General features: G+C 48.1%; 53 protein-coding genes and 1 tRNA gene. 25 read left to right on the forward strand and 29 right to left on the reverse strand.

Going from position 1 to position 57,671, the window contains the following annotated elements; genetic code table 11:
- On the reverse strand, positions 1-126 hold a 126-nt coding region (locus KME11_16590; GenBank protein MBW4516830.1), incomplete at its 3' end, for a photosystem II D2 protein (photosystem q(a) protein).
- A gap of 261 nt (positions 127-387) precedes the next feature.
- Here KME11_16590 and KME11_16595 point away from each other — a divergent pair.
- The 5 genes from KME11_16595 (at position 388) to KME11_16615 (ending at position 4,160) form a co-directional block, all read left to right on the forward strand.
- Complete coding sequence (locus tag KME11_16595; GenBank protein MBW4516831.1) at positions 388-666, forward strand: hypothetical protein; 279 nt, start codon at positions 388-390, stop codon at positions 664-666.
- Between the two features lie 28 nt (positions 667-694).
- A complete protein-coding gene (locus tag KME11_16600; protein ID MBW4516832.1) occupies positions 695-1,378 on the forward strand; it encodes an energy-coupling factor ABC transporter ATP-binding protein in 684 nt (227 codons plus the stop codon).
- Between the two features lie 84 nt (positions 1,379-1,462).
- Entirely contained in the window at positions 1,463-2,035 is a 573-nt protein-coding gene (locus tag KME11_16605) for an NYN domain-containing protein (GenBank protein MBW4516833.1), read from the forward strand.
- Between the two features lie 73 nt (positions 2,036-2,108).
- Positions 2,109-2,180: transfer RNA gene (locus tag KME11_16610), tRNA-Asn, on the forward strand.
- A gap of 159 nt (positions 2,181-2,339) precedes the next feature.
- Positions 2,340-4,160, forward strand: a complete 1,821-nt coding sequence (locus KME11_16615; protein MBW4516834.1) for a glycosyltransferase family 39 protein — start codon at positions 2,340-2,342, stop codon at positions 4,158-4,160.
- A 22-nt stretch (positions 4,161-4,182) separates the two neighbouring features.
- Here KME11_16615 and trxA read toward each other — a convergent pair whose 3' ends face one another.
- A complete protein-coding gene (gene trxA, locus KME11_16620) occupies positions 4,183-4,500 on the reverse strand; it encodes a thioredoxin (GenBank protein MBW4516835.1) in 318 nt (105 codons plus the stop codon).
- A gap of 187 nt (positions 4,501-4,687) precedes the next feature.
- On the opposite strand from trxA, the gene fabG reads away from it, so the two are divergent.
- The 4 genes from fabG to KME11_16640 all read left to right on the forward strand — a co-directional run bounded on the left by fabG (position 4,688) and on the right by KME11_16640 (position 8,421).
- Entirely contained in the window at positions 4,688-5,443 is a 756-nt protein-coding gene (gene fabG, locus KME11_16625) for a 3-oxoacyl-[acyl-carrier-protein] reductase (protein ID MBW4516836.1), read from the forward strand.
- A gap of 213 nt (positions 5,444-5,656) precedes the next feature.
- Positions 5,657-5,878 carry a hypothetical protein gene (locus KME11_16630; protein MBW4516837.1) on the forward strand — a complete coding sequence of 74 codons (222 nt, stop codon included), beginning with the start codon at positions 5,657-5,659 and terminating at the stop codon, positions 5,876-5,878.
- 85 nt (positions 5,879-5,963) lie between these two features.
- Positions 5,964-7,655, forward strand: coding sequence for a chaperonin GroEL (gene groL / locus KME11_16635; GenBank protein MBW4516838.1), 1,692 nt, complete (start codon positions 5,964-5,966; stop codon positions 7,653-7,655).
- 106 nt (positions 7,656-7,761) lie between these two features.
- Positions 7,762-8,421, forward strand: a complete 660-nt coding sequence (locus KME11_16640) for a Uma2 family endonuclease (protein ID MBW4516839.1) — start codon at positions 7,762-7,764, stop codon at positions 8,419-8,421.
- 36 nt (positions 8,422-8,457) lie between these two features.
- Here KME11_16640 and KME11_16645 read toward each other — a convergent pair whose 3' ends face one another.
- Positions 8,458-12,696, reverse strand: a complete 4,239-nt coding sequence (locus KME11_16645) for a PAS domain-containing protein (protein ID MBW4516840.1) — start codon at positions 12,694-12,696, stop codon at positions 8,458-8,460.
- A gap of 331 nt (positions 12,697-13,027) precedes the next feature.
- Here KME11_16645 and KME11_16650 point away from each other — a divergent pair, with 331 nt between their 5' ends.
- From KME11_16650 to rpsN, 4 genes are all read left to right on the forward strand, one after another.
- Positions 13,028-14,524 (forward strand): hypothetical protein, encoded by a 1,497-nt coding sequence (locus tag KME11_16650; GenBank protein ID MBW4516841.1) that lies wholly within the window; start codon positions 13,028-13,030, stop codon positions 14,522-14,524.
- A gap of 177 nt (positions 14,525-14,701) precedes the next feature.
- Complete coding sequence (gene rseP, locus KME11_16655; protein ID MBW4516842.1) at positions 14,702-15,799, forward strand: RIP metalloprotease RseP; 1,098 nt, start codon at positions 14,702-14,704, stop codon at positions 15,797-15,799.
- Between the two features lie 2 nt (positions 15,800-15,801).
- Positions 15,802-16,458 (forward strand): endonuclease III, encoded by a 657-nt coding sequence (gene nth, locus KME11_16660; protein MBW4516843.1) that lies wholly within the window; start codon positions 15,802-15,804, stop codon positions 16,456-16,458.
- 34 nt (positions 16,459-16,492) lie between these two features.
- Positions 16,493-16,795, forward strand: a complete 303-nt coding sequence (gene rpsN / locus KME11_16665) for a 30S ribosomal protein S14 (protein MBW4516844.1) — start codon at positions 16,493-16,495, stop codon at positions 16,793-16,795.
- Between the two features lie 276 nt (positions 16,796-17,071).
- Here the strand turns inward: rpsN and KME11_16670 are convergent, their stop codons facing one another.
- Positions 17,072-18,250 (reverse strand): tetratricopeptide repeat protein, encoded by a 1,179-nt coding sequence (locus KME11_16670; GenBank protein ID MBW4516845.1) that lies wholly within the window; start codon positions 18,248-18,250, stop codon positions 17,072-17,074.
- 604 nt (positions 18,251-18,854) lie between these two features.
- Here KME11_16670 and KME11_16675 point away from each other — a divergent pair.
- Together KME11_16675 and KME11_16680 are read left to right on the forward strand one after the other, a co-directional pair.
- The gene (locus KME11_16675; protein ID MBW4516846.1) at positions 18,855-20,462 is read left to right on the forward strand and encodes a B12-binding domain-containing radical SAM protein; all 1,608 of its coding nucleotides are present in this window, start codon (positions 18,855-18,857) and stop codon (positions 20,460-20,462) included.
- Positions 20,463-20,823: 361 nt separating this feature from the next.
- Positions 20,824-21,693 carry a hypothetical protein gene (locus KME11_16680; protein MBW4516847.1) on the forward strand — a complete coding sequence of 290 codons (870 nt, stop codon included), beginning with the start codon at positions 20,824-20,826 and terminating at the stop codon, positions 21,691-21,693.
- On the opposite strand, the gene KME11_16685 is transcribed toward KME11_16680, so the two are convergent.
- Complete coding sequence (locus KME11_16685; GenBank protein ID MBW4516848.1) at positions 21,638-22,369, reverse strand: DNA-3-methyladenine glycosylase; 732 nt, start codon at positions 22,367-22,369, stop codon at positions 21,638-21,640. The two genes, KME11_16680 and KME11_16685, sit on opposite strands and share 56 nt — an antisense overlap.
- A 286-nt stretch (positions 22,370-22,655) precedes the next feature.
- Here KME11_16685 and KME11_16690 point away from each other — a divergent pair, with 286 nt between their 5' ends.
- Both KME11_16690 and ftsE read left to right on the forward strand, forming a co-directional pair.
- A complete protein-coding gene (locus tag KME11_16690; GenBank protein MBW4516849.1) occupies positions 22,656-24,296 on the forward strand; it encodes an MBL fold metallo-hydrolase in 1,641 nt (546 codons plus the stop codon).
- Between the two features lie 235 nt (positions 24,297-24,531).
- Complete coding sequence (gene ftsE / locus KME11_16695; protein ID MBW4516850.1) at positions 24,532-25,302, forward strand: cell division ATP-binding protein FtsE; 771 nt, start codon at positions 24,532-24,534, stop codon at positions 25,300-25,302.
- Between the two features lie 9 nt (positions 25,303-25,311).
- Here the strand turns inward: ftsE and KME11_16700 are convergent, their stop codons facing one another.
- Together KME11_16700 and cobU are read right to left on the reverse strand one after the other, a co-directional pair.
- Complete coding sequence (locus KME11_16700; GenBank protein MBW4516851.1) at positions 25,312-25,740, reverse strand: hypothetical protein; 429 nt, start codon at positions 25,738-25,740, stop codon at positions 25,312-25,314.
- 102 nt (positions 25,741-25,842) lie between these two features.
- A complete protein-coding gene (gene cobU, locus KME11_16705) occupies positions 25,843-26,406 on the reverse strand; it encodes a bifunctional adenosylcobinamide kinase/adenosylcobinamide-phosphate guanylyltransferase (GenBank protein ID MBW4516852.1) in 564 nt (187 codons plus the stop codon).
- A gap of 245 nt (positions 26,407-26,651) precedes the next feature.
- On the opposite strand from cobU, the gene KME11_16710 reads away from it, so the two are divergent.
- From KME11_16710 to hpsU, 4 genes are all read left to right on the forward strand, one after another.
- Positions 26,652-27,539: a hypothetical protein gene (locus tag KME11_16710; protein MBW4516853.1), complete on the forward strand. Its 888-nt coding sequence runs from the start codon at positions 26,652-26,654 to the stop codon at positions 27,537-27,539.
- Between the two features lie 95 nt (positions 27,540-27,634).
- Positions 27,635-28,561 (forward strand): glycosyltransferase, encoded by a 927-nt coding sequence (locus KME11_16715; GenBank protein MBW4516854.1) that lies wholly within the window; start codon positions 27,635-27,637, stop codon positions 28,559-28,561.
- A 90-nt stretch (positions 28,562-28,651) separates the two neighbouring features.
- The gene (locus tag KME11_16720; GenBank protein ID MBW4516855.1) at positions 28,652-29,569 is read left to right on the forward strand and encodes a glycosyltransferase family 2 protein; all 918 of its coding nucleotides are present in this window, start codon (positions 28,652-28,654) and stop codon (positions 29,567-29,569) included.
- Between the two features lie 31 nt (positions 29,570-29,600).
- The gene (gene hpsU / locus KME11_16725) at positions 29,601-30,206 is read left to right on the forward strand and encodes a hormogonium polysaccharide biosynthesis acetyltransferase HpsU (protein ID MBW4516856.1); all 606 of its coding nucleotides are present in this window, start codon (positions 29,601-29,603) and stop codon (positions 30,204-30,206) included.
- Here hpsU and KME11_16730 read toward each other — a convergent pair.
- Together KME11_16730 and KME11_16735 are read right to left on the reverse strand one after the other, a co-directional pair.
- Positions 30,200-30,850, reverse strand: coding sequence for an ATP phosphoribosyltransferase (locus KME11_16730; GenBank protein ID MBW4516857.1), 651 nt, complete (start codon positions 30,848-30,850; stop codon positions 30,200-30,202). The two genes, hpsU and KME11_16730, sit on opposite strands and share 7 nt — an antisense overlap.
- Before the next feature lie 12 nt (positions 30,851-30,862).
- Positions 30,863-31,066 (reverse strand): hypothetical protein, encoded by a 204-nt coding sequence (locus KME11_16735; GenBank protein MBW4516858.1) that lies wholly within the window; start codon positions 31,064-31,066, stop codon positions 30,863-30,865.
- Positions 31,067-31,439: 373 nt separating this feature from the next.
- On the opposite strand from KME11_16735, the gene gcvH reads away from it, so the two are divergent.
- Both gcvH and gcvP read left to right on the forward strand, forming a co-directional pair.
- Positions 31,440-31,829, forward strand: coding sequence for a glycine cleavage system protein GcvH (gene gcvH, locus KME11_16740; protein ID MBW4516859.1), 390 nt, complete (start codon positions 31,440-31,442; stop codon positions 31,827-31,829).
- Between the two features lie 148 nt (positions 31,830-31,977).
- Positions 31,978-34,953: an aminomethyl-transferring glycine dehydrogenase gene (gene gcvP, locus KME11_16745; protein ID MBW4516860.1), complete on the forward strand. Its 2,976-nt coding sequence runs from the start codon at positions 31,978-31,980 to the stop codon at positions 34,951-34,953.
- 203 nt (positions 34,954-35,156) lie between these two features.
- Here gcvP and KME11_16750 read toward each other — a convergent pair whose 3' ends face one another.
- The 7 genes from KME11_16750 to KME11_16780 all read right to left on the reverse strand — a co-directional run bounded on the left by KME11_16750 (position 35,157) and on the right by KME11_16780 (position 39,716).
- Positions 35,157-35,366 (reverse strand): type II toxin-antitoxin system HicA family toxin, encoded by a 210-nt coding sequence (locus KME11_16750; GenBank protein ID MBW4516861.1) that lies wholly within the window; start codon positions 35,364-35,366, stop codon positions 35,157-35,159.
- Positions 35,363-35,566 carry a type II toxin-antitoxin system HicB family antitoxin gene (locus tag KME11_16755; protein ID MBW4516862.1) on the reverse strand — a complete coding sequence of 68 codons (204 nt, stop codon included), beginning with the start codon at positions 35,564-35,566 and terminating at the stop codon, positions 35,363-35,365. Before KME11_16755 ends, KME11_16750 begins: the two co-directional genes overlap by 4 nt.
- Positions 35,567-35,713: 147 nt before the next feature.
- Positions 35,714-36,403 (reverse strand): IS1 family transposase, encoded by a 690-nt coding sequence (locus KME11_16760; GenBank protein ID MBW4516863.1) that lies wholly within the window; start codon positions 36,401-36,403, stop codon positions 35,714-35,716.
- A gap of 225 nt (positions 36,404-36,628) precedes the next feature.
- A complete protein-coding gene (locus KME11_16765; protein ID MBW4516864.1) occupies positions 36,629-36,904 on the reverse strand; it encodes a DUF2442 domain-containing protein in 276 nt (91 codons plus the stop codon).
- A gap of 67 nt (positions 36,905-36,971) precedes the next feature.
- A complete protein-coding gene (locus KME11_16770; GenBank protein ID MBW4516865.1) occupies positions 36,972-37,577 on the reverse strand; it encodes a Uma2 family endonuclease in 606 nt (201 codons plus the stop codon).
- A 55-nt stretch (positions 37,578-37,632) separates the two neighbouring features.
- A complete protein-coding gene (locus KME11_16775) occupies positions 37,633-37,998 on the reverse strand; it encodes a hypothetical protein (protein MBW4516866.1) in 366 nt (121 codons plus the stop codon).
- 38 nt (positions 37,999-38,036) lie between these two features.
- A complete protein-coding gene (locus KME11_16780; protein ID MBW4516867.1) occupies positions 38,037-39,716 on the reverse strand; it encodes an AarF/ABC1/UbiB kinase family protein in 1,680 nt (559 codons plus the stop codon).
- Positions 39,717-40,310: 594 nt separating this feature from the next.
- On the opposite strand from KME11_16780, the gene KME11_16785 reads away from it, so the two are divergent.
- Positions 40,311-42,539, forward strand: coding sequence for a DUF839 domain-containing protein (locus KME11_16785; GenBank protein MBW4516868.1), 2,229 nt, complete (start codon positions 40,311-40,313; stop codon positions 42,537-42,539).
- A gap of 801 nt (positions 42,540-43,340) precedes the next feature.
- Here the strand turns inward: KME11_16785 and KME11_16790 are convergent.
- From KME11_16790 to KME11_16810, 5 genes are all read right to left on the reverse strand, one after another.
- Positions 43,341-43,682, reverse strand: coding sequence for a hypothetical protein (locus tag KME11_16790; GenBank protein ID MBW4516869.1), 342 nt, complete (start codon positions 43,680-43,682; stop codon positions 43,341-43,343).
- 550 nt (positions 43,683-44,232) lie between these two features.
- Positions 44,233-44,547 (reverse strand): hypothetical protein, encoded by a 315-nt coding sequence (locus KME11_16795; protein MBW4516870.1) that lies wholly within the window; start codon positions 44,545-44,547, stop codon positions 44,233-44,235.
- The gene (locus KME11_16800; GenBank protein ID MBW4516871.1) at positions 44,501-44,875 is read right to left on the reverse strand and encodes a DUF433 domain-containing protein; all 375 of its coding nucleotides are present in this window, start codon (positions 44,873-44,875) and stop codon (positions 44,501-44,503) included. The genes KME11_16795 and KME11_16800 overlap by 47 nt, the downstream gene beginning before the upstream one ends.
- Before the next feature lie 58 nt (positions 44,876-44,933).
- Positions 44,934-46,769, reverse strand: a complete 1,836-nt coding sequence (locus KME11_16805) for an ABC transporter ATP-binding protein/permease (protein MBW4516872.1) — start codon at positions 46,767-46,769, stop codon at positions 44,934-44,936.
- 54 nt (positions 46,770-46,823) lie between these two features.
- Positions 46,824-47,411: a Uma2 family endonuclease gene (locus KME11_16810; GenBank protein ID MBW4516873.1), complete on the reverse strand. Its 588-nt coding sequence runs from the start codon at positions 47,409-47,411 to the stop codon at positions 46,824-46,826.
- A gap of 136 nt (positions 47,412-47,547) precedes the next feature.
- Here KME11_16810 and KME11_16815 point away from each other — a divergent pair, with 136 nt between their 5' ends.
- Positions 47,548-48,723, forward strand: coding sequence for an FtsW/RodA/SpoVE family cell cycle protein (locus tag KME11_16815; GenBank protein MBW4516874.1), 1,176 nt, complete (start codon positions 47,548-47,550; stop codon positions 48,721-48,723).
- A 24-nt stretch (positions 48,724-48,747) separates the two neighbouring features.
- Here the strand turns inward: KME11_16815 and KME11_16820 are convergent, their stop codons facing one another.
- From KME11_16820 to KME11_16855, 8 genes are all read right to left on the reverse strand, one after another.
- Positions 48,748-49,515 (reverse strand): PD-(D/E)XK nuclease family protein, encoded by a 768-nt coding sequence (locus KME11_16820; GenBank protein MBW4516875.1) that lies wholly within the window; start codon positions 49,513-49,515, stop codon positions 48,748-48,750.
- A gap of 9 nt (positions 49,516-49,524) precedes the next feature.
- Positions 49,525-52,194 (reverse strand): ATP-dependent chaperone ClpB, encoded by a 2,670-nt coding sequence (clpB, locus tag KME11_16825; GenBank protein MBW4516876.1) that lies wholly within the window; start codon positions 52,192-52,194, stop codon positions 49,525-49,527.
- Between the two features lie 62 nt (positions 52,195-52,256).
- Positions 52,257-53,468: a glycosyltransferase gene (locus KME11_16830; protein MBW4516877.1), complete on the reverse strand. Its 1,212-nt coding sequence runs from the start codon at positions 53,466-53,468 to the stop codon at positions 52,257-52,259.
- Positions 53,469-53,526: 58 nt separating this feature from the next.
- Entirely contained in the window at positions 53,527-54,345 is an 819-nt protein-coding gene (locus tag KME11_16835) for a BMC domain-containing protein (GenBank protein ID MBW4516878.1), read from the reverse strand.
- Between the two features lie 54 nt (positions 54,346-54,399).
- On the reverse strand, positions 54,400-54,990 hold the full coding sequence (locus KME11_16840; GenBank protein MBW4516879.1) for a hypothetical protein: 591 nt from the start codon (positions 54,988-54,990) through the stop codon (positions 54,400-54,402).
- An 89-nt stretch (positions 54,991-55,079) separates the two neighbouring features.
- Positions 55,080-56,807: a ribulose bisphosphate carboxylase small subunit gene (locus KME11_16845; protein ID MBW4516880.1), complete on the reverse strand. Its 1,728-nt coding sequence runs from the start codon at positions 56,805-56,807 to the stop codon at positions 55,080-55,082.
- Positions 56,808-56,923: 116 nt separating this feature from the next.
- On the reverse strand, positions 56,924-57,226 hold the full coding sequence (locus tag KME11_16850) for a EutN/CcmL family microcompartment protein (protein ID MBW4516881.1): 303 nt from the start codon (positions 57,224-57,226) through the stop codon (positions 56,924-56,926).
- Positions 57,227-57,253: 27 nt separating this feature from the next.
- Positions 57,254-57,595: a carbon dioxide-concentrating mechanism protein CcmK gene (locus KME11_16855; GenBank protein ID MBW4516882.1), complete on the reverse strand. Its 342-nt coding sequence runs from the start codon at positions 57,593-57,595 to the stop codon at positions 57,254-57,256.
- Between the last annotated feature and the right edge of the window lie 76 nt (positions 57,596-57,671).

The raw sequence follows: 57,671 nt of genomic DNA on the forward strand, positions 1-57,671 counted from the left end.
AAAGGCGCAGGGGAACAGCAGAATCCCAGACCAGCCCACAAATACAAATCTGTCGCGCTTGAGCCAATCGTCGAGAACGTCGAATACGCCTCGATTAGCTTGCGGACGTCCCATTGCTATGGTCATCGTGCAAATCTCCAAAAAAATATGTAGATAATGATTTCAAACTCTCCCGACCTTGACCCTAGTCCTAAAAATCAACCAGAAGTAGTGACAAAATGTGAGGAGTGTTTACGTTTCTTTACTAGTTACTCATTATAGGGATTTTGCCCTGACCTGGAAACCCGCGAGATGAAATTTTTTGCGAAAGTCCAATGCTCCCCACTTCGGCAGGGGAAGATAGCTACTATATAGATAGTCAAGTAAGTTTTTGATTCACAGAATTCTATGTTTGTAATTGACATTAATTTGAAAGGCTCACCTGTGTCGCTCTCGGTGCAGCGTAAGAGTGAAGAGGATGCTAAGGCTTTGTACCAAGAAGTTTTGGCGGCGATTCGGTCGGGTTCGCCTGTCACTATTGAGCTAAGCTGTGAACAGCAGGTGGGTAAAACGTTTGGGGCTCTGGTCAGCGAAATCTCAGCAGTGCAGATGGCAGAGAAGTCGGGTACAGGAGCAGCTTCAGGAAGACCACCAGGCTTTTTTACACCTGTCATAGAGTCGGTGTAAAAGTTAAGGAACAGTAGAGAGAAAAACAGTGGCAGAGAATAGGTTAGCGATCGCTATTAAAGATGTCAGCTTCCACTGGTCACCCGAAGCTCCAATCTTGCAGGATTGCTCCTTAGAAGTGCCACAAGGTCAGTTTTGGATGCTTCTGGGCACCAATGGTAGTGGCAAATCTACGTTGCTCCGTCTCCTTATTGGGTTAATGATGCCTCAGTCTGGACAGATTGAAGTCCTCCCGCCAGTAGGTTTTGTATTTCAGAACCCCGACCATCAACTCGTTATGCCTACAGTTGGAGCCGATGTCGCGTTTGGGCTGGTAGAAGAAAAGCTATCGTTTGGACAAATTCATCAGCGAGTGGGGGAAGCCTTGAACGCAGTTAACTTACTGCATTTGCAACGCCGACCGATTTACGCATTGAGTGGTGGACAAAAGCAACGGATTGCCATTGCTGGGGCGATCGCCCGTCACTGCGAAGTTTTGTTGCTTGACGAACCTACTGCCCTCCTTGACCCGGATAGCCAGCTTGATTTAGTTGCCCAAGTGCGGCAACTGGTCAAAAACCGAGGTATGACTGCCCTTTGGGTGACCCATCGTCTTGAAGAGCTAGACTATGCCGATGGTGCCTTTTTACTAGAAAAAGGGCGCGTTGTTGATCAGGGCGATCCAGAGCGGCTGAAGCAACGCTTAATGTGGCATGGGGAAGAAGTCGCATAATGCAGGTTTACATCTTTCAACAAAGCACAGCATTATATAAGGAGATTCACTCTACTTCTCTTCATGCTGCCGTAAACCGACACTATGCCCCGCTCTCCTTCGCCTCAAGCAATTTTGCTAGTTGACGGCTACAACATGATTGGAGCCTGGGCAAGCCTGAAGAAAACGCGCGATCGTCATGGGTTAGAAGCAGCCCGGCAGGATTTGGCAACTGCGCTAATTGGCTACAGTGCGTATGAAGGATTTGATACTCAGATTGTTTTCGATGCCCAATATCAAGATCATCCGGGTAGCCGAGAAGTACTAACGGGCAGCGTTTCACTGTGCTACACCGACTACAAACAAACAGCAGATACCTATATTGAAAAAACCTGTGCTCTGTTTCGCAAAGACCTACGAAAGTTTGAGCAAAGGCTGATTGTGGCGACCTCTGACCGAGCGCAGCAGCTAACCGTTGTAGGGTATGGCGCAGAGTGGATGTCGGCACAGCGGCTCTTGGCAGAGATTGAATTAGCAGAGTTGCGCGTTAGCCGGAAGCAACGATCGGTACAGAAGAAAGGGCGATCGCCTCAGCGCTTTTTGTCCAATGCCCTTGATCCTGAGGCACGACAACGCTTGACTAAAATGCGGGAAGGAGATCAGCGGCAAGAGCGATGAGCGATCGGGCACGAAAGAAATTTTCGTAAAGCTTGCCAAAGTGATTCGTTGGTCGTTATTATTAGATTCGCTATCCTCAGTAGCTCAGTGGTAGAGCGATCGACTGTTAATCGATTGGTCGCTGGTTCGAATCCAGCCTGGGGAGTTTTTGTAAACTGAATAGTTAGTGAATCGTCAAAAACTCTTGAAATAGAGCCGCTAACTCACTGATTCGCCACTCTGCACAGCTTTACAGTGCTCCAACAGATTATGATGTGTTGGCTAGGGCACCTGTGAAGACTAGCAGAGGAGTCAACAAAGCCTTGTGAAAATTTCGGCTAATCATCCCTGGTTTCATCCCTTCATGCTGCTTATTTGGGTAGCAGTGGGGCTAATGTTGCGACTGATGCATCTTGCCGACAAGACTTTATGGACAGACGAATTCGCCACGATCGTTTTTAGTTTAGGACACACTTTTTACAGTGTGCCGCTCGATCAGATCATTACGTCTGAACAGTTGCTTCAGCCTTTGCAACCTGACTCCGTTTCTGGGATTAGAGAAGTCGTTGGCAACTTAATGAATGAAAGCAATCATCCGCCGCTTTACTTTGTCCTGACTCATTTTTGGCTAAAGTTATTCCCGACTTCTAATGAACTGGTATCGGTTTGGGCAGTGCGATCGCTCTCTGCTCTTTTCGGGGTGGCGGCAATTCCAGCCACTTACGTACTGGGCTGGGTTGCGTTTCGCTCTCGTCTTGCTGCTCAGATTTCAGCAGCACTGATGGCAGTGTCGCCCTTTGGGTTGTATTTGGCGCAAGAAGCGCGGCACTATACATTACCTGTGCTGTGGGTCATTGCCTCCCTTTGCTGTTTAATTTTTGCGGTACAGAGCATTCGCGATCGTACTTCATTGCCTTTATCTATTTGTGTTGTCTGGATCGTGATTAATGCGCTAGGGTTGGCAACTCATTTCTTTTTTGCCTTCACTTTGGCGGCAGAAGCAATGGTAATCGCAATGGCAGGACTTGTGCAAAGCTGGCGAGAACGCGGTACTTGGTACTCATCGGCTCACTGGTGGCGCATTTGGATGGTGGCAGTTGGCACAGCAGGATCGGGTCTAGTTTGGTTCCCATTTTTGAAAGATGCGCAAGACAGCGAATTAACTCGCTGGATTTTTCGAGATTTGGCGTCAGGGTGGAATTGGCTGATGCCGATCGCCCAGGCGATCGCGGGCTGGATCACAATGCTGTATCTCTTGCCCATTCAAACCTCGTCTTTTTGGCTTAACTGGGTTTCTGGCTTTTTGCTGATTGGTCTAACAATTTGGACAGTTCCTAAACTTTACTGGGGGCTAAAAACCGAGAACTTAGGGCAAGAAAAACGTCTGGCTGCTTGGACATTGGAGGGCTTTGTTAGCGCGGCAGTCCTCCTTTTCTTTGGGGTAACTTACTTTTTCAGCGCTGACCTGACTAGCGCATTTCGTTATAACTTTGTATATTTTCCAGCAGTAATTGTACTAGTGGGTATGGGGCTAGCAACGGGCTGGAATGCTGCCCATAAAATTGCTAATGTGTCAGCAACTAAAGTGCCTTATGGGTTGTTGGGGGTGCTGCGTACAGGTGGGAAAAACGGGGTTATTTTGCTCGGGCTATTAAGTTGTTTAGGAGCTTTAACAGTGGTTTCTAATTTGAGCTACCAAAAAATCCATCGTCCTGATGTGGTAGCACAAGCAATTCAGCAGCAGTCTATTCAATCTTTCCAGCAATCTAGGGTGCCCTCCACGGCACTAGTGGCGATCGCTCATCGCACCCATGGGCAAACAGGCAGAATGATGGGCATTGCCTGGAATTTACAACACTCTGCCCAACTCAATCATTTGCAACCGTTGTTCTTACTAGCCCATCAAAGCGAGCAACCGCGATCGGTCATAATTGCACTTCGCAAAGCCTTGAACCAGCTTGATACACCGTTAGACCTGTGGCTAATTAATTTTCAGGATGTTCCGACCTCATCACTTGATAACGTGCTGCAACGAAATAAATGTAGAGCCTCAGCTAAAACTCAATCGGTAGATGGGTATCGTTATCGATTGTATCAGTGTACTCAGAAGACTGAGGGCGCAAAGAAGCCTAAAAGCCAGAGCTAGGCGATCGCCCTAAGGCGCTACACTACGCGATCGCTTGCAGTCGTTTAACTAGATCCTCTGCCTTAATAACGCCTTCAATGCGATCGATCGGCTGCCCTGCCTTAAATAAAATCAAGGTTGGTAAAGAATGAATCTGATGCTGAGTCGCTAGTTCTGGGTACTTATCAGTATCGATTTTGACGATCTTGACACTCTGCCTCATTTCAGCGTTTACCTCGTCTAAAATGCCCGCCATCACTTGGCAAGGGCCACACCAAGTGGCGTAAAAGTCTACGAGAAGCAAACCATCAGTACTAGAAATCAGGTCTTGGAAGCTGGTGAACTTTTGTTTGGTTGCCATGTTTTTCAGAGGTAAAAGCTCGGTTCTTTGATGTTAATGAAAATTTTGCGATCGGTGGCTGGCAGCGCAAATGTCGTAACATAATTGAGCAATTTTTATTGAGCAATTTTTTGATGGCTCTGGGTAGTTCGTTCAAGATTTTGGCATTCAAAGTTTTCATAAAGTCTTTATTTGAGAGGAATTAAAAGTGACAGTATCAAAACGGCTAGAAGGACAAGTGGCAATTGTGACAGGCGCTTCGAGGGGAATTGGGCGGGCAGTGGCGATCGCTCTTGCTACTGAAGGGGCAAAGGTAGTAGTGAACTATGCAAAATCTAGCCAAGCCGCTGATGCTGTAGTCGCTGAGATTGAAGGAATGGGCAGTGAGGCGATCGCCTTGCAAGCCGATGTCGCTCAGACCGATCAGGTAGATGCCTTATTTAGTGCTGTTTTAGAACAATGGAGCAGAATTGATGTTTTGGTTAATAACGCTGGAATTGCCCGCGATACGCTCCTCATTCGCATGAAGCTAGAAGACTGGCAAGCGGTAATTGACCTTAACCTTACAGGCGTTTTTCTTTGCACCAAAGCTGCCAGCAAAGTCATGTTAAAGCAGCGATCGGGGCGCATTATTAACGTTACGTCAGTAGTGGGGGAGATGGGCAATGCTGGACAAGCCAACTACAGCGCTTCTAAAGCAGGCGTGATTGGCTTTACCAAAACGATCGCCAAAGAGGTTGCCAGCCGAGGCATTACAGTCAATGCTGTTGCCCCAGGTTTCATTACAACAGATATGACCGCAGACCTAAAAGTTGGAGAAGAAGTTTTGAAGATGATTCCCCTAGGACGCTACGGCGAGCCTGATGAAGTGGCAGGACTGATTCGATTCTTAGCGGCAGATGCAGCAGCAGCTTACATCACCGGGCAGGTAATTAATGTCGATGGCGGCATGGTTATGGCGTAGTTAGCCAGAGCTAGTATATTTGAAACATTAGGAGAAATGAGTGCTTCCTACGGCAGAGCAGTTATCTAGTTGTTTTGTCTTGACCTGCTGGGCTACCAGGATGTATCTACCTGTTTTCCTAGTCCGAATGGATGAACAAACAGGGAAAGTATTTTTTTTGGCAGGCGAAGAGACTGAAGTATCGATTGAACGCAATGGACTTTGGAGTTATCTATGACAAATCCAAATTTTGAGTCAATGACTCGTCGAGAATTGCGAAATTACATTCTTGAGAACCGAAATGACGATGATGCATTTCGTGCCTACATGGATAGGATTGAGGCAATACCTAGTAAGGTATGGCACCCGGCTCCTAAATCCATGGATGATCTGAGTAACTTTTCCCAGCTTCTAGAGGAACATCGGCAGCGACAGAGAGAGCAAGAAGAACAATAGAGTTCGGGTATCCCTCCACAGCAGCTTTAGCACTCGATGGCGTAGAGTGCTAAAGTCTTGTAGTGGTAGATTTGAACCGGGAACCATGGCAAAAATAGTTGTATTTAACGAAGAGTCGCGTCAGGCATTGGAACGGGGCGTAAATGCACTGGCAGATGCTGTGAAGGTCACTTTAGGGCCCAAAGGGCGAAATGTTTTGTTAGGCAGTAAGTTTGGCGCTCCGCAGATTGTTAATGATGGCAACACGATCGCTAAAGACATTGAACTCGAAGACCCGCTTGAAAATGCTGGGGCAAAGTTAATTCAAGAAGTCGCTTCTAAGACTAAAGACTTGGCAGGCGATGGCACGACCACTGCAACGGTGCTGGCTCAAGCCATGATTCGGGAAGGGCTAAAAAATGTGGCAGCCGGAACCAATCCGGTGAGCATTCGCAAAGGCATGGAAAAGGCAGTCACTCATATCGTTAAAGGTATTGGCGAGATTGCTAAGCCCGTTGAAGGGAATGCGATCGCCCAAGTTGCAGCCGTTGCCGCAGGTAGTGATACCGAAATTGGCGACATGATTGCCGAAGCAATGAACAAAGTGGGTAAGGATGGCGTGATTACGGTTGAAGAATCTAAGTCGTTCTCAACTGAGATGGAATTAGTCGAAGGGATGCAGTTCGATCGCGGCTATGTTTCTCCCTACTTTGTGACCGATCAAGAACGGATGATCTGTGAGTTAGAAAATCCGTTAATTTTGCTAGTTGATAAGAAGATCAGCAGCATTCAAGATTTGGTTCCTGTTCTTGAGAAAATTGCTCGCGAAAGCAAGCCGTTATTGATTATTGCTGAAGATCTTGAAGGTGAAGCACTGGCAACGCTCGTGGTTAATCGCTTGCGAGGTGTGTTAAACGCAGTAGCAGTCAAAGCGCCTTCGTTTGGCGAGCGTCGTAAAGCTGTGCTGCAAGACATTGCGGTGCTGACAGGTGGACAAATGATTTCTGAAGAGATTGGGTTAAGCCTGGATATCGTTACTCTAGAAATGTTGGGAACCGCTCGCAGAGTTACCATCACCAAAGACTCCACAACAATTGTTGCAGAAGCGCCAGATAAACCAGCTTTAGAAAAGCGAATTGCACAAATTCGTCGAGATTTGGCAGAGACTGACTCTGACTATGACGCAGAGAAACTGCAAGAGCGGTTAGCTAGATTAGTGGGCGGTGTTGCTGTAATTAAGGTAGGAGCCGCTACCGAAACCGAACTGAAGGATCGCAAACTGCGCCTGGAGGATGCCCTTAACGCTACTAGAGCGGCTGTGGCAGAAGGCATTGTTCCGGGTGGTGGTGTCACACTGCTTCACTTGGCTCAATCTTTGCAAGGATTGAAAGATTCGCTAAGCGGCGACGAAAAGGTTGGCGCTGATATCGTTATGAAGGCGTTAGAAGCCCCATTGCGACAAATTGCTGACAACTCTGGAGTAGAAGGTTCAGTCGTAGTCGAAAACGTCAAAGCAATGGAATTTAACTTTGGCTACAACGCCCTGACCGATACCTACGAAGACTTAGTGGCTGCGGGTATTATTGACCCAGCCAAGGTCGTTCGATCGGCGCTGCAAGATGCAGGTTCGATCGCCAGTATGGTCGTTACGACCGAAGTCCTCATTGTCGAGAAGCCTGAGCCACAGCCTGCGGGTGGCGGTGCGCCTGATATGGGCGGCATGGGCGGCATGGGCGGCATGGGTGGTATGGGTGGTATGGGTGGTATGCCCGGCATGGGCGGCATGGGCATGATGTAAGCCTGACTAGACTTCTATATTTCTCAACAAGAAGGGACGATCGCACTTAAGCGATCGTCCCTTCTTGTTGGGACAGTACAATTGATGGGTAGCGTTGTAGCGATCGATGGTTAACACTCCTGTAGCTCCAAGCCCTTCTGTTTCGGTTGATTTGCCTGAGAAACGAGTGCAGCTTTACAACATTAGTTGGCAAGCCTATGAATCAATCTTGGCTGCAATTGGCGATCGGCGATCGGCTCGGCTCAGTTATTACAGAGGTACGCTTGAAATTATGACTCCGCTGGAAAAACACGAAAATTCTAGTGACTCTATCGATCACTTTATCCAGGTTCTAACCGAGGAGGGCGATCTCAACATTAAGAGCATGGCATCTACAACGCTTAATCGAGCTGATCTTAAAGTTGGAGCAGAACCAGACAAAGGTTACTACATTGCCAATGAACCATTGGTGCGAGGCAAAATTGTTGATCTAAACGCTGATCCACCGCCCGATTTAATTGTGGAAGTCGATATGACTCACACCGATATCAACAAAAACGCACTTTATGCCGAAATGGGTGTGCCTGAGTTTTGGCGCTATAACGGACAAATTCTGACGATTTATTGTCTCAAGGGTGGCGTTTACGAGGCAGTTGAAACAAGCCCGACCTTTCCAGATGTCCCTAAAGAGCGGCTCTATCAATTTCTTCAAGATTGCGCCGAAGTGGGTGAAACCCAGGCAAAGCGAAATCTTCGAAATTGGATTAAGGAGCAGATTGCAATTTAATATTCGTAAAAAATTTGACCCGATCGCCCTTACCCATCAAGCGCGTCCCGTTAATCTAGCAACTATCATTACTAACTGATCTGGATCAACAGGTTTAGCGATATGAGCTTGGAACCCAGCCTCGATCGCCATTTGTCGCTCTTGCTCACCAGCGTAGCCAGTCAGCGCAACAGCAGGAATTTGTCCTCCAGCTTCAGCACTAAGCGATCGGACTTGTTTAATTAGAAAGTAGCCATTTTCCCCTGGCATTCCAATATCAGAGATCAGCACATTGTATCGATTAGGGTATTCGCTGAGAGCGGCGATCGCGGCTTTGGCACTAGCAACAGCCCGCACTTCTGCTCCATGCTGTTCTAGGACAAATTGAAACATCTCACGGGTATCCACCTGGTCATCAACCACTAATAGGTGTAACCCTTCTAGCGAAAGAACTGCATTACTTGAGCTAGCAATAGGCGCATCTAATGCAGTGAGTTCTGGCTCATTCTGATTCAGTGGTGCAGGTTCTTGAGGTAACGATTGCAGAGGCAGGCGTACAATCATGGTGGTTCCTTGCGCTGCACCCAAACTTTCAGCTTGAATGGTGCCGCCATGCAGTTCAATTAGCTGCCGCACGATCGCCAGCCCCAATCCTAGACCTTGACTGGCTTTTGTGCTGCTAGCATCACCTTGGCGAAAGCGATCGAAGATATAGGGCAACAAGTCTGCCTCAATCCCTTGTCCGGTGTCGCTGACTCGAATTTCTGCGTAGGTCGGCAAAGCTTCCAGAGTGATTTCGACTCGTCCACCCGATGGCGTGAATTTAATAGCGTTAGAGAGCAGATTCCATAAAACTTGCTGAAGGCGATCGCTATCCCCCAGAATAGACACCGGATTTAACGATGAAATAATTTGAATGCTTTTTGCCTGCGCCGAGAGTTGCACAATGGCGATCGCCGATTCCACTACCAATAGCAGATCGATTGGGCAAGTAGTCAGCCGCAGCTTTCCGCTGACAATGCGAGAAGTATCAAGCAAATCTTCAATAAGCTGGGATTGGGCTTTGGCGCTCTGCTCAATCACTTCTAGGGCACGAGCCTCGGCAGTGCTATCCAGCGTGCGACTACTCAGCAGCTTTGCCCAACCCATCATAGAATTCAGCGGGCTACGCAATTCGTGGGAAAGGTTTGAGAGAAACTCGTCCTTCGCTTGGTTTGCCATTTCCGCCTGTTTCCGGGCAGATTGCTCCTGCATTAAAAGTTGCGATCGCTCAGTTTCAAACTGCTTACGCTCTGTAATATCTTCGATCGACAGCAGCAGCATGAGGGAATCATTTCGTCGGAGCTTACAGGCATTGAGCAACATCGTTTTTTGCCCAATTCGCTCAAAATAATGCTCGATCTCCAGATCCTCAATCTCCACCTGATTGTCCAAAAGATCGGTCAAGCTAGAGCGCAGTTGAGGAATGTTCCACTGCCCATTGCCTAGCGCAAACAGAGAGGATTGCTCGGTTTCAGCCTTTGAAACCTGAAACGTATCGTAGAACGATCGACTGGCAGTGTTCACTCGCAGGTCAGTATCTAGAATGACTAAAGGCGTGGGTACCGTCTCGACGATCGTTTCAGCATAGTTTCGAGCCGACTCTATCGTTGCAGCACTCTGCTTGAGCGCGTTAATATCACTTAAAACAATCATCACACCGTTAATCTGGTTTTCGGTGGTGCGATAAGGGCGAATGCGAAGCGTATACCAATATCCTGCCTGAGTCTGAACTTCTTGTTCTCTGGCTTGAAGCGTCTCCATCACCTCTAAAATCCTGGCTTCCAGGTTAGGAACCTCAAGGCTAGATCGAATATCGCTAAAGGGTCGCCCAATATCTGTAGTAATCAAATTAAAAAGTTGCTGCGCTGAGGGTGTAAAGCGGCGAATTCGCAAATCGTTATCCAGTACCAAGATCGGAATATTGATACTGGCAAGAAAGTTTACCAGGTCGTTATTGACTTGCTGAAGTTCAAGATTTGAGTTACGAAGTTCTTCGTTGGTGGTGGTGAGTTCTTCGTTAGAGGATTGAATTTCTTCTTTAGCAGTTTGGAGTTCTTCATTGGTGCTTTGCAACTCCTCATTACTTGATAGAATTTCTTCGTTAGCAACTCTCAGGTCTTGGTTAAGATACTCTTGCTCCTGAATCATGGCTTGCAGATACGCTTGAGCCACTGTTTTTTCTTGCGCGGTGGTTGCAAGTGCCTGTCTTAACTGGATGTTTTCACGCTCCCAATCGCCTAATTCTGCGCCTTCAGAGAGCATGGGGCTAGAATTCTGAATGGGCAGTGCAGCCTCTTCAAACAGCACTAGAAAGTAGCGTGATTCAGCGATCGCCGACTGAATCGGAATCACTTCAAGGTTAACGACCCTAGAGCGCGCTGCTTCGCAGATACCGCTAGGGTCGCCCAATTCAACCTGAATTCCGGCTTGCCGAACTGAAATATTCTGGGTTTGGGCTTGAAAAATTGCGGTACGCAGATCCATTGATAAGCCAGCATCCACCATTGCCAACAAGTTTAGGTTGGGCGCTCCCGCTGCCAGCTTAAGGTAGGGTGTTGTGTCTCCGCGCAGTTGCAAAATCTCCATTTGGTCATTGACCACAACCCCTACAGGCGCATAACGATTGAGGATCATCTGGTCGATTTCTCGCTGTAAATTAAATCGACTTGTCGAATTGCCTAATGCTCGCGGTTGCTCGTCTTTTTTAACCATGGGATAGGGACTGGTCGTAAACGAGAAAATCGGATTTGTCGCGGTTAATTTTTTAGCATAAATCTTAGAGCGTTGCTCTACCAGCAAAAATAAATCCCCAGCCTTACCTACACTTTCGGAAGTGCCCAGCATGAGAAAACCGCCAGAGTTAAGGCTGTAGTGAAAAATGGGCATTACCCGCTTTTGCAACGGCTCTGCCAGATAAATCATCACGTTGCGACAGCTAATTAGATCGAGGTTAGAAAAGGGCGGGTCGCTGCCTAAGTTTTGGCGGGCAAAAATACACAGTTCGCGGACTGCTTTACTAATTCGGTAGCTTCCGTCTTCTAACAAAATAAAGAAACGCTGCCGTCGTTCGGGCGAAACGTCTAGCATTTGGTTTTCCAAATAAACCCCGGCTCTAGCTCTGCCGATCGCTGTCTCACTAATATCTGTGGCGAAAATTTGGATGGGTGGCGTGGTCGTTTGCTCACTCAAAAACTCTAGTAGGCAGATAGCGATCGAGTAAACTTCTTCGCCTGTCGAACATCCTGCCACCCAAATCCGAATAGGATCTGCTAATTTATTTCGGGTAATACTGGGGAAAACCCGCTCCTTCAGCGCTTGAAAAGCCTGCGGGTCACGAAAGAAACTGGTGACGTGGATCAGAATTTCTTCATACAAAGCCTGGACTTCAGCCGGATGTTCTTGAAGATATTGGGCATAATCTTCTAATCGCTCCAGTCTGTACAACAGCATCCGGCGTTGCATTCGGCGATCGATCGTATTCGGTTTATAAAGACTAAAATCAACGCCCGTTGTCCTCAGTAGTAAGGTAAAAATTGTTGCCAAGGCATCTCCTGGTTCGGGCAGTGCCTGCATGAGTTGGGGAGGACTTGGACGAGAGAGAAAGGGACTGCGGCTGAGAGTTGCCAACTCTTGGGCAATGGCTTGAGGCGGCAGGACAAAATCGACTTTTCCGGTCGCAACAGCAGTATTCGGCATACTCTCAAATTTTGCCGTGGCTTCACATTGGGCAAAGGTCACGCCTCCAGCCGCCTTGATTACCGTTAGCCCCAGTGAACCGTCTCCGTCGGCTCCCGACAACACAACCGCGATCGCCTTATTCCCGCGATCGGCGGCAAGGGAGATAAAAAATGCATCTCCTGGCATGTATTTCCCATCAGTTTTCTCACGAGGAGTCAGGCGCAAGACTCCTTTAGTTAACAGCATTTTCTTATTGGGCGGAATAATGTAGACTTCGTTCGGCTTCACCGCAATGCCTTCTACTGCTTCAGATACAGGCATTGTTGTCGTTCTGGCAAGAATCTCGGTCAACAAGCTTTTTTGTGCCGGATCTAAATGCTGAATCAGCACAAATGCCATGCCCGTGTCGATCGGCAAATGGCTAAGTAGCTGGGTAAAGGCTTCTAGTCCTCCCGCTGAAGCGGCGATCGCCACAATCGGAAAGGGTGCATCTCTAGTAGTGGCATGATCCAGGTTAAACAGATTAGTCGCGATCGGATCAGATAATTCTTCTGGAGTAGATTGGTCAGAGTTCATAGCGCCTACTCATAAACTGTGTTCACTTTAACCATGAACTCTTAGTGTTTCATTACGGGTATATGATTACAGCTTATCTTCATAAGACCTCGAATACGAGCACAACGCAAGTCTCTAAAGAGATGGTTTTCGTGATTGAAAGAACTATTTAACGCTTACTTCTAAATTATGTCTGTCTATAAACTATCAACAAAATTTAACCAGACTGAAATAAAATTCTTCTAAATGCAACACATCATTATAAATAGCTGAAAAGCGTGAATTTTTCCTCACTTCCTTTCATGCTGTCTGTATTTGTCCATAGCTCTAAAAAATTTGCGAGGAAAATTATATGCCTAGTTTTCATGGAGCTAGCGATCGCACGGGTGATGCTCAGCCCCTTGGCAGTTTTGCCCCCAGTGGAAAATTTGGTCGGATGTTTCCCACGCTTAAACCCTTTGCGCCACCTGTGGCTCGTCTGGTTGAACTCGGCAATGCCATGGTTGATCCCAATACAGAGAGCGCCGATGGCGATAACCCTAGCGTTCCCTCCGGATTTACCTACCTAGGACAATTTGTGGATCATGATCTAACGTTCGATTCGACAGCTTTACAAGGCGCGATCGTTGATCCGCTGGCACTTGTAAACTTCCGGACTCCCGCTCTAGATCTTGATAGCGTTTATGGACAAGGCCCTAGTGGACAATCCTATTTGTACGATCGCGGAGCCGTTGAAACGTTACCGGATGGCAGATTTAACTTTAAAGCACCCGATAAATTTTTGTTAGGCATCACAGATGAAACTGACGGTATTCCAGCACTACCCAATGACTTGCCGCGATCGCCCATTGGATTAGCCATCACAGGCGATCCGCGCAACGATGAAAACCTAATTGTGGCGCAAACTCATGTTGCCCTACTAAAGTTCCACAATAAAGTCGTTGATGGCTTAGCCAGTGGTAAAATTCCTCGTCTTTCTCCCATTCGCAAATCCTCATTTGAAGAAGCGCGCGACATCGTTATCTGGCATTATCAATGGATCGTTCTCAACGATTTTCTACGGCGCGTGATCAACCCTGAACCGTTAGAGAAAATTTTGCGTCACGGCAGACAGTTTTATAAGTTCACCACAGAGCCTTTTATTCCAGTAGAGTTCTCGGCGGCGGCGTATCGGTTAGGACACAGCATGATCCGCGCTAACTACAATTACAACCGTATCTTTCCCGACGCTAGCCTGGGGCTACTGTTTGCCTTTACTGCAAAGTCGGGCGATACTCTGCACGTGCCGAGTAATTGGGTTATCGACTGGCGCAGATTTTATGACATAGATATTGCCATCAAACCGCAAGCAAGCCGCAAGCTCGATCCCTTTCTTGCCGATCCGCTCAAAAACCTGCCCAAAGTTTCTCAGAAAGAACTTCCTAACGCTCCTGCCAAAACCGATGCCCTTGCCGTTCGCAACCTCATCCGAGGGCGCAGCTTGGGGCTTCCCACAGGGCAGAGCATCGCACAGTTTATGGGTCTAACGCCTCTTACTCCAGCGCAAGTTGCCACAGGTAGCGATGGCGCTGTTGCCAAAACCCTGGGCTTTGATTTGGAAACACCACTCTGGTACTACATTCTCAAAGAAGCGCAGGTTCAAGAGCAGGGCAAACGCCTTGGGAAAGTCGGCAGCCTGATTCTGGCTGAAGTATTCGTAGGCTTACTCGAAGGCGACAGCAGCTCTTTCTTGGCGCGTAACCGTACCTGGAAGCCGACCTTACCATCTCGCTCGACTGGAAACTTTAAAATGGCAGATTTGATTCGGTTTATGGGAGATATTAGTCCGATCGATGGTATCAAGGGGTAACGCAAAACGTGAACTTCTTAGGCAGTTTTACTTGATTCGCGAGTGAAACTGCCTAAGAAGTTTGAAACGGCGGTTCCTATTTATTGCCATCCCAGAGAGTATCCTAGTGGCGCTGCCGCCCTATACCGAACTAGACCCCTTAGAATGGGAGAACTACTCATCTTTTTTCCTGAGCTTATGTCAGTCTTTGCGGCGATCGCAGTTCTTGCAGTGTTGATTGTAGTCCACGAACTGGGGCACTTCCTAGCAGCGCGTCTGCAAGGTATTTATGTCAACCGCTTTTCTATTGGCTTTGGTCCTGTGCTGCTCAAGTACCAAGGGGCACAAACTGAATATGCGATTCGAGCTTTCCCCTTAGGCGGATTTGTCGGCTTTCCCGACGATGACCCGGATAGTAAAATTCCGCCCAGTGACCCTAATCTCCTGCGCAACCGTCCGGTGCTGGATCGGGCGATCGTCATTAGCGCCGGAGTCATTGCAAACTTAATCTTTGCGTACCTTGTCTTTGTCGTCCAGTTTGCCGGGGTCGGTATTCCCGAAAAATTTGACTTTCAGCCCGGTGTCATCGTTCCTGAAGTGATCACCCAAGATGCTCCTGCGGCACAAGCTGGAATTAAAGCAGGTGACATTGTTTTGGCAGTAGATGATAAGGCGCTAGGAGCTTCTGAGGCTTCTATTAAAGATTTAATGGAAGTGATTCGAGCTAATCCTAATAAACCACTAGCTTTTACGATTTTACGAGGCGAAGAAACCCTAACCCTCAACGTCACCCCCAAGGTAGCAGATGATGGCGTTGCCAAGATTGGCGTACAACTTGCCCCCAATGGCAGCATTGCCCAGTATCGCCGCCCTAAAGGCGTAGGCGAAGTTCTATCCTTGGCAGCAGATCAGTTTCAAGAAACCTTGAAAAGAACTGCTCAAGGTTTCTATACCCTGATCACAAACTTCTCGGCAGTCGCCGATCAGGTGGCAGGGCCTGTCAAGATTGTGGAGCAAGGTGCAGGAATGGTGAAAGCAAATGCCATTAGCTTATTCCCCTTCGCCGCTATTATCAGTATCAATCTTGCAATCATTAACATCTTGCCCTTACCTGCACTGGATGGCGGTCAACTGGCATTCTTGCTCATTGAAGCACTGCGTGGTAAGCCTCTGCCGATGCGGTTGCAGGAAAATGTTATGCAGACAGGCTTATTTTTGCTGTTGGGCTTGGGCGTATTTCTAATCATTCGCGATACAACCCAACTGACAGTGGTTAAACAACTTTTTCAACAGTAACTGTGCCGCGCAAACTTGCCCCTAAAAAGCAACGCGCCTTAGAAATTTTGGCGCGTCTTAAGCGGCTGTACCCTAATGCCGTTTGCTCCTTGGACTACGAAACCCCAATTCAACTCCTAGTAGCAACCATCCTTTCAGCGCAATGCACCGATGAGCGCGTCAACAAAGTTACCCCGGAACTCTTCCGCCAGTATCCAGATGCCCTTTCTCTCGCGAGCGCTGACTTGGAAGATATCGTCGCTCTAGTGCGTTCCACAGGCTTTTATCGGAACAAATCTAAAAACATTCAAGCGGCGTGTCGTATGATTGTGACGGAATTTGGGGGTGAAGTGCCGCGTACTATGGCAGAGATGATAAGACTTCCTGGAGCCGCTCGGAAAACAGCGAATGTGGTGTTGGCTCATGCCTATGGCATTAATGCGGGTGTGACGGTGGATACCCACGTGAAACGACTGTGTGGCAGGCTGGGCTTAACTGAGCATATCGACCCGATTCATATTGAACGAGATTTAATGAAGCTGTTGCCTCAGCCAGATTGGGAAAACTGGTCGATTCGCTTGATCTATCATGGGCGGGCGGTTTGCAATGCACGGAAGCCTGCTTGCGATCGCTGCGAATTATCCGATCTATGTTCTTTCTACAAAGATCCGCTAATATAGAGGACGCTGTCTAAATTCGGTTATAAGGTCATTCATGGCAAAGAAGAGCATGATTGAGCGTGAAAAAAAGCGCATCAGAACGGTCGCTAAATACGCTCAGAAACGAGAAGCATTGTTAGAAGAGTTTTCCAAGGCACCAACTCAGCAAGAGCGGGTCGAAATTCATCGCAAAATTCAACAGCTACCCCGCAATAGTGCTCAAACACGAGTGCGTAACCGTTGCTGGATGACGGGTCGCCCTAGAGGGTATTACCGTGATTTTGGGCTGTCTCGCCACGTTTTTCGGGAAATGGCGCATCAGGGTTTGTTGCCCGGTGTCGTGAAGTCGAGCTGGTAGGACGCTTCAGTTTTGGGTTAGCCATGATGAGTCAGTTTAAGAATGCGATTGCTCTCTGGTCTGTCAAGTATCAGGGAGCAATTTCTTTATATTTGACTGCTACTAATTAAGATAGGGCTTACGCATTGACAGAGCAACAAGATGTGCAGTGTGTAAAAATTAGTGTCAGGATCTCCGTTTACGGGCAAGTTTTAGGGAATCTTTGGACAGGAAATTCAGCCTGAAACCACTGCGCGTAAGTCCTATGGTAGGTAGATATAAGTTTCAGCAGCATCATCAAACTGGATATTGACTGGCTTTGGCGAAGTCACCCATGGTGCAGTAGGTAGCTTTAAGAGCATTAGTTGTCTGCTTTTCAAGCGAACTGTTTTGCATGGAGTGAGCGATCGCCAAGCGGGTTTCGTAACATTCAAGCGCTTCTCCATTGCGTCCTAAGTCTGTGTAAAGTATTCCGAGGTTTTCCAGCGTTTGGGCAGCAGTCTCGTAGTCTTGAAGTTCTAACACGATCGCTAACTGTTCCTGGTGGTAGGAAATTGCTTTATTAAAGTCGCCTAAACTGTGGCAAGCACTCGCCAAATTTTTCAAGATTTGGATTTCAGATTGCCGACCTGCAATCTGACGAATCAACGACAGGAGCAGTTCGTAGCAGCGGACTGTTTCAGCGTAATTTGACATGGCATGATGAGCATTGCCTAAGTTGCGCAACACTTGAGCCTCGGCTTGCAAATCGGGGAGTTCTCTGGCAATGATGAGGCTTTGGTGATAGTAAGAAATTGCCTGTTCACAGTTGCCCATCGCTTTGTGTAGCATTCCTAAGTTGCTGAGTGCTGCTAATTCGCCCCGGCGATCGGCAATGTCTTGAGCAATAACCAGGCTTTGCTGCTTAAATTCGATCGCCCTGGCAAAGTCCTCTAAATGTCGATAAGCATTGCCCAAGTTGCCTAACGCTTGTCGCTCGGTCATGCGATCTTGAATGTGACGGGCAATTCCCAAACTTTGGTGTGAGCAAGCGATCGACTCTGGATAGTTGCCAACCATATAGTAAACAAGCCCCATGCCGCCCAGCGCTTTACCTTGACCCTGCCAGTCTTTAGACGTGCGACAAATGACTAAAGCCTGTTGAAATGTTTTCAGGGATGCTTGAAAGAATTGGAGTTGATATTGCTCGATCGCTTTTTCTATCAAGCAATCGGCTTCAGAGGATGTCTGAGAAGTATCAAAGATTCTTACACTCGCCCCCCAACCCCCCATTTTGGGGGACTTCCGAGCCACTCCTTCTTCAAAGTCCCCCAAAATGGGGGATTTAGGGGGCAGATTGGATAGCAACCTAGACTTCTCAGACAACCTCTTAGCTTTACGAATATCAGTGAACGTATTTCTAGATGCTTGATTTTCCCAAACTCGTTCGCAAGGGGGAACGAATGTCCCAAACTTGTCATCTATTGGTTTAGCCATCGTTTGACTCTTTCAATTCTTGAGGAGTTTTTAAGTGTTTTACCGCATGTGCGATTTGCTACTTGATATAAGTACAAACATTTTTTAGCGATCGCCTTTAGGCTCAACCCTACTAAAATCTTCCAACGCATAAATTTTCTTAAACTTAATTCAATCTAGTTTTACTTAAGGGAGTTGCAATTAAATAACGCCCCGAACCGCCCCCTAAATCCCCCATTCTGGGAGACTTTGAAAGGTTCGGAAGTCCCCCAGAATGGGGGATTTAGGGGGCTGAAAAGTCAATGCATTTCACTCGTGTTTTATTTTCACGCAACTCCTTAAGGCTGCCAACAGTAAAGAATTCTCGATTCAGCACAACTTAATACACAATGCCATAAAGAAACGTTAAAGACCTAGAGTATATGTATCATTCTTGGTATTAAACTTTACAAAAAAGTTTCTATATCAGCAGTAGAAACACTGTCCCTTCTCCGTAAATTCCACCTCGCATTTTTCTCTTGCTACTGTTAAATTGCGCTTTTCCTTGATCTCTACTGTCAACTACTGTCAACTGCTTTGATTTCCAAGTGCTAGGCTGAAACAACTTCCCATTTCTGCTTTGCCTGTGACCTCTGCTTTTGCCGCCGAACATCTTTTATTTACGCCCGCTGTCCCTAGTGAATCGGCGATCGCGACTATCTTTGCTTTTCCCAATGAATACACCGTCGGGATCACTAGCTTGGGTTATCAAATTGTTTGGGCAACGTTAGCCTCTCGGACAGATGTTCAGGTCAGCCGCTTATTTACTGATATCCACGAGCCGTTGCCGCTGCGACCCGAACTCGTGGGCTTCTCTTTTTCCTGGGAGTTAGATTACGTCAATATCTTGAGCTTATTAGAACGGCTCGAAATTCCGGTTCGGGCTATGGCTCGAAGCGACGACCATCCGTTAGTGTTTGGCGGCGGCTCGGTACTCACTGCCAATCCTGAGCCGTTAGCAGATTTCTTCGATGTGATTTTGCTGGGAGATGGTGAGACGCTACTCGAAGATTTTATTAACGCTTTCCAACAGGTTCGTCATGCCGATCGCTCGACCCAATTACGCCACTTAGCTCAGGTTCCAGGTATTTATGTCCCTAGCCTCTATGCAGTGACTTACGAAAGCACAGAGGGCAATATTTCTGCAATTGAGGCGATCGCTGGAATTCCGGCTCAGGTACAGAGACAAACCTACCGCAGCAATATCCTGTCAGCTTCGACCGTCGTGACCGAGAAAGCAGCGTGGGAAAGCATTTTTATGGTGGAAGTGGTGCGAAGCTGTCCAGAAATGTGTCGGTTCTGCCTTGCCAGCTACCTCACCTTGCCGTTTCGAGTTGCTAGCTTAGAAGGCTCGTTGATTCCGGCGATCGCTCGTGGATTAAAAGTAACCAATCGTCTGGGGTTACTGGGCGCTTCAGTCACGCAGCATCCAGAATTTGAAACACTGTTAGACCACTTAAATCAGCCTCAGTACGACGATGTTCGCCTCAGCTTGGCATCGGTGCGTACCAATACAGTTACTGAGAAATTGGCGCAGACGCTCGTGAAGCACCAGAGTCGCTCAATTACGATCGCGGTGGAGAGTGGCAGCGATCGCCTTCGCCAAATTGTCAACAAAAAGTTAACTAACGACGAGATTACCCAAGCCGCTATCAATACCAAAGCGGGCGGACTCAGCGCTCTCAAGCTTTATGGCATGGTTGGTATTCCTGGCGAAGAATGGGACGACCTGGAGCAAACGGTAATAATGATGCGTAACCTTAAAAAAGCTGCTCCTGGGCTACGGCTAACTCTAGGATGCAGCACCTTTGTCCCCAAAGCCCATACGCCGTTTCAATGGTTTGGGGTTAGCCCAGAAGCCGAAAAGCGGCTAAAGTTTTTGCAAAAGCAATTACGCCCCCAAGGTATTGATTTTCGTCCAGAAAGCTATAACTGGTCAGTGATTCAGGCGTTGATTTCTAGAGGCGATCGTCGTCTTTCCCATTTGTTAGAACAGGTGCGGCATTACGGAGACACCCTCGGTAGCTATCGTCGTGCCTTCAAGGAGCTACGAGGAACTTTGCCAGAGTTAGACTTTTATGTTCATGCCGATTGGTCAACCGATCAGATTCTTCCTTGGAGCCATCTTCAAGGAACGCTGCCCCAAGCGACTCTAGTAAAACATCGAGATGCTGCTCTTGCTATTCCTGCATAAGCTACTGCCACAGATGCCTTTGAGCGTTCGGAGGGCTTTGGAACTATTTGTCCACCTTCTAGTCTTAGAGGGCAGTGCTAAACAAAAACTATCATTTAGAGCAAAATGTAGAGGCTTGCCTAATGTAACAATTCGTGTGAATCTAGGTTCGACCGAATCATTTTGGGAGGTTAAATGATCGGCAAGTCTTGCAGAGTTGTACTGAAGTCGCAGGTTAGATCGGGTAGATGAATGTGTAAATGTTGCGCGCTGCTTTGCGGAGATCGCAAGGGTCGCCAGTTTGTTAAGTTTTAGAGCGATCGGGCAGCCATTCACCTCCGAACAAAGAATTTTCAAGCCCATGTAGTTTTCAGGAGCCCATATGAAATCATTGATCCGCTGGGGTGCAGCCTTGAGTTTAGTCGGAGGCATTTTGCTTAATCCCCTATCTATTGGAGGTAACCTGCGCGTGTTGGCGTTAACCAATGAGCAGGTCGTGGAGCGCTTGCAACCCGTTCCTGTCTTCACCTTTTTAGATAGTGAGCGCAATTTCTTGGTCACTCGTCCCGCCAATGCCACAGCCGAAACGCTGCCTGTAGTCTACATGTTTATTAGCCAACAGGCTGCTCAAGCTTTTCTGACCGAACTGAAGCAAAAAAGCCCTGAACAAGCCAATGGCTTTCAGGTAACGCCAGTACCTCTATCGTTGGCGTACCAAATGGCGCGGCGTGATCAAGCCCAAGAAAACCCTGTCCAAGTTGCTTTTATTGGCGTTCAGCAGCAAGTAGAAGCGGCAAGAACCCTCATTCAAGAGAGCGGCGGCAATGCTGAACAATTTAGAGGAGTGCCGCTCTTTATCGCAAAATCAAGCGATGAAGAAGGTGTCTATTTGACGCGCCGTTTCAACAACCAAGAAGTCATTCCTGTCTATTTCAGCCGAGAAGATGTTCAAACCATGATTGACCAATTGCGTCAAACGCAACCTGAGCTAGCCGCTAAAGTGACGATTCAAGTGCTGAGCTTGGAAGGGTTGATTCAAAACCTACAAAGTAGCGACAATGCGGCTCTTAACCAAATCTTCCTGATGCCCACTCAAGAAACGCTCACCTTTATTCGATCGCTCCAACCTGCTGCGGGTCAGCCGCCTGCCGCGGGTCAGCCTGCTCAAGGTCAGCGACCCAATACCCCTGCCAACCCTAATCGCCGCAATCCTGCTGCCCGTCCGGCTCCAGCGCCTCAGGCACAGCCTTAGGTAGCTCGTCTACCACAGTAGAGTTTAGGTTTAAGGGGTCAGAGTTTTGTAGAAATTCTGACCCTTTTTGCGGGGTTTTTACCTTGTCAAACCGAGAGACGGCTGGGCAATCCTGGATATACCACCGCCAAGGAATATCTGCGCCTTGCGTCAAGCCAATTCGAGTGGTTTGAACAAACTGAATGACTTGGCGATCGTATTCCTGCTGAAAGTTTTTAGTCCGATGCTCCAGCCATAGAGCGGAGTTGGGTTGAAAGGGCTGTGCCGTCAGGCTTAAATCAATCTTTAATGCTCGACAAAGTTTTCCAGGGCCTGCTGCCACTAGATAAGGTTTTTTAATGGGTTGGGGAGTAATCCAATCGGGTATTGCTTCTAATTGCAGTGCCCGAATCAAAACGGCGCTAGGCACCCCCTCTAGGTCAGTCACCACATTTAAACAGTGATACATGCCGTAAATCAAATACACATAGCTCATTCCGGCTGCCCCAAACATGACTCTATTTCGGACAGTTTGACGCCGATAAGCATGGCAGGCTGGGTCGCCAGGAGCATAAGCCTCTGTTTCTACAATCAACCCCCGAAAGATCTGTCCATCAGGAAATTGGCGCACCAGAGTACAGCCCAGTAGGTCGGGGGCGACTTCTGGAGAAGGACGAGAAAGCCAGCTTGGAGCAATATTTTTAGCAGTCAATCGTCTCAAAGTTTCTGGGATTCTAAAGATTGTTAGTCAACAGATTCAAATTCTGACATTTTCAGGTCACAATCTAGACTGCATCAACTAACGGATGTTTGATATCAGCATTTTCTACAAGGTAAGACTTTAACAACCTATGGATGTCAAAACTATTTTGCTTGGACTAACCCCTGTTTTTATTATTGCCTGCCTGTTTTTTGGAACCCGTAACGGATTCTACGACTCCGACAATTATCATGGCAATGGCTCTGCTCACTAGGGGCATGGCATGGATCAACTTGAATGCTTTCCGTACAGCGTTGGTAGCGCGCAGGAAGGAGTTTGCTTACTGATCCGCATGGGCCCTTACCGGGTTCTCCTAGACTGCGGGCTGAGCGATCCGGCTTGGATGTCAGACCGAGAGCTTTTGCGATCGGTTGATTTAGTGCTGTGTAGCCATGCCCACTCTGACCATGCTAGAGGGTTACTGGCGTTGAACCGAGCGTTTCCACAGTTGCCCATTTGTGCCAGTGAGGTAACGGCTCAACTTCTGCCGCTGAATTGGCTTAACGAAGAGGTTCCACTCTTCTGTCAGGCGCTGCCCTGGCGATCGCCCATTGAGTTTAAGGACGGACTCACGGTTGAGCTATATCCTGCCGGGCATCTTCCCGGCGCTGCTGCTATTTTTCTCACCTACAAAACTGCCCTCCGCACTTACAGCCTGTTCTACACCGGAGACTTTCTGCTTTCCAATTCTCGCTTAGTCGATGGGTTGCCGTTAGAGGAGGTGCGTGGACTAAGACCTGATGTCTTGATAGTAGAAGGGAGCTATGGCACTGCCCGCTATCCCCATCGTAAACAGCAAGAAAACCAGCTTGCCGAACGAATTAGTCGGGCAATGGGCGATCGTCAATCCATCCTCCTGCCCACCCCTACCTTAGGACTGGGACAGGAACTCTTAATGCTACTCCGGAGTCACCACCACTTTACGGGACAAGATCTAGACATCTGGGTTGATGGTAGTGTGGCTCTTGGCTGTGATGCCTACCTCGAAATGCTGCCCCACTTCCCCAGTTCTGTCCAAAACTTTGCTCGCCACCAGCCCCTATTTTGGGATGAACGCATTCGCCCTCGCGTCCGTCGCTTACCGCCCAATGCAACTGTGCCATCACCTTGCATTATTTTGACCGACAAAGATAAAGATCTAAGCCAATATTTACTGGCAGAGAAGGATGCCCAATCCTGGCTGATCTTGGTTCCTCATCAGCCCAGTCAGATGGGTTCTGAGGAATCTACCTTCAGCCAAACCCTACAAAATTCGCCGACACTCCAATCTGCGATTCTAGCCGGACGCATCACGCTTGAGTCCTATCTCTTAGCAGACCACTGCGACTGCTCTGGCACCACCCAACTGATTCACAATCTTCGCCCTCAACACGTCGTATTTATACACGGCGCTCCCGCCTATCTCAACGACCTCTCCAGCCTCGAAGAACTCCACAATCGCTACCATCTCCATACTCCTGCGGCTGGCATTAATGTTAAGCTTCCCATTGGCGAAACTTTCCTTCAGCCTGCTCCCCCTGAAACTCACTATGAGGGCGAACTGACCGAGCAACCTGGCATTCTCATTTCCCTCCCCGATACGGTCACTGCTGATCCTCGTTGGCAAAACCTGGCAGACACAGGGATTGTTGAGGTTCGGTGGCAGGGCGAGGAACTGGTATTACGGGGCATGACTCAGCGGGAATTACTGAGGAAAAATCAGGATATGGGGGTGCAAACAGATGTGGAATGCTGCGAAAATTGCGTTCATTGCCGTAGTCAACGCTGCTGGAATCAGGCTTCGCCGCTGTTTGGGTTCAAAGTCACTCCTGATGGATATTGTCCTGTGTTTGAAGCAGCGCAATGGGTTCAGCCCGAAGCTTAGCCAATTTTTTGGCAAAATTTAACTCAGAAGTTCAGGCAATAAAAGGGCAAGCAAAGGGAAAGACTTGGACAAGGAGTCCTTTAATTGATCTTTATATTGGCTCACCAGACTCGTTAGAAATACTAGCCTCAAAGTCAAATTTTCATGCTTAAATTCAGGCTAGTCCCTTTGCAGTGAAGCCTGAACATGCCTGCTCCGCAGACCTTTCGTGCAGACAATATCTGACTTAAATATTATGGCTCCAGTGACGACCGATCGCCCGCCTACTCCGTCTCGGGCTGCCCCATCTTCTGCTTCCACACCATCCTCAGCCGCTACTCCACGCCAGCCCGCGCCCGCTGTGATAGTGCGGCTACAGCAAGTCACCAAGATTTATGACAATGGATGTCCAGCCTTGCTCGATGTCAACTTGCAAATTCGCAAAGGTGATTTTTTGTTTATTACCGGAGCTTCCGGCTCTGGCAAATCAACGCTCTTAAAGCTGCTTTACGGCGAAGAACGCTCCACTCAAGGCGAAGTATTTGTAAACACTGTTGGCTTGACCAATCTGCGAGGCAACGAGCTTTCTAAGCTCCGCCGTCAAATTGGGGTTGTTTTTCAAGATTATAAGCTGATCCCTCGACGCACCGTTTCTGAAAATGTGGCGATCGTGCTGTGGGCGCAGGGGTTTACCCGCAAAGAAGTTCAGCGTCGTTTGTTGCCAACCCTAAAAATGGTGGGCTTGCAGGAAAAAGCCGATTGTTTTCCAGAGCAGTTGTCGGGTGGAGAGCAGCAACGGGTCAGTATTGCACGAGCAGTGGTGAACACGCCGCCCATTTTGCTTGCTGATGAGCCAACCGGAAACCTTGACCCTGACAATTCCTGGCAGGTTATTAAAATTTTGCAAAAGCTTAATTCTATTGGCATCACAGTCATTGTGACCACGCACGATGAGCAGCTTGTAAAGATGTCTGAGCATCCAGTAATGCAAATTCGTAATGGCAAGCTGTTTCGGGCTAAGGGCTGACTTTTTGCACTAAGAATCTTTTGAGTTCAACTGGGCAAGCCGATCGCGAATTTTCTGCAACTGCGCCTGCGAGTCAACAGGCATTCGGGGCATTGGCAGTTCTGGGTTGGGCCACAGAGGCATGTCTTCACAGGGACAACCTGGCGATCGCACCCCAATGCTAAGGATAGGGATAGGCATTTCGCAGCGGGCGCAGGCAGCAACGTCCCACTCAGAGGAAAGTAATTGCTCAATCGTTTGATCTGTTCCTTCCAGGTAACAGTTTTTGCCATGAGACTGCATCACGCTCTGCCAGCACGCCTCAAACGCTGAACTGTAGCGATCGCCCTGAATCACTGGTTTAGGTAATTGCAAGTCTTGCCTGTTTTTGATAATCAAGCCCTTACCTAACTGAAACCAGAACGCAAGATACTGCTTAACCTGATCTGTAGAAGCCATAGTCTCCAATTGGGCGATCGAAATCCGATGCTGTCGCTTTTACTAATACTAAAGAATCTGCATTTGCTCTACCCTTTAAAATCCGTAGTAAAGCTTAAGATCTTACTGTCTTCCTAAGGGAGTTCCGAGTTGGGTTAGATTTAAAGCGTAGCCTGCGGTCACGAGATAAACTGTATCAGCGATCGCTCCGACTTGGCGAGTAAGATGACCCAAGCGATCGCGAAATAATCGTCCCATTGGGTAAGCAGGCACAACGCCCCAGCCTGTTTCTTCCGCCACCAAAATAATTGAGCCAGACGTTTGCTCTAAGCTTATTAATAAATTCTGAACTGTTTGTTGCCAGGCGGATTCATCCTGCTCCAAGCAATTTGCGACCCAAGTCCCTAGCGAATCTACCAACAAGCACTCAGAAGCTTCTGCCGATTGAATTGTGACAGCCACCTCCACAGGGATTGCCAAAGTTTTCCAATGGGCTGGACGACGCTGCTGATGCAAGGCAATTCGGTTTTGCCACTCTGAGTCATCTGGGTCAGTCTGAGCCGTTGCTACATAGCTCACAGCCTTTCCCGATTGAGTCGCTAGTCCTTCAGCCCACTCACTTTTGCCCGATCGACAAGAGCCCGTAACCAAAATGATGTAGTTTTTCTGATTTGAGTAGACATTCATGAAGAAACTTTGGCGTAATCAGTACTTGTCGCTAAGATGACCTAAATTTTTTGGGTCGAGCCTTCCTCCAAAGAAGTTTTAACTTAGAATTTAACTGTAAACCGTGTTGTTACGAGAGTTCTATGCTCAGCATTAAGCGTAAACGGTAGAAATACAGTGTGTCCGTGCCCTCATTTTCGGGTAAGGCTATATGTTACTAACGTACCAACTGCTCTAAAACTTGATACTTCTGGAACGAGGCAACTATGAAATTTGGATTGCAACGGATTGGGGCAATGCTAGAGCAACTTAATATTCAGAGTGATGAACCATCTACCTCTACCGCTTCTAGCATGGTTACTCATCCAATTGCCGCCTCTACGCCTCAGAAGATTTCAACTTCCTTTTCCCAACCCTCAACCTCTCCCTCTCAGCCCTATCCTGAGCCTCAGGCAGTACCACCCGGAGCGCCCGACGGTGGTGTTGCCCTTTCTGCTGTAAGCGCGTCTTCGCCTGAAAGGGTACAACCTTTTCCAGTTCAACTGACTTCACCCCTCGCGTTACCTCATGCAAAAGCTGTCAGTGTGAGTCATCATCGCCACGCAACCAACCCTAATCTGGCAATGAGTCTGCTAAAAGACATTGAAACGACGGTTGTAACCTGGCAATTAGAGCTAGAGCAAATCATTCTGCAAATTCAAGCAGTATATGCAGACGGTCCGATTGTAGAGGGTTGGCTAGAGTCACAGGCAAGCCATGTTCAGTCCCAGACAAGTGCATCCCCGGCGGCTACAGCAACATTGCGTTATGGAGAAGTGGATCGGTTGATGGATTACGTCGAAGCCATTTGCCACTCCAATCAAGTGCCACAAAGTCAGGCAACGCAAAGTCAGCTACAACCTTCTACTCAACCTACTTCCACTCAACCTACTGAAGAATCATCTTGTACTGCGTATCGCCTCTGTGGTTTAGATGCTGATGGTCGGCTTTGGAGCCGTTCTTGCCCAACTCAGCAAGTTCCCTATGTCAGCTTGGCGATCGCCCGTTACCAAAAGCTTCGCATTCTTTTAAGCCAAAAGCAGACGCTAGAAAACCGCCTCAACCAACTCATTCAGAGTCTTACTGGTCTCAGTGGACAGATCCAAAAATCTTAGCCAAAGCGCCTCAGTGATCAGGGCAGGTGTCGTTAGCGAACTAGTTATCCTGGGCATTCTAGGGGCTAGCTGATTCGTCTGCAAGGCTTAAACTTATGCCCGATCCGCAGATTTCTGCAATTATTTGCACCCATAACCGTGCGCAATATCTGGGAGCAGCTATCGATAGCTTGCTCAGCCAAGATTTCACCGAAGAATACGAAGTTATTGTAGTGGACAATGCCTCCAGCGATCGCACTCGTGAGGTCATTGAGGCACGGTTGTCCCATCCTCGGCTGCGCTATGTCCATGAGTCTGTTCTAGGACTGTCGGTGGCACGAAACACGGGCGCAAAGCAAGCGCTCAGCCCAATTTTGGCTTACTTGGATGATGATGCAGTCGCTAGCCCCCAGTGGCTACAAGTTTTGCATGATGCTTATCAAACTAATGAAAAGTTGGCGATCGCAGGCGGGAAGGTGACCTTGCTTTGGGCAGAAGGCATGGAGCCACCTCGCTGGCTTTCCTCAGGTTTAGCTGGAAATTTGGGAGCTTATGACCTGGGCGATGCGATCGTTTATATCGATCGCCCAGGTCTGACCCCTCGAGGCTTGAACTACTCGGTTCGTCAAAGCTTCTTAAAGCAGATTGGCGGTTTCGATGTGAATTTGGGACGGGTAGGCAAGAATCTTCTATCGAACGAAGAGCTTGTCATGACAGAGCGAGCACTGGAACTCGGATGGCAGGTTGCTTATCTACCTACGGCTTTGGTTGCCCATAACGTTGCACCCGAAAGGGTTCGGCGGCAGTGGTTTCTGCACCGGGGTTGGTGGCAAGGAATGAGTGAGTGCTACCGCGAACAGTTGGCGGGTCGGGCAGGGGTAGGACAGTTGCCCCGTGGCAGCGAAAAGTTCTTGCGTGGGCTCTACCGATCGCTCATTCATTGGCACGATCCGGCTCAGAGCTTTGATGATTTTGCCTATGCCTATGGACAAGTCGGGTACCTGAAAGCAGCGATTCAAGGAATATTCTCTAGAAATAAGTAAGTTTTTAGAGGATATGTCCAGAGACGTTGCTCTGATGGGATCTAGGTAGCGGGTTTTGGGATTGGTTTTTGTCCTTCTTATTCTTTTCTTATGAAACTTCCTGTGTCTGTTTTGATTCCTGCCAAAAATGAGCAAGAAAATTTGTCGGCTTGCCTGGCAAGTGTAGCGATCGCCGATGAAGTGTTTGTAGTCGATTCCCAGAGTAGCGATCGTTCTGTTGAAATTTCTGAAAGCTATGGGGCGCAAGTCGTGCAGTTCCAGTTCAATGGACGCTGGCCTAAAAAGAAAAACTGGTCTTTAGAAAATTTGCCCTTCCGCAATGAATGGGTGCTGATTGTAGATTGCGATGAGCGCATTACTCCAGAATTGTGGAGCGAAATTGAAAAAGCGATTCAAAATCCTGACTGCGATGGCTATTACCTCAACCGCAAGGTGTTCTTTTTAGGCAAATGGATTCGGTTTGGGGGCAAGTACCCTGACTGGAACCTGCGCCTATTTCGCCATGCTAAAGGACGCTACGAAAACCTTAACACTGAAGAAATTCGCAATACAGGAGACAACGAAGTTCATGAACATGTGGTTTTGAAAGGAAAAGTTGGCTACTTGCAAAGCGACATGTTGCACATTGACTTTAAAGACATGTTTCATTGGCTAGAGCGTCACAATCGCTATTCTAACTGGGAAGCCCGAGTTTACTACAACTTACTGATGGGCATGGAAGAAGGCGGAACGATTGGTGCCAATTTATTTGGCGATTCTGTGCAGCGAAAACGCTTCTTGAAACGAATTTGGATCCGGTTACCGTTCAAGCCATTCCTGAGGTTTATTTTGGCGTATTTTATTCGCCTAGGATTTTTAGATGGCAAGGCAGGGCTGATTTATGCTCAGCTTCTGAGTCAGTATGAGTACCAGATTGGAGTCAAGCTTTATGAGTTGCAGTATGGCGGACGGTTAAACAAAACGCCTCCCCTGGGTTCGTCTGTTCCTCAAGTTAGCGGAGAAGGATAGGAGCATGAACAGTGAGCATTGGATTAATTGGATGCCAGAATCGCCTCAACCGTCTACCGAACTTTTGCTAAGACAGGATGAACCTGCTCAGGTTGATTTGCGTTGCTATGACCAGTCTTGGTTTGATCGAGGGCGATCGGGTTGGTATATTTTGCTGTGGTGGCTAGTGCAAGCGATCGCTTTTCCTCTAACACCTCACTCTTTCCATATCGCTCGGATATTTCTTCTCCGACTCTTTGGCGCTCGCATTGGTCAAGGGGTTAGCATTCGTCCAACGGCACGCTTTACCTATCCTTGGAAAGTTGACATTGGCGACTATAGCTGGATTGGCGATGACGTTGTGCTGTATAGCCTAGATAAAATTACCATTGGAGAACATTGCGTTATTTCGCAGAAAAGCTACCTGTGTACTGGCAGCCATGATCTTCATGATCCAGCATTTGGGTTAAAAACAGCGGCGATCGCTATTGGCAACGGAGCCTGGGTAGCGGCAGATTGCTTCATTGCGCCCGGTGTTCAAATTGGGGCAAATGCCGTCATTGGTGCCCGTAGCAATGTCCTTTCTAACATCCCCAATCAACAGGTATGCTGGGGCAGTCCTTGTCGTCCTCGTTATTTCCGAACCTATGCTCAGTGAGGAGTGTGAGCCAGGGTTAAAGCCCGGATTTGCTCAATTCGCTCCTGCACCTCACCTCGGTTAATTCGGTAGCTGAGAGGATGAGCAATTAACCGAGCCGTACTTTCAAATAGGCGATCGATTTCAACCAAGTTATTTTCTTTGAGGGTTTTGCCCGATGCCACTAAATCTACGATCGCCTCTGACATCCCTGTAATCGGCCCTAACTCTACCGAGCCATACAGCGGCACAATTTCAACAGGCAGATCTAGCTCGTTGAAGAACTCTCCGGCGCATTGCACAAACTTACTAGCCACTCGGCTATGGGGCGGTAACTCCAACGCTGAGCGATAAGGGCTAGAAGCTTTGACCGCCACCGACAAGCGACAATGCCCAAACCCCAAATCGACGAGATGGGCAACTTGGGGTCGTTTCTCTCGCAAAATGTCGTAACCGACGATTCCCAACTGTGCCTGACCATATTCCACGTACACGGGCACATCATAATTACGCACTAGCAGGGCTTTAGCAGTGTGGTTAGTGTCCCAAATTTCTAGCTGGCGATTGGAATCATCTAAAAAGGCGCTAAAGTCTAAGCCAATGGATTGGAATAAGCGGATGCTGTCTTTCAGCAGCCCGCCTTTAGGAAGCGCAACGGTAATCATGCCTGATAGTCTCTAATTCTCCCCACTTAGCTTACGACGAAACACCTCATTCATTTGCTTATGTCCTTCTTCGTTGTCTGGAAAGTTGTACCAGGTCGCTTCTGCATCGGGGCTACGACGACTGAGCAAGATTTCAAAAGCTTCATTGTCGTCTCGATGGGCTAATACATAGGCAATCAGATCTTGACGAGGCATGATTTCAAAGTTCGGTTTCATTCAAAAATCTCCAAATACCATCACGAGAGATGAGGATTTCCATATTTTCGTCGGCAAGAATGTAGATACTGCCCATATCGCTGTTAAACCGGAATAACAAGATATTTCGGTAGTAATTTGACAACATTTGACAACATTTGACAAACACGAATGCAGGCGAAGCCTTGCTCGGTAGTAGGAAGAATAGTATTTTCCTCAATTGTGACATGATTATTTTTGCATGTTCATAGAATAAGGGATCGCTCGAACAAGCCCTTTGCCCAGTAATGGATACTTACGAACCCAGGACTATTTTCCTTGACCTATTAGTCGCATTTTGAGTTAATTTTGTGGAGTTCACCTGCCCACCCAGTTTAGAAAAAAGACATCTATTATGACCCTGGAATATCCTGATGATTTGAAATATTTGGATAGTCACGAATATGCCCGCCTTGATGGTGAAATTGCTACCATTGGCATCTCGGCGTTTGCCATTGATCAACTGGGCGACATTGTATTTTTAGAGTTGCCCGACGTGGGAGAGGCGATCGCTCAAGGTGAAACCTTCGGTACAGTCGAATCAGTCAAAGCCGTTGAAGACCTGAAAGCTCCTCTCTCTGGCACCGTGATCGAGCGCAATAATGCAGTCATCGAAGCCCCAGAACAACTGGCTGAAGATCCCTACGGTGAAGCTTGGATGTTAAAAATCCGCGTCAACGACAGCGATGAACTAGACGATGCTCTGTCTGCCGATGAGTACCGGGCACTGACAGAAGGGGAATAACATCGGCAGGGATGGCTAAGGCGATCGCGCTGGAAGCATTCCCTATCAATATGCAGAAAATATGCAGAGACTTCGTTGCAAAATATTGTGCAAATGGTTAAACCTTATTTAATCCCTCTGTTCTGATACCTCTATTCAAGGCTCCTCCATGACTTCAGAGTTCTCTGTTTCTGTCCAAAGCCCAGATTCAAATTCAGTCGATATTTCAGAATCATTTGTTGCTCTGTCTAATGGAGATACCAGACCAATTTCCGCCAATATAGGTGCTACTGATTGGCAAGTCCATGATTTTGGACGTAGGCATATTGGACCCCAGGCAGATGACATTCAACATATGCTGTCCTATCTGGGTTTTGGGTCGCTCCAAGGCTTGATGGAGGCGACTGTTCCAGCAGGTATCCGACTACAACGACCATTACAGCTAGGAGAGGGACGGACTGAGCGAGAAGTTCTGCAAGGGTTGAAAGCGATCGCCACCCAAAATCAAATCTTCCGTTCCTACATTGGCATGGGCTACTCCAACTGCATTACGCCCCCGGTGATTCAACGCAATATTTTGGAAAACCCCGGTTGGTATACCCAATACACTCCTTACCAGCCCGAAATTTCTCAAGGACGCTTGGAGGCTCTTCTCAACTACCAAACGATGGTAACCGACCTAACTGGACTAGAAATTGCCAACGCCTCCCTGCTTGATGAAGGCACCGCTGCCGCTGAAGCCATGACTTTAAGCTACGGGCAATACAAAGGGGAATCCAAAGCATTTTGGATATCTGAAGCCTGTCATCCTCAAACCATTGATGTTGTCAAAACGCGAGCGATTCCACTTGGAATTGAGGTGATTGTGGGCGATCACCGTACCTTTGCCTTCGAGCAACCAGTTTTTGGAGTGCTGTTGCAGTATCCTGCCACCGATGGAGCAATTTATGACTATCAAGCCTTTATTGAACAGGCGCATGAGTCTGGTGCATTGGTGACTGTGGCGGCTGACTTGCTGAGCCTAACCTTGCTGAAGCCCCCCGGAGAATTTGGGGCAGATATCGCGGTCGGTAATACTCAACGCTTCGGTGTGCCCTTGGGCTATGGCGGACCTCATGCAGCATACTTTGCAACTAAAGAAGCGTATAAGCGACAGTTACCTGGCAGGTTAGTGGGTGTTTCTAGAGATGTGTCAGGGCATCTTGCGTTGCGTTTGGCGCTCCAGACTCGTGAGCAACATATTCGGCGTGATAAAGCGACCAGTAATATTTGTACGGCGCAGGTTTTGTTGGCGGTGATGGCTGGAATGTATGCGGTGTATCACGGTGCGCGTGGGTTAAGACAAATTGCTGAGACGATTCATCAACAAACGGTGACGTTGGCAAATGGATTGAAAGCACTGGGCTTTAGGTTGGGTGATGCGCCGTTTTTCGACACACTGCGGGTAGAAGTCGCTGATCGGCAAGCGGAGATGATGGCAGGAGCGATCGCCAAGCGCATTAATCTACGAGCTATTGGAGACGGGGCGATCGGGATTTCGTTAGATGAAACGACGACCTCGGATGATTTGTTTGATCTATTAAAAATTTTTGGCGGCGAGGATGGACAGCTACGAGCAGCTAGCCAGTCGGATAATTGGGGAAAACTGGCTCGGACTACGCCTTATTTAACTCATCCTGTTTTTAATACCTACCACTCTGAAACCGAACTACTGCGGTATATGTATCGGTTGCAAATGAAGGATCTATCCTTGGCAACGGCAATGATTCCGCTTGGCTCTTGCACGATGAAACTCAATGCCACCTCCGAGATGATTCCGGTGACTTGGGCAGAGTTTGGGCAAATTCACCCCTTTGCGCCCTTAGACCAAGCACGAGGCTACCAAATTATGTTCCGGCAGTTGGAAGAATGGCTGGCTGAGATTACGGGGTTTGCCGGAATTTCCCTTCAGCCTAATGCAGGTTCACAGGGCGAGTACACGGGCTTATTGGTAATTCGTCAATACCACAAGCAGCGTGGTGAAGAGCATCGCAATCTCTGTCTAATTCCTGAATCTGCCCACGGTACTAATCCTGCAAGTGCAGTGATGGCAGGCATGAAGGTTGTGCCTGTGGCTTGCGATCGCAATGGCAATATCGATATTGCTGACTTACAAGCTAAAGCCGAGAAACACAAGGATAATCTTTCTGCCCTAATGGTTACGTATCCTTCCACCCATGGAGTTTTTGAGGAAGGCATTCAAGAGATTTGCGCGATCGTTCATGCGAACGGCGGACAAGTTTACATGGATGGAGCCAACATGAATGCTCAAGTGGGGCTATGCCGTCCGGCAGATTTTGGCGCAGATGTTTGTCATCTCAATCTCCACAAAACATTTTGCATTCCCCATGGTGGCGGCGGTCCAGGCATGGGTCCAATTGGTGTCCAGGCTCATCTAGTACCGTTCTTACCAGGACATTCAGTAGTCGATATGGATGGCACGGGAGAGCGATCGCCGAGAATTGGGGCGGTTTCATCGGCTCCTTGGGGCAGTGGTAGCATTCTGCCAATTTCTTGGGTGTATATTGCGCTGATGGGAAGTGCCGGATTAACAAAGGCAACTCAGGTGGCAATTCTCAATGCGAATTACATTGCCAAACGATTAGAGAACCATTACCCCATTCTTTATAAAGGGAAGGGGAATTTGGTGGCGCACGAGTGCATTCTCGATTTGCGGGAGTTTAAGAGAACAGCAGCGATCGAAGTAGATGATATTGCCAAACGCCTGATTGACTACGGCTTCCATCCGCCCACGGTTTCCTGGCCTGTTGCTGGAACTGTAATGGTAGAGCCAACTGAAAGCGAATCTTTGCAAGAACTCGATCGCTTTTGTGATGCCATGATTGCGATCCGCGAAGAAATCCGCGAAATTGAGCAAGGTTTAGTAGACAAGCAGAACAACTTGTTGAAGAACGCACCCCACACGGCAGCAAGTTTGCTCACTGAAGAATGGGATCGTCCTTACACTCGTCAGCGAGCGGCTTATCCAACGCCTTGGACAAGAGAAAACAAGTTTTGGGCAGCGGTCGGACGGGTTGATAATGCCTATGGCGATCGCAATCTTGTGTGCTCTTGTCTGCCAATGGAGGCTTATATCAAGGCGTAGATTCTGGAGTGCTTAGCCTCTTGTGATCAAAGGCGATCGTCAGAGGCTGAATATTTTACTAAGGTAGAGCTACAGCATTACGCGATCGCTGTTGTGATGTGGAGTGCGATCGCATTGACGGTTGTAGGATTAATTTGGTTTAGTCAGGCGTTGTCGAAGCTGAGGGTATAATGCGACAACATTTGGCGAGGTCATGTTGGGCATCAGAGTAAATCTTCTTCAGACAGGTTGGCGATTTTCACCAAGGCTTTCAAGGTTCCAACTTTCAGATCTTGATTACGATGAACAGGAATTGATAGGATCTTATCTACTTCAGGGTTTTCGTAGATGTGATGGCTGCCAGTAATTCTTCGTAAAACCCAGCCTCTTTGCTCCACAATCTTACACAGCCGCTTGCCAAAGATAGATTTCATACTGCAATTTCGACAACTTGAGCCGTTGATTCTACTGCATTACGACTATTGGCAACATCAAGCCAACCTTCGATCGCGTCCTTTAAGTTAGCTGTTACTTCCTCCATCGTGTCCCCTTCAGTAATGCAGCCAGGAAGTGCAGGCACCTCTGCCCAGTAACCACCTTCTTCTGCGGGATGAATGATTGCTCTGATTTTCATAATCCTCTTGTTGATCGGATGGAAGCTTTTCAACTTGGGCGACCCTTGCAGTATCTGTGAAGCAGTTAAGTCATTGTTCAATAGCCGTAAACACAGAAATATCAGCCTCTTAACTTTAGGGGAAGGCGTTGCTGAAAGAGTAATGAACTAAGCTGGCAGAGGAACTGTCCGATACTTCAAGTAGTGAAGCAGCAACCGGAGCGAACATTTCAACATCTCAACCGACTTGGAATAGCACAAGGTCTTGCGGTACAACCGGGCTAAGTAGTGCCGTAGGCGGGTGTTCTCTCCCTCCACGCGAGTCATATAAGTCTTACTGACAATCTGGTCGCCCTCTTCAATGAACATCGGGTACATCTTCCACCCATCAGTGACGTAGAAGAAGCATTGCCAGCATTTGACAATCGACCACAAGTGCTGGAACGTTTTAGCACTGCGGTCTCCGATGACCCACGCTAAAATCCCAGGTTGCTGATGATTCACCGCTGTCCAAATCCACAGTTTGTTGTGCTTTTTGCGCACAAAGGTTTGTAGTTCGTCGAGGTCAGTGACTTCTGGGATTTCTTCTGCTTCTGGAGCATCGCGCAGTTGATGACCTGCTGCTCGAATCCAGTGCATCACAGTGGTATGGTGAATCTCGGTGACTCGTTCGATCCCTCGCAATCCCATGCCGTTGAGAGACATCTTAAGGCAGAGTTGCTTGACCTCATCGGGGTAGCGCCAAGGACGGTAGGACTCGAGAAACTGACGACCGCACTGCTTGCACTTGTAGCATTGTCTGTCTCGACGATGCCCATTTTTAGCAGTTTGAGGGGAGTGACATTGAGGACATTGCATCCTTCTACTTTACCAAATTGAGCATTACTCTTCCAGCAACGCCCTATTTCTTTATGACTTCGGTGCATTCCGCTGGGCTGCTAGGAAAAGCGATCGCCCTTCATCCCATGCGATAGAAGTGATGCTACTGTGGGGCGATCGCTTCTATCTCTCAGGCTTACAATCTCCATAAAACTAAGTACTTCCAGGTCAAGGTAGATCAGATCACTAGCTCAGACTACATCATTAACCTTCTGCACAAGCTGCCGAGTCTCTGTCATGCTCACCCCCATTTACCCAAAGTTCATACTCACTAATATCCACATCTTTATTCCAAACAATCCCGTAGCCACCCGGTTCAAGGCTAAAGTTCTTGAAAAAACCAGGATTTTGCAGCGGCGCAAACATTGGCTTGCTGAACAATTGGGAGATATCGTATTCTTTGATTTCTTGATTGTCAAACTCAATGACTAAAGTGCTATTTCCGATAGCACGAGCCGCAATAATCCTAGGGGGTTTCATCAATAGAACTCACAATTATTTCAAAAGTGGCAGCTTATGAAACTCTTGACTATAAGCGCGATCGCCACTATGGAGGCTGAATGTCATCCAGCATCAGTTGCAGATTTGGCAGCAGTTGAGATTGAATCGATTCTCCAAGGCGATATTGCTGCTGCTGATAGGTTTCGTTAACTAATTGGCAAAGCGTTAAGGTCGGTTGTTTGGGCTTGCCGATAAACTGCCAACCCCCTAAACCGCGAAAGTCTATAATCCAATATTCTGGGATGCCCAATAGTGCGTACTCCTCCACTTTTCGAGCATAGTCGTCTTGCCAGTTGGTACTCACCACTTCTACTACTAGCTTGATCGTATTGCCATTGCAAATAACGGGTTCTTTTTGCCAGCGCGGTTCTTGCTTAAGGTTTGCTGCATCAAGCACAATTACATCAGGACGAAGGGCTGTGGCTTCAGCAGCAGGCGGCTGAATTAGACAATTTTTGGGAATGAGCCAATTTAAGTTAACCCGTAGAATCTCAGCATAAATTCTGCCTGCCACGCTGCCAGAAACAGATTCGTGCGACCCTGTCGGTTCCATGTCGCGCAGTTCCCCGTCAATGAGTTCGTAGCGAGAATTGTCGCCGTATTGAGTCAGGAAGTCCTCGAAAGCGAGCAGCTTGGATGATGTATAAGCCATGGAGAGTGCTTGGAGAGATAGCTGTCTAGAAACTTTAATAGGCACTGTGCCCATCCTACCGAATATCATCCAAGTCGATCGCTTTTGAACCGCCTTGCTCTAGCTGCCGAAGAACGCTACCTAACTGCACCCAAACCAATAGCCCAATCAAAACAGTCATAGGTAACGCCAAGGCATAGCCAATCGACGTGGTAAACCCAAAAATGGTAACACCTGATGCCAAAAATACGCAAATTCCGCCACACATTCCTAGGAAGGGTAGCCTGAGAGCCATGCCTTTAAGATTCGCCAAAGTCCGGGTCGAACGATTAAGCTTCCAATCTTGCGCAGACTGTTTGAGTGTTGCCTCGAATGCTAAGCCAGAGGTAATACCTGCCAGCAAGCCAGCCACAAGTAGGAAGTAGGGTGGATCGTAATACAAAGGTGACTCCTTGATGAAAAGTTAGGCTTTCGGAAAAGCTAAAGTTTAGGGGAAGCAAAAAGAGACATAGCTGGAATGAAAGTTGCGGCTCTTTGAACCGAGAGTTCAGTCAGCGCTCCCCAGGCAGCATTAAACAAGCGACCGGGCTTAACGTCTTCTTTAATTAACTTCCAAAGGCGCTGTACTTCTTCAGTGTGAAGGCGATCGTCTTCGATTAACGCCAGAATTAGCTGCCTTCTCAAGATCTGTCCTTCCTCCGACAAGAGGTATTGTAAGCCGAGTTGGGCAGTGGGCAGAATATCGAAGTTTGTATCAGAACGAGCGATCGCAATTAAGTTCTCCAATCGGTGCCACTGAAACTTGCCATCTTTAAATAACAATTCCAGCAATCGCTGCCGTAATTGGGGCGACTCACCGTTCAGCAACCGCCTTGCTACGTAAGGATATGCCACATCGACAATCTTAAAGTTTGGATCGAGAGTGAGCGCTAAACCTTCTTGTGTTACTAAAGAGCGAATGATCAGGGCAAAGTTAGCAGGAATGCGGAAAGGATAATCAAACATCAACTCTGAGAATTGATCAGTGACAGTTTTGAAGTTAAAGTCTTGAACGCTCTCGCCCAAGGCATTCCCTAAAACCGATTCTAATGCAGGAACAATGGGCAGAATGTCGGTGCCTGGAGCTAAAAAGCCTAACTTGATAAAGTCATTTGCCAGATCTTGATAGTCTTTATTAATTAAGTGAACAATGGCATCTACAAGGCTTTCTTTAGCAGCTTGATCGAGTTGATCCATCATGCCGAAGTCAATGTATGCCATTTGACCCTCAGGGGTGGCAAACAGGTTGCCGGGGTGAGGATCGGCATGGAAAAAGCCAAACTCTAGAAGCTGCTGAAGACCACAGGTTACGCCAATCTCGACGATCGCGTTAGTGTTTAAGCTAGATTCTTTCAGCTTAGGAAGCTCTGTTAGCTTATAGCCGTTGATCCATTCCAGCGTTAAAACATGCTGACTGCAATAGCGCCAGTAAATAGAGGGAACTTTAACCCGGTGATCGTTCTGAAAGTTAGCGGCAAAGCGCTCAGCATTGCGACCTTCATTGAGGTAATCAATCTCTTCAAACAGCTTTAAGCCAAACTCATCAACAATCAGCGTTAGATCGTGCCCCAGGTTGAGCGGTAGCCATGGAGCCAGCCAGCTTGCTCCCCAACGCATGAGGTAAAGGTCAAGGGTAATGGTGGGCAGAAGGTTAGGGCGCTGAACTTTGACGGCTACTTCTTCGCCGCTGTGCAGCCTTGCCTGGTAAACTTGCCCCAAACTAGCAGCCGCAACGGGTTGAGGTGAGATTTTGCTGAAGGCTTCATCAATGCTGCGATCGAGTTCTTGCTCAATAATGTTGAAAGCGATCGCTGTTGAAAAAGGCGGCAACTGGTCTTGGAGTTTAATCAGTTCGTCTAGAAAATCTTTGCGAATCAAGTCAGGACGAGTCGAGAGGGCTTGCCCCACTTTAATGAAGGTTGGCCCTAACCGAGTTAAAAGCTGGCGGAGTTGAGCCGCACGTTTCAGCTTGTTGGTTTCTGCCCGCTTAAACCAATCGTCGGATAGGACACTTAATATTAACCAGGCAAATGACCACACAATACCGAGGGCACGCCCTACAGATTTCCAGGGACGGAAGCGATAGTAACGGGCGATCGCCTCGGAATCGTAACGCTTCATCTGATTTAATTGTTGCTGACTCACCGTTTCTTATGCCTCTTTGACCAGGAATGTGAATTCATCCGTCGCTTAATGCCCCATTGCATCACTCACTTTCATCAGGAAGATCGCTTAGGGATGCGGACGGTCACTATTCAGCCTGATCGCCCGTTCATATAGCTTAATTACAGTATACAAAACTACAATTAATTCGATCGTTACATTAAGAAGTGTTTATTATTTTTTCTAAGAGAATTGGTGTTTTTTTATCTTTGATAGTCATAATCCCATAGAAGCTAGGTTTTAGGGAAATTTGTACGATTGGGCGATCGTAATCTCAGCCTCCCAGAAATAACCATTACTAATACGTAAACTAAATAATCGCTAAAACATATGAATTGATGGAGAGGTGCTGCCTAAGAATCCAAAAGAGACAGTGTGTCTGGGTGCTTTCCTGAAATGCTTAACGTTGAGATTATCATTCCTTAAACCGATACTGATAGTTTTTCACTATGGGTGAGGTGTGATCCATTAACGATTTTATCTTTATGGCTTTATGTTAAGCCGGGTTCGTAGGCAGATTAATAATCTTCAGTAGAGAGAATAAGAGACACTATGGCAGTCAATCGTAGACATTTCCTGATCTTTTTGGGTGCAGGTGCAGGAACGCTGGCGCTACACTCTTGCAGTAGAAATCCTTCTGTTTCTCTACCGTTTCAGGCTGAAGTTACTGGTGTTCAGGGTATTGCAGAACTAGGGTTCATCCCCATTAAGGGGACGATGCCTCTCAAAACCGATGGCTTAACGTTGGAAAAGCAACTCAGTGATTATGGTCAGTTTACAGTTCAAGATGATTTAGTGCTGCCTGAGGGGTTTACCTATGACATTGTGGCTTCTTGGGGCGATCGCGTAGGCGATTCTCGCTTTGGCTACAACAATGACTATATTTCTTTTGTCGAAACCTCTCCCAACCAAGGTTATCTAACTATTAACCACGAATATATCAGCGCTATTCCCTGGCTGGAAACCTTTGAGCAAGTGGTCGGGAAAACGCTGCCCGTTGCCGAAGTCAAGACGGCGGTAGAAGCAGCGGGTAAAGACGGCATCAACGCTTCTGCTATGCCTAATAACGATCCGATGAAGGCGAAAATCCTTGAGATTTGCAAAGAAGCGATGACGGATTTGGGCATTTCTGTGATCTCGGTGCGTCAGGAAACAGACGGTAAGTGGACGCGAACTTACTCTACCAACGATCGCTGCATTAACGGCATATCGGGTCTAGATAATCCCAGCCGTTTGCTTAAGTCGACAGGACCTGCGACCGCCATTTTCCGCAAGACGCAAGGACTTGGATACATCGATAAATTGGGCGATCGTATTGTCGGCACATTCAGCAACTGTGCGGGCGGCATTACCCCTTGGGGCACGTCCTTCAGCGCCGAAGAAAACTTCCAGAGCTATGTGCCTGAAGACGTCAATTCTGATGGAACTTCGCTGAATCCTTCCAAAAGGACTTTTGCCATTGACGCAGAAGAAATCGCGGGTATAGGAAATGTGTTTGGAATGGCGGGTAACAAGTACGGCTGGATGGTCGAAGTTGACCCCACCAACCCCGCCGACTACGGTACTAAGCACACTTGGCTAGGCAGGTTCCGTCATGAAGCCGTGGCAGTCAATGCGGTTGCTGGCAGGAAACTGGCGGTTTATTCAGGGTGCGATCGCCGTGGCGGTCACGTCTATAAGTTTGTCAGCACTGAAACCGTAACCGATATCACGAACAAACTCAACTCGCGCTTACTGGAATCGGGAATGCTTTACGCGGCAAAGTTCAATGGCGATGGCACGGGTCGCTGGATTGCGTTGCAAGCCGACACGCCGATCAATCCTGACCTACCCAGTGTGCATGTAGGCAAAATGATCACGCTGCCCAATCCCGATCGGGCGGCAGGGGGAAGCGTTAGGGTTGAAAACGATGCGGCGATCGCAGCCTACAAGCAACAGTTCAAAACTCTAGGCGATCTTTACCAAGGCACACCCGAAGAAAAGCAAGGCGCAATTTTAATTGATGCCCACTATGCGGCTAACGCTGCCGGAGCTACTTGCACTGCCCGTCCTGAAGATACCGACATGAGTCCTAACGGCGGTATGTTCGTTGCCTTTACTTCTGGTGCGTCTAGCAGCAGCGACGGCAGCCCCGATACCCGTGTGTTCAAAGGTCCCAACGGCGAAACCAGTTGGGAGCACGGTTGGGTGGTTCGCATTGATGAAATAGAGAACGATTCTGCTGCCATGACCTTCAAGTGGTCTTTGGTTGCCACTGGCGGTGAACCTGCTGAAGGGGGTATGGGCTTCTCCAACCCCGATAACCTCGCCTTCGACAAAAAGGGCAACCTCTGGATGGTCATGGATATGTCGAGCGCTAAGATTAACCAGCCTCTTCCAGCAGGGCGCATAGACAAGGACGGCAAGCCGCTTGAACAGTCTGACCTGCGAGCAGTTTATGGCAACAACTCCATTTGGTATATGCCCATGTCAGGTGCTAATGCCGGAAAGGCTTACCTATTTGGCTTTGGACCTATGGACGCGGAGATGACTGGACCATTCTTAGCGTCTGACCAGAAGACGCTGTTTATGGCGGCTCAGCATCCGGGTGAGACGAATGGGATGCGGAAAGGTATGGCTGCTGAGAGCCGTAAGGTGGCGATGAGAACTACTGATGGTAAAGAGTTCATGCAAACGCGTGAGGTGCCGATTGGGTCGAACTGGCCTGGGAAGCAGGCGAATACGCCGCCGAAGCCTTCGGTTGTCGCGATTCGGCGGACTGATGGGGGGACTGTGAGCTAGTTGGTTCGCGAATGGATGAGTGAGGGGGACTGGGCTTGGTTGAAACCGAGCCTTGAGGAGCTTCCCCTCAAATTTCCCTAGCAGGGGACGGTTGCGTCTCCTATACCTCTCCCAAACGGGACAATGGGGCAATGCGCTGGGTGAGCGGGTTGCCCCATTGTTGTTTATTGTTGTGGGAAGTTCATCAGGGACATCCAAAGCTATCCAAAGAACACGGGGAAATTGTTTTAGCTCGTCTATTTTTTCCTGCTTGAGCAAGATAGGTTTTCCATCTACTTGATATGCGCTGCCTAAACTACTTACCCGAAGCTCGGAAATAGCAGATGAGGGAAGATTATCTAAAAGTAAGTCGGCTAGTTTGACAAGCTTCCGAGCAGTCGTTTCACCAAACAAAGTAATGGTTAAGTGTATTTCAGAACGCGGAATTAAGGCATATCGCTCACAGATTTGCTGCTGAAATACATTCAGATTATCTGTAAGAGGCATGGCTAAGCTGAGGTGGGCGGTTTTGTAGACTTTTCAGACATGCTTTACTTTCTCTCTTACTTAGGTTGTTCTTTTTGAGCTAAGTAATAAATATCTGTTGCTCCATTTTCTTGAGAGTAACTGACTGCATGAATCTGCTTACCGGAGGCGTTCTTTAATAGAATCGGATGTTACTGAATTGCAGTTACAAATCCGGTTCCTTCCTAGGAGGGAGGGGGCTTTAAGCAGATTCATACTTTCAATTCAGCAACGCCTAAAATTGTGCCTTACCAACAAGGCTTGCAACGCATTGGCTATATTTTCTACCCAACAAGTCTAATCGTCGATTCGTTCGTTCTCGATCGCCACCTCAGGAAACAATAAGCTACACCCAACTGGAAGACTTGCTTGATGCGATGGACATGAGGGATCGTCTTTACAGTCAACATCTACTCTTGTATCAACGCCACATTGATGTTCAGAAGCGTTGCCTTGAGGAAAGTCAATGTCTAAGAATATAACTCTCCAATTTCCACTTGAGTCAACAGTTGCATCTTTGGTTTGACTTGATGGAGCAGAAACAATAGTTACACTAACAATGTCGCAATCAACTGCCGTACCAATTACAGTAATTGTGTTTCCTATTCGCTCAAGATTTGTTGCTGTAAGTTCGCTCATGTATTTCTTCTAACTCCAATTTTTAATAATGCTGTTCTGGACAAGCAAACTTTTTTTGCAGACTTACGCAATAACAGATAGCATTCCTGGTGTGGGTCTGTCAATCAAATATTGGTAGGTCATTAGCATGGGATAGGTCTTATGAATTTAACGTCAATTAGATGAAGAAATATACAGAAGTTGCTTGTGGCAAAGCATGATTTTGATTGCTGAGTAAATCGGTTCTATCGCATTACTGAATGATTGGTTAAGTCCTGGTTAAATGTTTTACTAATTAACGAGACTCGAACTGTGATCAGCATCCTTTGAGAAATTTACCTGCGCAACGGTTGTACAGTTTAGTGCAAGGGTATGAAGACTTTAATGACCATGACTACCTGCGCGTGATCCAGTGTTTGACATTGCGATCGGTTAACTGGATAGCCAGCATGATGATGCGTGCCTCTTGTGGGAAAAAACATTTTTGATCGCTGAGCCAGTCTTCTAGGTAAGGGCGGATTTTGCTGTTTGTACTTTTATTCAGCAACGCCCGATTCTTAAAGGAAATGCTTCACGATCGCATTGTGTCGAGTTGCAATGGCATTGTATCGAGTTGCAATGGCATTGTATCGAGTTGCAATGGCATTGTATCGAGTTGCAATGGCATTGTATCGAGTTGCAATGGCATTGTATCGAGTCGCGATCGTATTGAAAGTGAGAACATTGGCATTGTTTTAGGTCGCAATGGCATTGCAGAGGCGCGCAATTGAATGTTGAGCAGTGATAATGGCATGGGAGGGAGAGCGATCGCCTTTGCAGAGGCTACGACATAGAGATAATCATGCAGCCAGTCCAAGCTTCGCTTTCCAGCCTTGGAGTTTAGCATAACTCTCTTCCTGTCCTGACTTTGGAGGCATCTTAGCAATTTGAGCCAAACGTTCTCGATTTTTGTCTTCCCAGTATTCCTGCATCTCTTGGGTTGCTTGTAAAACAGTTTGGTATTCTGCTTCTACCTCAGCGCGGTTGGCATTGATGTAGAAGATTGCTGCATTGAGTTGTTCTTCTGTCAAAGGAAGCCAGTTCAGAATTAGCTTGGGTGTCCATCCCGCTGCAAGATGATCCATAACATCGTAGAGCGTGATGTGGGTACCTGCGATCGTTAATCCGCGTTTTGTACGAATAATAGATAGTTGCCCATTCGATACTGAAACCATACGCTTCACTCTTAAAAGCTGTCTCCATAATACCTTGATGCTCTGATGCAGAGTTTTATCAAGTCTCCAGCATTTGCAAGCGATATAGGCTGGAGTAAAGTCCACCTTGCTCCAAAAGCTCCTCATGGGTTCCTGATTCTGCAAGGTGACCTTGCTTGAGAACGAGAATGCGATCGACATTCCGAATCGTCGAAAGTCGGTGGGCAATAATAATGGCGGTGCGATCGACCAACAGCGTTTCCAATGCCTTTTGAATAGTGGACTCAGTACCCACATCTAAATTTGCGGTCGCCTCATCCAACACCAAAATTCCAGGATTACGAATTGCCGCACGGGCAAACGCCAAAAGCTGCTTCTCGCCGCCCGATAGATTAGTTCCTCGTTGACGAAGCGGCGTGTCATAGCCTTGGGGCAGTTTGTTAATGAACTGATCAACGTTCGTCTGCTTCGCCGCCGCCTGAATTTCTGCCATTGAGTAGGACTCACCCAGGGAAATATTGCCCTTCACATCCCCCGCAAACAAAAAGCCATCTTGCAAAACAACTGCCATCCGTCGCCGCAGTTCTCCTTGGGGCATATCCCGAATGTCTTGTCCGTCTAACAAAATGCGCCCTTTACTCACTTCGTACAACCGACAAAGTAGGCGAATGATTGAACTTTTCCCGGCTCCTGTCGGACCGACCAGCGCCACTTTTTCGCCAGGATGAATCGTGAAATTAAGATCTCGCAAGACGAATTCATCGGATTTGTAACCAAACCAAACCTGGTCGAATTGGATGGTTCCAGGCGTAGAATCGTCTCGAAGGGACGGCACTTTGATTGAGGTAGAGGAAAGTTGCTCTGGATCACGAATCTCGACGGGTTCGTTTAAGATGTTGCTGACCCGTTCTAATGCGGTGAGTCCCGCTTGCACAGTGGTAAAGCGTTCGGCAAATTGTCGTAAGGGATTAAACAGAGTTTGGGCATAGAGGATGAACGTGGTCAGAATGCTGAAGTTCAGTTCTTGTCGAAGAATGAGAATGCTGCCTAGCCAAAGCACGCCGCCGATCGCCGCCAATGACACCCATTCCAGGGTTGCCGACACTGCCGAATCGTAAAAAATGGTCTTATCGACCTCGGTCATATAGCGTAAATTAATCGTCCGAAACATCTGGGAGTTGAACTGCTCCCGACGGAACAATTGCACGACATTAATGCCCACAATGTTTTCTTGCAACGTCGAATTCAGCGCCGAAAGCTCCTCTCGTGCCGCGTAATTAGAGATGCGATAACGCCCCTGGAAAAAGACAATCAGCCACGTAATCGGCAATAACAACAGCACCAGCATCAATGTCAGCTTCCACTCAAACAATGCCATTGCTGTAATGGTTACCACCATCGTCAGCAAGTCGCTAATAATGCCGATGGTGCCAGTCGAAAACACGTCACCCAAGGCATCAACATCGCTGGTGAGGCGCGTAATCAACCGCCCGACGGGAGTGCGATCGAAAAACCGAGTCGCGAGAGATGTGACATGCTCAAACAGATCATTGCGGATGCTGGCAGTGATTCTTTGTCCGACAACCTGCACTAAGTAGCCTTGGAATCCGCTCAGCGAGAGTTGCACTAACAACGTCGCTGCCAATAAACCAATGAGAACCCTAGCACCCTCAAGAAGCGATCGCCCTTGCAAAAATGCCATGACTGGCTCTTGTTTAGCCAAGGCGACAGCTTGCCCAATAATGATGGGCTGCACAGAACCCGCGATCGCCAAAGGCAAGAGCAATACTAAGGAAATACTCAGCAGCTTCTTATTCTGCTTGGCGTAGGGAATCAGCAGCTTAAACAGTCGTAAGTCAGTCTGTTTGGGCTGACGCTGAGGTTCAGTTTCAGGGAGAGAGGATGCCGGAGTCATGGAAATGGGGGGAGAACGCACGCTCCCTACTGTAACGCAGGTTCTTAACGGGATTTATTTCAGCGCATTACGAAACTCGTTGGCTGCTTCTAGTCGGGATGTTTGAGCCATTAATACACAGCGAGTCAGTAAGTTGATATCTAGTAATGCAAGTTCTGAAATTTCACTATAGGTGATTTTCTCATAGTGATCTTGGCGAAGATGGTAGAGACTGAATAGTCCATCTTGCCAGAACCAAACTTCGGGCACTTGCAAGGCTTGATAGCGCTGAAGCTTCTGGGTTCCACCACTGGTAAAGACGACTTCTATTACCAGATCAGGAATAGGCTTAGACTCTCCAAAGCAGTAGGACTCATCCGCTTGGGCAGACACTTCTCCTTCTCGCTCTTGGGTCATTGCTCCAGTGGGTTCAAATTCAATGTTTTTTTCTAGACAAAACAGCCCAATCAGAAACCCAATCAGCCGACTAAAAACCTCGTGTTCACGTCCCGGCATAAAAATCTCGATCGCGCCGTGATAGTAAGACAGCCGAATGCCTGGAGACTCAGCAAAGCCTGCTTGAATTAGCTTGAACTGGTGCCAACTAATTCCCTGATAAAGAATCCGCTGCTCGGTAGGCTGCTCAAGAAGAAAAGTTCGCATAGTTGCCTGCTCAGTGCGCCGTAGCCTTAATTTTACCTTCTAACCGAAAAAGCCTTTGCTGCTTTATTTCGCTCAATATTTGCAATAATTCCTTCGACCTGAGTTACTCTTATAGGCAACTTTTCCGGGCAAGGCTGTGAAACTCCGCTACCTCATTCCCTTCTTCGATTCCTCAACTCAAGACTGGGCTTTAGAAGCTCGGTTACTGCGATGGATTACCTTTTTGTGGCTGGCGATCGGGCTGGCGGTCATGTTCTCGGCTTCCTATGCCGTTGCTGATGCCCGTTTTGATGATGGTCTGCACTACTTTAAAATTCAGTTGGTCTGGATCACCATTGGCATGTTGGGCTTCAATATTTTGGTGCATTCGCCTTTGCGGATGGTGCTGGGGTGGGCAAATTGGGTTGTACTGCTGCTGCTCGGACTGCTGCTGCTAACGCTGATTCCGGGGTTAGGAATTAGTACTAATGGGGCAACGCGATGGCTGGCGATCGGGTCGGTGGGCATCCAGCCTTCAGAGTTAATGAAGCCGTTTTTGGTGCTGCAAAGCGCCCGCATCTTTGGGCAATGGAATCACTTAAGTTGGCGGGTTCGGCTGACCTGGATGGCTATTTTTTGCCTAGTGCTGGTGGGTATTTTGCTTCAGCCTAACTTGAGTACGACTGCGCTCTGTGGCATGGTGATTTGGCTAATTGCGCTGGCGGCGGGCTTACCCTATCTGTACTTGTTTGGAGCAGCAGGGGTGGGTTTGATGGCGGCGATCGTCAGTGTCAGCATTAAAACCTATCAGCGGCGGCGGTTGATTTCTTTTCTTAATCCTTGGAAGGATGCAACTGGAGATGGGTATCAGTTGATTCAAAGCTTACTGGCGATCGGGTCTGGAGGGTTGACCGGAACCGGGTTTGGATTGTCTCAGCAAAAGCTGTTCTATCTGCCCATTCAAGATACAGATTTTATTTTTGCGGTGTTTGCCGAAGAGTTTGGTTTTTTGGGCTGTATGCTGCTGTTCCTCATGCTAGCGGCTTATGCCACGATCGCCCTCCGAGTAGCGATCAAGACAACACAACCCGTGCATCGCTTAATCGCGATCGGGGTAATGGTGCTGATAGTAGGGCAAGCGCTCTTAAATATTGGGGTAGCAACAGGCGCACTACCCACAACTGGACTCCCGTTCCCGCTGATTAGCTATGGCGGTAGCTCTATGATTTCCAGCTTGCTGACAGCGGGGCTATTGGTGCGGGTTGCCCGTGAGGGTGGCGCTGAGGTTTTGCCCATGCGAAGACGACGGACTGAGGGTAGCGTCAGTTTCTAACTGCGCCTCTAACTGCCTAGCTGCCTAGCTGCCGATCGCGACTTCTTCAATTTCGGCAATAGGCAGCAGAACATCGGTTGCCTGTTGGGTTCTTTGACAGCGCACCACGAATGGACAGGTTGGGCAGTAGCCTTGATGTTCATCGACTTGCGGCAACGAATCACCTGCGGCATAAAGTTTTAACCAGTCTGTCAGTTGTGACAAGATCTGCGCCAAATCTTGCTGGGTTTGTTGATGAAGAGTGGCGTTATATTCAAACCGCGAACTTTGAGGAGTTTTGCCAGGTTCTACAAACCAGTAGGTCATTGAGAGTTGTTCCGGAGCATAATCTGTCGTTTCTGTCAGGACAAAGAGGTAGAGCCGGGTTTGCCAGTTTTTTGCCAGTCGCTCGGCATTTTGGGGACGGGGATAGGTTTTCCAATCGACGATTTGGGCTTGAGTATCGTGAAGGATGAGAAGATCGTAAATAGTGGCGATCGCATATCCATTCCATTCCAATGTCCGACGATGTTCGCTCTGCCGTAGCCTTGCAGGAGCAAACAAATCAGGGGCAGCCTGAACCAAATCAACGACACATTGCTGTAATTGTCGCTCTTCTAGATCAGTAGACAAAGCACGACTCAACCCCAATTCATGCTGCTGCATGAGCAAGTGGAAACGGTTGCCCCGATTAATGTGGTCTTGCTGTTCGGGCGAAGTCGGCGTACTAAATTGATCAAGGACGGTGTGCTGAAATTTCCGAGGACAAGTAGTGAGCAGGTTAAGTTGTCCCTGGGCAAGACGGAGCAGCATGGCGTTTTCCTAGGCTTCGGCAACTTTATCTTTAGCGATTGCCTTGCTAGTTTTGACAACCTTTTTAGTAAAAGTTAGCTTGTGATCGACTACATCGACTTGAATCGTGTCGCCGCCGATGAAGGTATTTTCTAGCAGCTTAGTGGCGATCGCATTTTCCAATTCTTTTTGAATTGCCCGCTTCAAAGGACGCGCCCCATAAACTGGATCAAACCCCACATCAGCAATATGATTTTGGGCAGCAGTGGTTAGCTCAATGCTAATCTTCTGCTCAGCCAACAGCCGATGAATGCGCTGAAGCTGAATGCCTACAATCATCCGCAGTTCCTTAAGGCTTAGGGCGTGGAACATAATAATGTCATCAACCCGATTGAGGAACTCTGGGCGAAAATGAGACTGTAATCCCTTCATTACACGCTTTCTCATTTCCTCGTACTTCGAGTCATCCCCCGAAACATCCAAAATATGTTCACTGCCAATGTTACTAGTCATGACCACAACCGTATTGCGACAATCGACTGTCCTGCCCTGAGAATCGGTAATTCGTCCGTCATCTAGCACTTGCAACAGAATATTAAAAACATCAGGATGCGCCTTCTCAATCTCATCTAGCAGTAAGACTGAGTAAGGATGACGACGGATAGCTTCCGACAACTGCCCACCTTCCTCATAGCCGACATATCCTGGAGGCGCACCCACTAGGCGATTAACGGAATGTTTTTCCATATACTCTGACATGTCAATCCGCACCATGGAGTCGGCGCTGTCGAATAAAGAATCAGCCAGGGCGCGAGCAAGCTCGGTTTTGCCAACTCCTGTGGGACCCAAGAAGATGAAAGAACCAATAGGACGACCGGGATCTTTCATGCCAGCCCGAGCGCGGCGGATAGCAGCGGAGACAGCTTCAACGGCTTCATGTTGACCAATGACACGCTGATGCAAATAGCTTTCTAGTTCCAAAAGCTTTTGCCGCTCCGATTCCATGAGACGGTTGACGGGAATGCCTGTCCACTTGGCAACAATTTCGGCAATGTCTGCCTCGGTGACTTGCTCTCGGAGCAGTGAAGTCCCGCGAGTTTGACTTTCGACAAGGCTGGCTTCTTTTTTCTCTAGCTCACGATGAACGGCTTCTAATCGTCCATATTTTAGCTGGGCGGCAGTGTTGAGGTCGTAGTCGCGCTCAGCCTTCTCAATTTGCCGCCGCAGTTGCTCTTCTTCTTCTTTAAGCGCGTTGATTGCCGATAGTAGTTCTTTCTCAGAGCCCCACTGGGAGCTAAGTTTGTCTTGATCGCGCTTGAGGTCGGTAATTTCTTGCTCGATTTTCTCAAGGCGCTCCTTGGAGGTACGGTAGAATCCTACAGCGATCGCCGATTGTCCTTCCCCTTCTAAAGACAGCTTTTCCATTTCAAGCTGAATCAGACGGCGATCGATAATTTCTAGCTCGACGGGTTTGGAGGTAATCTCCATCTTTAGCTTGGCGGCGGCTTCGTCTACCAAATCGATCGCTTTGTCGGGCAAGAAGCGATCGCTAATATAGCGATCGGACAGGGTGGCAGCAGCGACCAGCGCCGAATCTGCCACCTTAACGCCATGGTGAACTTCATAGCGCTCTTTCAGCCCTCGCAAAATTGAAATGGTGTCTTCTACAGTGGGCTGCCCGACGTAGACCTGTTGAAACCGACGTTCTAGTGCGGCATCTTTCTCAATATGCTTGCGGTACTCGTCAATCGTGGTCGCGCCAATGCAGCGTAATTCGCCCCGTGCCAGCATCGGCTTGAGCAGATTACTAGCATCAGTCGTGCCTGTCGATGATCCGGCTCCAACCACGGTGTGAAGTTCGTCGATAAATAGCACAATGTGTCCAGCGGAACTCGTGACTTCTTTCAGCACTGCCCGCAGCCGATCTTCAAACTCGCCCCGATACTTTGCCCCGGCAATCAGCGAACCCATATCAAGGCTAATCAGGCGGCGATCTTTAAGCGATTCGGGCACGTCGCCGTTGATGATGCGCTGGGCTAACCCTTCCGCGATCGCTGTCTTACCCACGCCCGGTTCGCCAATCAGCACCGGATTATTTTTCGTCCGCCGCGATAGCACCTGTACCACCCGCCGAATTTCCTCATCGCGCCCAATTACCGGATCAAGCTTTCCGGCTTTCGCCTGCTCAGTCAAGTCACGCCCATATTTTTCGAGGGCGGCATAGCTTGATTCAGGCGTTTGATCCTTGACCTTTTGGCTGCCTCGCACCGCTTTAATGGCAGCTTCTAACTTACGAACATCGACCTCGAATGATTTAAAGAGACGGCGACCAATGCGATCGTCCTCGGAAAGCGCCAGCAGCAAATGCTCTACCGAAATAAAATCATCCTGCATTGAGTTCCGGGAAAACTCGGCATTATCGAGCAAAGTATCGAGTCCTTGCCCCAAATAAAGCTGTCCGTTTTCGTCGGGTACTCTGGGTTGGCGTTGGGCAAAGGCTTCGATCTGTTGTTTGAGGCGAATTGGCTCGAGTCCTGCTTTGAGCAACATATTATTGGCAGTTCCCTCTAAGTCGAGAAGGGCGATCGCCACGTGCTCCACTTCTAGCTGCTGATGTTTGAAGCGACGGGCGACATCCTGGGACTTAACGACTGCCTCCCAGGCTTTTTCGGTGAACTTGCTAGGGTCAGTGGGCTGCATACTCAACAGGTAGGAGTTTATATAAATAAGCGTTTCGAGACTTTAAGTATATCAATCTCCGACTAGATTCCCCGCTGACCTGTTTGAATTGCCTCCTTCAATAGAAGTGATGGCGTTGTTTCTTCTTTTGTTAAGCCTGTTAAGCCGCTGTCGCGCTCAAAATAATCATCCACAAACTTTGTCATTTCTGCCATAAATCGCTGAGTTGAGAATAATTGCTTCTGTGCTTTTAAGGATTCTAAAAGGGTAGATTGCTTTTCAGGGCTGCTGAGCACTGCAATAATTTTGGCGATCGCTTCTGCTTCATCTCCAAACAACAACTCCTGATTCTGAGCGCCCACAATTTCCACCTGTCCCCCTTGGCTGCGCACGAACGGAATAACGTCCGCTTTCACCATTTCAGCGATCGAGATTCCAAACGGCTCTTTTTTATAATGAATCCCATATTTACACCGGGTCACCACGTTAACGTAGTCGGCATATTCCAAATTTTCGTACAAGGTGATCCAATCAGCATTCTCTGTCGCTAGTTTTTTAATCGATCGCTCATACTTCAGCGCATAGGTGCCACCGCCACCGCCAGTCAAATGCAGCTTAACGTCAAAACCTTGCGCTCTTACTTGTTGAAGGATCTTAATCACTTGGTCAGGTTGCTTTGCTTCTGTAATTCTGCCACTACAAATAAAAGCGTTTTCCTTGTCCATTTGAGCTTTATTCGGAATATCTAATACTACAGGGGGATACAGAACAGTCGAATCGATGCCATATGTTTTTAGAACAGTTTCATGCACAAGCTGTGAATTAGAAAGGGATGGGTTTTTTTTAAGTTGGGCGATCGAAAAATTAGAGACTTTTTCCCACCACCAATTTCCTTCTAATACCTTCACCCAATGAATGTATTGAATTGTTTTTTTGCCCAAATCAGCCGCATTATAAGCAGAAATCAATAAATCATAATCCTCTTGGCGTGCTTTAATGTGGCGGATAGAAAGGTGAAACAACAGCATTCTAATCTGCTTATTATTAGCAATTAGAAAATCTGTAATAGAGTTAGAAAACTTGGGAAACAAAGATTTTACCCGAATTTTCTGATGGTTTAAGGTGGTGCCATACATTGCATTTAGCCGTTCAAAGTCAATGTCTGAGACGGTGAACAAGGTTAATTCATATTTTTCCTTGAGCGCTTCTAACATCCACAGCGCCACAGTTTCCGCTCCGCCACCCAAAAAAGCAGGATAGTAGACGGCAATTTTTCCTAAAGCTGGAGAGGTCATGCGAGAGTTCCCGAAACGCCACCTCTAAGGTTCCCGCGCTCCTAAAACTTCCAACAAGCTAATCATCGCGATCGATTGGAATCTGTCGTAAATCAGGCATTTGGATCTGCGCTTCTGCTTCCTGCGCTGCTAGCTCTTTATGGGCTTCCTTGATGTCGAGAGGAATGGCGATCGGCACGGGTTTTTCAATCCAGCAGCTTGCAACAGGTAAGGTTTCTTCCAAATCTTCGAGGGGGCGAGGAATCACCATAACGGCATGAAGTTCGCCAATGCGCTCGGCTTCGTGCATTCCCGCTTGAATCGCGATCGCCACATCCGACACGCGCCCCCGAACAATGGCAGTACACAAGCCATCGCCTACCATTTCATAGGCTGCTAACTGCACATCTCCTGCCTTGAGCATGGCATCAGCAGCGCCCACCATTGCCGGAAATCCACGGGTTTCAAGCAAGCCGATCGCCAGATCACTCAAGCGACTATAGCCTTGTTCTGAGACATATTTTGCTAAACGACCGCTGATCGGCAGCACCACCTCAAGATTGGCTAGCGGGCGAGAAATCACAGATTTTGAGATGAATTGTCCAAATTGCTCAGCAACAGCGGCTCCTTCCTCTACAGCTATCCGCACGTCAGAAATTCTGCCCCGCACCACGGCAGTACAATACCCACTGCCAATTTTTTCGTAACCCACCAAACGCACAGACGACGACTTCAGCATCATGTCGGCAGTGCCCACGATCGCCGGAAAACTGCGGGTCGAAACCATGCCCAGCGCACTTTCACTGACAATCGGCTGCTGCTGCGACCCTTGCGGTATCTGCGGAGCAGTGCGCCGGGGTGCAGATTGCTTAGCGAGGGCTGAGTCTCGTGCCTCCATTGTGCTTCTCCAAGTAGCTCCCGAAGTGGGGCGGTCTTCTTAATCTTAAGAGATTTAATCGTCTGAGGATGGATTATCGAGTTTTTGATTCTCGAGCTTTTGTTGATGGGGAAACATCATCACCATCATTCGTTCGAGATAGACCTGTCCATGAACTGGCTTGGCTTTGCCGTTCTCCTTCGCAGGGACAGCATCACTATTTTCGGCTTGGGCTGGAGATGAAATTGGCGATGGGGCTTCGGCTGCAACAAATGGAGGGGTAGAAAAATCTTGAGGTTGAGTCGAAGCGTCTTGACGACTGCGATCGCCAATTATAGCGCCAGGCGGAACCGTATATTCTGGTTCAATAGTACTATCCATCACGGTTGCTCTGGAACCGATGCAAGCATTCGCCCCAATTTTGCCGCTGCCTAAAACCAATACGCCACTGCCTAAAGTCACTCCAACATCGATTTCCAAAGTACCGCCGTGGGCATGAAGCACGCAGCCGCTACCAATGCTGACTCCAGCAGCAATGATTAAATGACACTCATAATCAGCTTGAAGCATGACATTAGGCGCGATCACTGCCCTGGCGTCAAGGGTGACATTGCCACTGATGTACAAGTGGTCATCGCTGATCAAGGGCGATCGCGGCAGGTGCATTCGATAAAGCTGTTAAGGTGGATAAGATTCCGAAATTTTAACGCTAAAAGCTTCTTGCTCTTTTGAAGAGTTGGAAGCTTTTAGCTTCTCTACGGTCGTTGAACAATGATTTCGGACACTCGCCGTTTAGTCTTAGTATCTATACCAACCACACGAACGTACGCGCCACTATTCTCTGCTAGACAGCGCTCGAGGGCATTGACCACATCTCCGCCTTGAATAGGTGGGCAGCTTGTCCAAGAACTCGTTTGGAAACGGCGCTTATCGGCGTACTCGGCGGCAATTCTATAGCCCTGAGACACCATTTGCCGAACTTGGGAAACAACTTCAGGCTTAAGATGACTCTTACCGTTGCTGCCAGAACTACTGCTACTTCCGCTAGAACCATAGCCACTACCAGTAGCATAGCTATTGCTGGGGGCTGGAGATGCATAGGCAGGTGCAGCATGACCGTTGCTAGTAGGAGCGCCACCGGGACGCTGAATCACGACTTCAGAAACACGAGATCTGGTTTTAGTGTCAATGCCAAAAAGGCGAACATATTGACCGCTATGCTCAGCCAGACAAGTTTGCAAAGCGGCGATCGCGTCTGATTCACGGCTGGCTTGAATGGGTGAACAGCTATTCCAAGCATTAATCTTGAAGCGACGTGGATCGGCGTGCTCAGTCCCTAACTTGTAACCCTGAGACACAAAATAACGGATTTTTTCAATGACTTCAGGAGCCAAACCAGAGCCACTGGGCGCATGGTTATAGCTTTTGGGCGCACTGTAACTATTGTGGCTGGAAGTATGGCTAGAGGAACTAGGAGGAGCAGAAACCCGACCTAGAGCGGCATCGCCAGGGCGTTGAATGACAAGCTCCGAGACGCGCTGCTTTAACCGAGTATCAATTCCAAACAAACGAACGTAATCACCACTATGCTCTGACAAACATTTCTCTAGCCCAGCCAATACATCTCCTTCACGGCTAGACTGACTGGGCGTGCAGCTATGCCACGCATTGATTTTGAAACGACGCGGATCGGCATGTTCAGTACCAATCTTTAAGCCTTGGGAAAGGAGTTGACGGACACGCTCTACGACTGCTGGATCTAAACGAGTATTTTGCATTTGACTGAAATTAGAGGTAGAGGAACTGGAATCGCTGGCTGGACTGGAAGCGTCTGGGGCACTGTGCCCATTCAACGCTTTTTCTAACTGCGTACGAACTGGAGTGATGCAGGCTAGGTTCTCAGCACAGTGATAGCCAGACCTAAGTGCATCGTTAACGCCTACCACTTGGGTGGCAAACTGACGATCTTCTGCCTGTACGTTGGGCAGGCGATCGGCTTGTTGCTGAGTTGTGATGATGGAACCAGAGGGAACATATTTTCCTGGGGGAAGGGTCACATCTTGAATTAAGACATGCATCATCACCACACAGCCATCACCGATATGAGCATTAAATACAGTCGATCGAAAGCCAATAAAACAATCGTTACCCACATAAGCGGGGCCATGAATCAGCGCCATGTGGGTAATCGTGGTATTTCTGCCAACCCAAACAGAATAAGGACTTTGGTCATCTCCTTCAACCTTGCCTTGCTGTAGCCCATGAATGACTACCCCATCTTGAACCTTTGTGCCGGTGCCTAGATGAAAGGAGTTCCCTAACTCGGCACGGATGGAAGTTCCCGGTGCAATCATGACGTTTGCACCAATGGTCACGTCCCCAATGATGTTTGAGAAAGAGTGCACGTAGGCAGTTTCATCAATTTTGGGTTTGGGAAGACTTCTAGACCAAGGATTTAGAGGTGCAGCCAAGCCGCTAACCATAGACTTCTCCTGAAGGGGCAGAAATTAGCTCGATTTTTAAGGATTTTCTCTGAATAAAACGGATTAAAACAAGTGCCTATCCCTCAGAGAAAATCGCTTAACTTACCCATTGCAGGCTACCGATCGCGGTCGCGCTTGTCATAGAACCGGAGGTTATTAACACTAACAGTGTCGATAATGCCAACGACTAAGGCATCAAGAGGGCGAGAATCGCCACCGGGAGTCTGCCTAGCGGCGCTCCCCCGACTCACTAATACCCATTCATCAATGCCTGCTCCAACGCTATCCGCTGCGACCTCGTAACCGGGAACCGGATGCCCTTCATCATCGATGTACTGCACGACCAGGAACTTAACGCCCGTTAGGCTATATTCCTTTTGGGTGCTGACAACGGTGCCACAAACTCTCGCGATTTGCATCAGATTAGTTCGCTGCTAAGCTCGCTATTAGGGGCGACCGATAGGACGGATGCCGCTGACGCTTTCCCGGAATGCTTCTACAGCCTCGGTGTAACGGATAGGCAGGACGTATTCTAGGTTTTCGTGGGGACGCGCAATAATGTGGGTAGACAAAACTTGTCCGCCATTGACCCGCTTAATGTTTTCAATGCCAGCTGCAACCGAAGCTTGCACTTCGGAAACATCACCTCGGACGATCACAGTGACGCGACCGCTGCCGATTTTCTCGTAACCGACCAACGTAACGCGGGCGGCTTTCACCATTGCGTCTGCTGCTTCCACAACTGCGGGGAAGCCTAATGTTTCTACCATTCCAACTGCGATCGCCATCTTGAAATCTCCCTTCCAGTGATTCTGTAAACAATCAAAATTTGCTGCATAAATAATTAATCCCATGAGCCAGAGA

It is taken from the genome of Timaviella obliquedivisa GSE-PSE-MK23-08B, from assembly GCA_019358855.1.
Taxonomy (GTDB): Bacteria; Cyanobacteriota; Cyanobacteriia; order Elainellales; family Elainellaceae; genus Timaviella; species Timaviella obliquedivisa.

Bases quoted from the DNA above. Each gene is read 5' to 3' on its own strand.
- KME11_16595 (MBW4516831.1), top strand. From the start codon at position 388: ATGTTTGTAATTGACATTAATTTGAAAGGCTCACCTGTGTCGCTCTCG.
- KME11_16605 (MBW4516833.1), top strand. From the start codon at position 1,463: ATGCCCCGCTCTCCTTCGCCTCAAGCAATTTTGCTAGTTGACGGCTAC.
- trxA (MBW4516835.1), bottom strand. From the start codon at position 4,500: ATGGCAACCAAACAAAAGTTCACCAGCTTCCAAGACCTGATTTCTAGT.
- KME11_16630 (MBW4516837.1), top strand. From the start codon at position 5,657: ATGACAAATCCAAATTTTGAGTCAATGACTCGTCGAGAATTGCGAAAT.
- groL (MBW4516838.1), top strand. From the start codon at position 5,964: ATGGCAAAAATAGTTGTATTTAACGAAGAGTCGCGTCAGGCATTGGAA.
- KME11_16640 (MBW4516839.1), top strand. From the start codon at position 7,762: ATGGTTAACACTCCTGTAGCTCCAAGCCCTTCTGTTTCGGTTGATTTG.
- KME11_16645 (MBW4516840.1), bottom strand. From the start codon at position 12,696: ATGAACTCTGACCAATCTACTCCAGAAGAATTATCTGATCCGATCGCG.
- KME11_16650 (MBW4516841.1), top strand. From the start codon at position 13,028: ATGCCTAGTTTTCATGGAGCTAGCGATCGCACGGGTGATGCTCAGCCC.
- rseP (MBW4516842.1), top strand. From the start codon at position 14,702: ATGTCAGTCTTTGCGGCGATCGCAGTTCTTGCAGTGTTGATTGTAGTC.
- rpsN (MBW4516844.1), top strand. From the start codon at position 16,493: ATGGCAAAGAAGAGCATGATTGAGCGTGAAAAAAAGCGCATCAGAACG.
- KME11_16670 (MBW4516845.1), bottom strand. From the start codon at position 18,250: ATGGCTAAACCAATAGATGACAAGTTTGGGACATTCGTTCCCCCTTGC.
- KME11_16680 (MBW4516847.1), top strand. From the start codon at position 20,824: ATGAAATCATTGATCCGCTGGGGTGCAGCCTTGAGTTTAGTCGGAGGC.
- KME11_16690 (MBW4516849.1), top strand. From the start codon at position 22,656: ATGGATCAACTTGAATGCTTTCCGTACAGCGTTGGTAGCGCGCAGGAA.
- ftsE (MBW4516850.1), top strand. From the start codon at position 24,532: ATGGCTCCAGTGACGACCGATCGCCCGCCTACTCCGTCTCGGGCTGCC.
- KME11_16700 (MBW4516851.1), bottom strand. From the start codon at position 25,740: ATGGCTTCTACAGATCAGGTTAAGCAGTATCTTGCGTTCTGGTTTCAG.
- cobU (MBW4516852.1), bottom strand. From the start codon at position 26,406: ATGAATGTCTACTCAAATCAGAAAAACTACATCATTTTGGTTACGGGC.
- KME11_16710 (MBW4516853.1), top strand. From the start codon at position 26,652: ATGAAATTTGGATTGCAACGGATTGGGGCAATGCTAGAGCAACTTAAT.
- KME11_16715 (MBW4516854.1), top strand. From the start codon at position 27,635: ATGCCCGATCCGCAGATTTCTGCAATTATTTGCACCCATAACCGTGCG.
- KME11_16720 (MBW4516855.1), top strand. From the start codon at position 28,652: ATGAAACTTCCTGTGTCTGTTTTGATTCCTGCCAAAAATGAGCAAGAA.
- hpsU (MBW4516856.1), top strand. From the start codon at position 29,601: ATGCCAGAATCGCCTCAACCGTCTACCGAACTTTTGCTAAGACAGGAT.
- KME11_16730 (MBW4516857.1), bottom strand. From the start codon at position 30,850: ATGATTACCGTTGCGCTTCCTAAAGGCGGGCTGCTGAAAGACAGCATC.
- KME11_16735 (MBW4516858.1), bottom strand. From the start codon at position 31,066: ATGAAACCGAACTTTGAAATCATGCCTCGTCAAGATCTGATTGCCTAT.
- gcvH (MBW4516859.1), top strand. From the start codon at position 31,440: ATGACCCTGGAATATCCTGATGATTTGAAATATTTGGATAGTCACGAA.
- gcvP (MBW4516860.1), top strand. From the start codon at position 31,978: ATGACTTCAGAGTTCTCTGTTTCTGTCCAAAGCCCAGATTCAAATTCA.
- KME11_16750 (MBW4516861.1), bottom strand. From the start codon at position 35,366: ATGAAATCTATCTTTGGCAAGCGGCTGTGTAAGATTGTGGAGCAAAGA.
- KME11_16755 (MBW4516862.1), bottom strand. From the start codon at position 35,566: ATGAAAATCAGAGCAATCATTCATCCCGCAGAAGAAGGTGGTTACTGG.
- KME11_16760 (MBW4516863.1), bottom strand. From the start codon at position 36,403: ATGCAATGTCCTCAATGTCACTCCCCTCAAACTGCTAAAAATGGGCAT.
- KME11_16765 (MBW4516864.1), bottom strand. From the start codon at position 36,904: ATGAAACCCCCTAGGATTATTGCGGCTCGTGCTATCGGAAATAGCACT.
- KME11_16770 (MBW4516865.1), bottom strand. From the start codon at position 37,577: ATGGCTTATACATCATCCAAGCTGCTCGCTTTCGAGGACTTCCTGACT.
- KME11_16780 (MBW4516867.1), bottom strand. From the start codon at position 39,716: ATGAAGCGTTACGATTCCGAGGCGATCGCCCGTTACTATCGCTTCCGT.
- KME11_16785 (MBW4516868.1), top strand. From the start codon at position 40,311: ATGGCAGTCAATCGTAGACATTTCCTGATCTTTTTGGGTGCAGGTGCA.
- KME11_16790 (MBW4516869.1), bottom strand. From the start codon at position 43,682: ATGAGCGAACTTACAGCAACAAATCTTGAGCGAATAGGAAACACAATT.
- KME11_16795 (MBW4516870.1), bottom strand. From the start codon at position 44,547: ATGCTAAACTCCAAGGCTGGAAAGCGAAGCTTGGACTGGCTGCATGAT.
- KME11_16800 (MBW4516871.1), bottom strand. From the start codon at position 44,875: ATGGTTTCAGTATCGAATGGGCAACTATCTATTATTCGTACAAAACGC.
- KME11_16805 (MBW4516872.1), bottom strand. From the start codon at position 46,769: ATGACTCCGGCATCCTCTCTCCCTGAAACTGAACCTCAGCGTCAGCCC.
- KME11_16810 (MBW4516873.1), bottom strand. From the start codon at position 47,411: ATGCGAACTTTTCTTCTTGAGCAGCCTACCGAGCAGCGGATTCTTTAT.
- KME11_16820 (MBW4516875.1), bottom strand. From the start codon at position 49,515: ATGCTGCTCCGTCTTGCCCAGGGACAACTTAACCTGCTCACTACTTGT.
- clpB (MBW4516876.1), bottom strand. From the start codon at position 52,194: ATGCAGCCCACTGACCCTAGCAAGTTCACCGAAAAAGCCTGGGAGGCA.
- KME11_16830 (MBW4516877.1), bottom strand. From the start codon at position 53,468: ATGACCTCTCCAGCTTTAGGAAAAATTGCCGTCTACTATCCTGCTTTT.
- KME11_16835 (MBW4516878.1), bottom strand. From the start codon at position 54,345: ATGGAGGCACGAGACTCAGCCCTCGCTAAGCAATCTGCACCCCGGCGC.
- KME11_16840 (MBW4516879.1), bottom strand. From the start codon at position 54,990: ATGCACCTGCCGCGATCGCCCTTGATCAGCGATGACCACTTGTACATC.
- KME11_16845 (MBW4516880.1), bottom strand. From the start codon at position 56,807: ATGGTTAGCGGCTTGGCTGCACCTCTAAATCCTTGGTCTAGAAGTCTT.
- KME11_16850 (MBW4516881.1), bottom strand. From the start codon at position 57,226: ATGCAAATCGCGAGAGTTTGTGGCACCGTTGTCAGCACCCAAAAGGAA.
- KME11_16855 (MBW4516882.1), bottom strand. From the start codon at position 57,595: ATGGCGATCGCAGTTGGAATGGTAGAAACATTAGGCTTCCCCGCAGTT.